At 49.3% G+C, this 57671-nt stretch carries 45 protein-coding genes (1 of these 45 only partly in view); 13 read left to right on the forward strand and 32 right to left on the reverse strand.

Annotated features, from left to right (window positions below):
* Nucleotides 1-188 precede the first annotated feature (188 nt).
* On the forward strand, nt 189-1073 hold the full coding sequence (locus JI741_RS05345; protein ID WP_202007957.1) for a TolB family protein: 885 nt from the start codon (nt 189-191) through the stop codon (nt 1071-1073).
* Nucleotides 1074-1152: 79 nt separating this feature from the next.
* On the opposite strand, the gene JI741_RS05350 is transcribed toward JI741_RS05345, so the two are convergent.
* A complete protein-coding gene (locus JI741_RS05350) occupies nt 1153-1971 on the reverse strand; it encodes a tRNA pseudouridine synthase A (protein WP_369411721.1) in 819 nt (272 codons plus the stop codon).
* A gap of 155 nt (nt 1972-2126) precedes the next feature.
* Between JI741_RS05350 and JI741_RS05355 the strand changes: the two genes are divergently transcribed.
* Nucleotides 2127-2543, forward strand: coding sequence for a hypothetical protein (locus tag JI741_RS05355; protein ID WP_202007958.1), 417 nt, complete (start codon nt 2127-2129; stop codon nt 2541-2543).
* Nucleotides 2544-2631: 88 nt separating this feature from the next.
* On the opposite strand, the gene JI741_RS05360 is transcribed toward JI741_RS05355, so the two are convergent.
* Nucleotides 2632-3516, reverse strand: coding sequence for an aldo/keto reductase (locus JI741_RS05360; protein WP_202007959.1), 885 nt, complete (start codon nt 3514-3516; stop codon nt 2632-2634).
* 304 nt (nt 3517-3820) lie between these two features.
* On the opposite strand from JI741_RS05360, the gene JI741_RS05365 reads away from it, so the two are divergent.
* Nucleotides 3821-4123 (forward strand): hypothetical protein, encoded by a 303-nt coding sequence (locus JI741_RS05365; protein WP_202007960.1) that lies wholly within the window; start codon nt 3821-3823, stop codon nt 4121-4123.
* A gap of 199 nt (nt 4124-4322) precedes the next feature.
* Complete coding sequence (locus JI741_RS05370; protein ID WP_202007961.1) at nt 4323-5078, forward strand: hypothetical protein; 756 nt, start codon at nt 4323-4325, stop codon at nt 5076-5078.
* Between the two features lie 58 nt (nt 5079-5136).
* Here JI741_RS05370 and JI741_RS05375 read toward each other — a convergent pair whose 3' ends face one another.
* Nucleotides 5137-5499 (reverse strand): winged helix-turn-helix transcriptional regulator, encoded by a 363-nt coding sequence (locus JI741_RS05375; protein ID WP_202007962.1) that lies wholly within the window; start codon nt 5497-5499, stop codon nt 5137-5139.
* A 133-nt stretch (nt 5500-5632) separates the two neighbouring features.
* Between JI741_RS05375 and JI741_RS05380 the strand changes: the two genes are divergently transcribed.
* Together JI741_RS05380 and JI741_RS05385 are read left to right on the forward strand one after the other, a co-directional pair.
* Nucleotides 5633-6085 (forward strand): DUF2306 domain-containing protein, encoded by a 453-nt coding sequence (locus JI741_RS05380; protein WP_202007963.1) that lies wholly within the window; start codon nt 5633-5635, stop codon nt 6083-6085.
* Entirely contained in the window at nt 6086-6271 is a 186-nt protein-coding gene (locus JI741_RS05385) for a hypothetical protein (protein WP_202007964.1), read from the forward strand.
* A gap of 10 nt (nt 6272-6281) precedes the next feature.
* Here the strand turns inward: JI741_RS05385 and JI741_RS05390 are convergent, their stop codons facing one another.
* Complete coding sequence (locus JI741_RS05390; protein WP_202007965.1) at nt 6282-8024, reverse strand: hypothetical protein; 1743 nt, start codon at nt 8022-8024, stop codon at nt 6282-6284.
* Nucleotides 8005-8271, reverse strand: coding sequence for a hypothetical protein (locus JI741_RS05395; RefSeq protein WP_202007966.1), 267 nt, complete (start codon nt 8269-8271; stop codon nt 8005-8007). Before JI741_RS05395 ends, JI741_RS05390 begins: the two co-directional genes overlap by 20 nt.
* 18 nt (nt 8272-8289) lie before the next feature.
* Here JI741_RS05395 and JI741_RS05400 point away from each other — a divergent pair, with 18 nt between their 5' ends.
* Nucleotides 8290-9153 carry an alpha/beta hydrolase gene (locus JI741_RS05400; RefSeq protein ID WP_202007967.1) on the forward strand — a complete coding sequence of 288 codons (864 nt, stop codon included), beginning with the start codon at nt 8290-8292 and terminating at the stop codon, nt 9151-9153.
* Nucleotides 9154-9186: 33 nt separating this feature from the next.
* Here JI741_RS05400 and JI741_RS05405 read toward each other — a convergent pair whose 3' ends face one another.
* The 4 genes from JI741_RS05405 to JI741_RS05420 all read right to left on the reverse strand — a co-directional run bounded on the left by JI741_RS05405 (nt 9187) and on the right by JI741_RS05420 (nt 16283).
* On the reverse strand, nt 9187-10809 hold the full coding sequence (locus JI741_RS05405; protein ID WP_202007968.1) for a DUF5597 domain-containing protein: 1623 nt from the start codon (nt 10807-10809) through the stop codon (nt 9187-9189).
* A gap of 95 nt (nt 10810-10904) precedes the next feature.
* Nucleotides 10905-11315: a RidA family protein gene (locus tag JI741_RS05410; protein WP_202007969.1), complete on the reverse strand. Its 411-nt coding sequence runs from the start codon at nt 11313-11315 to the stop codon at nt 10905-10907.
* A gap of 236 nt (nt 11316-11551) precedes the next feature.
* Nucleotides 11552-13174, reverse strand: a complete 1623-nt coding sequence (locus JI741_RS05415; RefSeq protein WP_202007970.1) for a RagB/SusD family nutrient uptake outer membrane protein — start codon at nt 13172-13174, stop codon at nt 11552-11554.
* Between the two features lie 13 nt (nt 13175-13187).
* Complete coding sequence (locus tag JI741_RS05420) at nt 13188-16283, reverse strand: SusC/RagA family TonB-linked outer membrane protein (protein WP_202007971.1); 3096 nt, start codon at nt 16281-16283, stop codon at nt 13188-13190.
* Nucleotides 16284-16622: 339 nt separating this feature from the next.
* On the opposite strand from JI741_RS05420, the gene JI741_RS05425 reads away from it, so the two are divergent.
* On the forward strand, nt 16623-21413 hold the full coding sequence (locus JI741_RS05425; RefSeq protein WP_202007972.1) for a two-component regulator propeller domain-containing protein: 4791 nt from the start codon (nt 16623-16625) through the stop codon (nt 21411-21413).
* Nucleotides 21414-21454: 41 nt separating this feature from the next.
* Here the strand turns inward: JI741_RS05425 and JI741_RS05430 are convergent, their stop codons facing one another.
* Nucleotides 21455-23458, reverse strand: a complete 2004-nt coding sequence (locus tag JI741_RS05430; RefSeq protein ID WP_202007973.1) for a sialate O-acetylesterase — start codon at nt 23456-23458, stop codon at nt 21455-21457.
* A gap of 177 nt (nt 23459-23635) precedes the next feature.
* Between JI741_RS05430 and JI741_RS05435 the strand changes: the two genes are divergently transcribed.
* Nucleotides 23636-25630, forward strand: coding sequence for a glycoside hydrolase family 97 protein (locus JI741_RS05435; protein ID WP_202007974.1), 1995 nt, complete (start codon nt 23636-23638; stop codon nt 25628-25630).
* Between the two features lie 45 nt (nt 25631-25675).
* On the opposite strand, the gene JI741_RS05440 is transcribed toward JI741_RS05435, so the two are convergent.
* The 3 genes from JI741_RS05440 to JI741_RS05450 all read right to left on the reverse strand — a co-directional run bounded on the left by JI741_RS05440 (nt 25676) and on the right by JI741_RS05450 (nt 29267).
* Nucleotides 25676-26320: an HAD family hydrolase gene (locus JI741_RS05440; RefSeq protein WP_202007975.1), complete on the reverse strand. Its 645-nt coding sequence runs from the start codon at nt 26318-26320 to the stop codon at nt 25676-25678.
* A gap of 157 nt (nt 26321-26477) precedes the next feature.
* Nucleotides 26478-27968 carry a tetratricopeptide repeat protein gene (locus tag JI741_RS05445; protein WP_202007976.1) on the reverse strand — a complete coding sequence of 497 codons (1491 nt, stop codon included), beginning with the start codon at nt 27966-27968 and terminating at the stop codon, nt 26478-26480.
* 291 nt (nt 27969-28259) lie between these two features.
* Complete coding sequence (locus tag JI741_RS05450; RefSeq protein ID WP_202007977.1) at nt 28260-29267, reverse strand: bestrophin family protein; 1008 nt, start codon at nt 29265-29267, stop codon at nt 28260-28262.
* Nucleotides 29268-29655: 388 nt separating this feature from the next.
* On the opposite strand from JI741_RS05450, the gene JI741_RS05455 reads away from it, so the two are divergent.
* The 3 genes from JI741_RS05455 (at nt 29656) to JI741_RS05465 (ending at nt 32160) form a co-directional block, all read left to right on the forward strand.
* Nucleotides 29656-30600 (forward strand): SUMF1/EgtB/PvdO family nonheme iron enzyme, encoded by a 945-nt coding sequence (locus JI741_RS05455; protein WP_369411722.1) that lies wholly within the window; start codon nt 29656-29658, stop codon nt 30598-30600.
* A 134-nt stretch (nt 30601-30734) separates the two neighbouring features.
* The gene (locus tag JI741_RS05460) at nt 30735-31268 is read left to right on the forward strand and encodes a hypothetical protein (RefSeq protein WP_202007979.1); all 534 of its coding nucleotides are present in this window, start codon (nt 30735-30737) and stop codon (nt 31266-31268) included.
* 160 nt (nt 31269-31428) lie between these two features.
* On the forward strand, nt 31429-32160 hold the full coding sequence (locus JI741_RS05465) for a hypothetical protein (RefSeq protein ID WP_202007980.1): 732 nt from the start codon (nt 31429-31431) through the stop codon (nt 32158-32160).
* A 63-nt stretch (nt 32161-32223) separates the two neighbouring features.
* Here the strand turns inward: JI741_RS05465 and JI741_RS05470 are convergent, their stop codons facing one another.
* From JI741_RS05470 to JI741_RS05520, 11 genes are all read right to left on the reverse strand, one after another.
* Complete coding sequence (locus JI741_RS05470; protein ID WP_202007981.1) at nt 32224-35547, reverse strand: VCBS repeat-containing protein; 3324 nt, start codon at nt 35545-35547, stop codon at nt 32224-32226.
* A gap of 8 nt (nt 35548-35555) precedes the next feature.
* Entirely contained in the window at nt 35556-36320 is a 765-nt protein-coding gene (locus tag JI741_RS05475) for a hypothetical protein (protein ID WP_202007982.1), read from the reverse strand.
* Nucleotides 36321-36421: 101 nt separating this feature from the next.
* Nucleotides 36422-37999: a SusD/RagB family nutrient-binding outer membrane lipoprotein gene (locus JI741_RS05480; protein WP_202007983.1), complete on the reverse strand. Its 1578-nt coding sequence runs from the start codon at nt 37997-37999 to the stop codon at nt 36422-36424.
* A 10-nt stretch (nt 38000-38009) separates the two neighbouring features.
* Nucleotides 38010-41021: a SusC/RagA family TonB-linked outer membrane protein gene (locus JI741_RS05485; RefSeq protein WP_202007984.1), complete on the reverse strand. Its 3012-nt coding sequence runs from the start codon at nt 41019-41021 to the stop codon at nt 38010-38012.
* Between the two features lie 348 nt (nt 41022-41369).
* Complete coding sequence (locus JI741_RS05490) at nt 41370-41912, reverse strand: hypothetical protein (RefSeq protein ID WP_202007985.1); 543 nt, start codon at nt 41910-41912, stop codon at nt 41370-41372.
* 6 nt (nt 41913-41918) lie between these two features.
* A complete protein-coding gene (locus JI741_RS05495; protein ID WP_202007986.1) occupies nt 41919-42722 on the reverse strand; it encodes a hypothetical protein in 804 nt (267 codons plus the stop codon).
* Nucleotides 42719-44065 (reverse strand): vanadium-dependent haloperoxidase, encoded by a 1347-nt coding sequence (locus JI741_RS05500; RefSeq protein ID WP_202007987.1) that lies wholly within the window; start codon nt 44063-44065, stop codon nt 42719-42721. The genes JI741_RS05495 and JI741_RS05500 overlap by 4 nt, the downstream gene beginning before the upstream one ends.
* 79 nt (nt 44066-44144) lie before the next feature.
* A complete protein-coding gene (locus JI741_RS05505; protein ID WP_202007988.1) occupies nt 44145-46340 on the reverse strand; it encodes a TonB-dependent receptor family protein in 2196 nt (731 codons plus the stop codon).
* 102 nt (nt 46341-46442) lie between these two features.
* A complete protein-coding gene (locus JI741_RS05510; RefSeq protein ID WP_202007989.1) occupies nt 46443-46988 on the reverse strand; it encodes a hypothetical protein in 546 nt (181 codons plus the stop codon).
* A gap of 59 nt (nt 46989-47047) precedes the next feature.
* Entirely contained in the window at nt 47048-47980 is a 933-nt protein-coding gene (locus JI741_RS05515; protein ID WP_202007990.1) for a hypothetical protein, read from the reverse strand.
* A 181-nt stretch (nt 47981-48161) separates the two neighbouring features.
* Nucleotides 48162-49244, reverse strand: coding sequence for a DNA alkylation repair protein (locus tag JI741_RS05520; RefSeq protein WP_202007991.1), 1083 nt, complete (start codon nt 49242-49244; stop codon nt 48162-48164).
* Between the two features lie 394 nt (nt 49245-49638).
* On the opposite strand from JI741_RS05520, the gene JI741_RS05525 reads away from it, so the two are divergent.
* Nucleotides 49639-50190 (forward strand): hypothetical protein, encoded by a 552-nt coding sequence (locus JI741_RS05525; RefSeq protein ID WP_202007992.1) that lies wholly within the window; start codon nt 49639-49641, stop codon nt 50188-50190.
* Nucleotides 50191-50207: 17 nt separating this feature from the next.
* Here the strand turns inward: JI741_RS05525 and JI741_RS05530 are convergent, their stop codons facing one another.
* From JI741_RS05530 to JI741_RS05565, 8 genes are all read right to left on the reverse strand, one after another.
* The gene (locus JI741_RS05530) at nt 50208-50417 is read right to left on the reverse strand and encodes a helix-turn-helix transcriptional regulator (RefSeq protein ID WP_202007993.1); all 210 of its coding nucleotides are present in this window, start codon (nt 50415-50417) and stop codon (nt 50208-50210) included.
* A 4-nt stretch (nt 50418-50421) separates the two neighbouring features.
* Complete coding sequence (locus tag JI741_RS05535) at nt 50422-50793, reverse strand: hypothetical protein (protein WP_202007994.1); 372 nt, start codon at nt 50791-50793, stop codon at nt 50422-50424.
* Nucleotides 50794-50903: 110 nt separating this feature from the next.
* Nucleotides 50904-51221: an aromatic-ring hydroxylase C-terminal domain-containing protein gene (locus JI741_RS05540; protein WP_369411723.1), complete on the reverse strand. Its 318-nt coding sequence runs from the start codon at nt 51219-51221 to the stop codon at nt 50904-50906.
* A 95-nt stretch (nt 51222-51316) separates the two neighbouring features.
* Nucleotides 51317-52324 (reverse strand): fatty acid desaturase, encoded by a 1008-nt coding sequence (locus tag JI741_RS05545; protein ID WP_369411724.1) that lies wholly within the window; start codon nt 52322-52324, stop codon nt 51317-51319.
* An 88-nt stretch (nt 52325-52412) separates the two neighbouring features.
* Nucleotides 52413-54104 (reverse strand): alpha/beta fold hydrolase, encoded by a 1692-nt coding sequence (locus tag JI741_RS05550; RefSeq protein WP_202007996.1) that lies wholly within the window; start codon nt 54102-54104, stop codon nt 52413-52415.
* 324 nt (nt 54105-54428) lie between these two features.
* Nucleotides 54429-54968, reverse strand: a complete 540-nt coding sequence (locus JI741_RS05555) for a carboxymuconolactone decarboxylase family protein (RefSeq protein ID WP_202007997.1) — start codon at nt 54966-54968, stop codon at nt 54429-54431.
* 45 nt (nt 54969-55013) lie between these two features.
* Nucleotides 55014-57059 (reverse strand): endo-1,4-beta-xylanase, encoded by a 2046-nt coding sequence (locus JI741_RS33015; protein WP_202007998.1) that lies wholly within the window; start codon nt 57057-57059, stop codon nt 55014-55016.
* A 301-nt stretch (nt 57060-57360) separates the two neighbouring features.
* On the reverse strand, nt 57361-57671 hold the 3' portion of the coding sequence (locus JI741_RS05565) for a hypothetical protein (protein ID WP_202007999.1). It continues 178 nt past the right edge of the window; 311 of the gene's 489 nt are visible here — the last part of the coding sequence; its start codon lies off the right edge, out of view; it ends in the stop codon at nt 57361-57363.

Raw genomic sequence — 57671 nt, forward strand, 5'->3', positions numbered from 1 at the left:
TGTGAATTTCAATCCACGCTGGACGTGCTTGATGGAGAGTCCGAAAAATGACTTCTTACATCTAAGCATCGACCAAATTCATGTCCGTCTTCGGTCGAAGTAATACCAGTACCGGGCATGCACATTCCCGACAACCTTCGTTTGCTTGGCGTTGTGGCGTATGGCACAGTTGTTGGCATAACGATGGCATGAAAAAACTTATCCCCTCGCTGGTTGTCGCTGCGCTGTTCATTTCCATGATAGAAGCATACGCCCAAACTCCTGATCCGAAATACTTCAACCAGCCACCGGTGTCCAGCACACCAAAGGTCTTTGCTCCAGGTGTGGTGTCTCTGGAAAATGAATTCGAATTCGGGGCTGTCTTTTCAAAAGATCGCAGTGAATTTTATTATGGTGTAGAAATTAACGGCAAAGCCGAAACACGCATGATGAAATTTGAAAACGGAAAATGGACCGCTCCCACCACGATTCTCGTGCACGATGTCTATAGCTTCAACGATCCGTTTCTCTCTCCCGACGAAACCAAATTATTCTTCATCTCCGACCGTCCACTCTCAGGCCAAGGCCCAAAAAAGGACTATGACATTTGGTACGTTGAGCGCCAGGCCGGAAAATGGTCCCAACCCAAAAACGCCGGCCCCAACGTCAACACAGCCGAAAATCAATACTACATATCGTTCACCAAAACGGGCACCATGTATTTTTCCTCCAATGTCAACAAGAACTATGACATTTATGCTTCCGCCCAAAAGGAAGGAAAATTCCAACCCGCCGAAAAGCTCAGCACCAACGTGAACACCACCCACTACGAAGCCGACGTGTTTGTTGCTCCCGATGAATCGTATGTAATTTTCTCAGCCAACCGCCCCGGAGGATTGGGCAGTGGCGATCTCTACGTGAGTTTTCGCGACAAGGAAGGTCGTTGGTCGCCTTCAAAAAGTTTGGGCAATGCCATCAATTCTGAGACGGACGATTTTTGTCCGTATGTTAGTCCCGATGGAAAATATTTGTTTTATGCCAGCCGCAGGGATATTTATTGGGTGTCGATGGAGGTGGTTCATAAGTTAAAATGATGCCACTATTCGATTGTGCTCCTTCGGTCCTATGTCCTCGATTTCTAAAATTCGTTTAAGATTTGGGTAAGCGCATACGCTAAACCACCCTCCACCGATTCTCCCGAACAAAAGAATTAAACAACTCCGATCGCGAGGGAATTTCCAGGTAAGGATACTTCACTTGTGAGAGATACAATCCCTGCGGATAGGCGCTGTTAATAATTTTTGGGATTTCCTTTGAAATCAGGTGGTTCTCAAATTCGTCTACGCTAAGTTCTCCGCGACCGATCAGGAGGAGTTTCTGCACAATGATTCTGATCATGCCGCTGAGGAAACGGTTTGCCGAAACTTCAAAGCGGATGTTGTCGCCGCTTTCGTCGACATAAAGATTTGCGTGCGTCACTTTGCAGATGGTGGTGCGGTGCGCGGACAAGCTTCTGCAAAACGGACGGTAGTCGTCATATTGGGTGAGGAGCGAAACGGCGCGTTTCATTTCACCAAGGTTGAGGTGTCTTCCGAGATACAAGGAGCTTAGCTTGTTGAGATACGGATCTTTATAGGTATGGATGAAGTAGTTGTACGTGCGGCTTATGGCGTCAAAACGGGCGTGGGGCAATCCGTCCATGGGAAGGATGTCGAAGATGGCGATGTCGGAGGGCAGGTTTTTGTTTAGCCTGAACAGCAGATCATAGTCCCATGCTTCTTCGATGTCGACGTGGAAAAAGAACTGGCTGGCGTGGACCTGTGCATCGGTGCGGCCACACCCCACCACGGTGAGCTGTGTCTTAAGAACCTGGCTCAGCAATGCCTCCACAATGAATTGAACACTGCTTGCCTGTGGCAGTTTTTGCCAACCGCGATAGTTGAAGCCGTTGTAGCCGATGTGAAAAAAGTAGCGCACTATTTTTTTGCCCACAAGGTACAGTTAAAACCAATTGAAGGAAATATCAATATTTTGCATCACGTTAGCGGGCCTTTATTAAAGTACTTTGCTTAATTTTAAGCATCCAGCGGGCAGTTCTTTTCAAAACTATCCATGCATATCACAAGAAAAATCCGACCGTTTGATCGATGACAAAGAGTTTCCGTTATAAGCCTCCATTCTTTTTCATCTTCCTGGGACTCGGTTTTCTATTTGTTTCTTTTCCGATGCTCATTCTAGCCGGAAACGCCGAGGTTGGCCTTTCAATGCTCGCCGGTTTTCTCGGATTGTCTGGCCTGGCACTCGGCATATTCTTTACACTGAAATTCATCACAAATTTTGGCGGGGACCTGCGCATACATGACGACTTCATTGAGATTCCGCTACGAGGGAGGAAATACGCGACGATTAACTTTCGCGACATAAAGAAAATAACCAAAATCGACACTTTCGATAACGTGATCGAACTCTCAAGCAAAAGCGGACTTCATGTCATTGAAGGACACTGGATGAAGAAGAACGACTTTCAGGAATTGAAGGCCATTCTATTGAAGAGTATTAAATGATTGACATGAAAGCGACGCACGGTAACAGCCCTGACTCACAAAAAAGCCCGGCACATTTTAGTGTCGGGCTTTTTTGTGCGAAGGCGTTCTATTTTGTTGCCTGATAAATGTCATACCAATCCTGGTGATCGAGCTCAATGTCGAAAGCGTCAACGATGTTTCGGATGCGTTGCTCTTCTTTTGTGCCGATGAGGGGCAGGGCGCCAAGTTTGATGAGCCACGCCACGGCGATGGACTCCAGGTCTTTGCCATACTTGGTAGCATAGGTCTTGAGCGTTTCGCGCACGCGCACGGCCACGGGGTCGCTACCGGAGGCGATACGGCCTGCTGCCACAGGGGCCGAGGCCAGGGGACGCATGTATTTTTGTTTGATGTAGTCCATCTGCCCGTTGTCAAGCGCAGGGGTGTTGAGCAGGTTCAGCTCCAGGTGGTGAGTAACCACGTTGCTTTGTAGGTGAGCGCTGAGCAACTGGTGCTGGAACACCGAAAAGTTTGCCACACCAATGTTCCGGATCTTACCGGCCTTCAATGCTTGCTCAAGTGCCAGCGCTGTTTCCTCGAGGCTCGAGATCGGGTCGAGATGGTCGAGCAGAAATATGTCGATGTAGTCTGTGTTGAGTTTGGACAGCGATTGGTCGATGCTCTTGCGGATGCGTGCCGCAGAAGTGTCTACATGGCGTATGCGGATGTCGGGCTGCGAGGGATGGGGCACGCGCAGGCCACACTTGGTGAACAAAACGAGGTCTTCGCGTTTGAAGCGCTTTTCCTTGATCAGCTTGCCAAATTGTTCTTCGCAGGAATAGTCGCTGTAGTAGTCGGCATGGTCGAATGTGTTGATCCCGAGCTCAAGGCACAGGTGGACGACTTTCTCCATCTCTGCCGAGTTGGCCGACGTATCGCCATCCCAACGATAGAAACTATAAATGGCTTCCGAAACTTTCGGACCTGAGTCACTGAGGTAAACTTTCTTCATTCGTGGTTTATTTTGACCGATCAAGATCGTAATTAAAAATAAGTTGTCAAAATAGCCCATAATCAGACTCCCGCCACACATTTTCATCATGCCCATCACCCTGCGTTTGGTCCGGTGGCTTCCTGCCCCGCTCGTCCATTAGGAGGAAGCTAAAAGCTTTTCGCGTCCATGGGAAATCTGGTCTGGGGTGATACTTTTGTTCCCTATATTCTCCACCCGGCTTTCGGGGCTCGGCGTCTTTTTCCCCGGAATTTTTCTGCGTGCCATAACTTTGAAATCAAAACATACAGAACCTTCACTTTCTATGGAAACTTCCTATACACCCGTCGCTTACGACTATCGCGAGGTCATTGAAGAGCAGATTGCCGCCGGCAAAATGGGCAAAGTTTTTTTCTGGTCGGCCGATCAAAAAGTCGACGACGTTCAGGGCCGCGTGACTAAACTTGAAGATGTTCCGGGAAAGGGATTGTTCATTACGTTAGACAGTGGCGCACAAATTCGCATCGACAGGATCATCACCCTGTTTGGAAAACCCGGTGCAGCCTATGACGAATATGATGCATTCGCCAATGCATGCCTGGCTTGCACGGCCGGGGTGCCGTTGTAATAAAACAAAAATTCATTCTACTTTTTTTAACTACAGAACTATTGCCGAGATCGGTGTATTTCTTCGTTCCGTATTTCTCCATTCATACATCACATTCAGCAGTTTATTCATTTCCCTCCGCATAGCCGGGGTCTACTTTTGCGCATAGCGAAGAATCATGATCTCCGCTTGTATCCTGTTAAAGCAAAAGAATAACCTTATGAATAAATCAATTCGTATCCTGACGTTTGCTTTCGGAATGATAGCCTATGTTAGCGCCGCTGCCTGCGAAAAGTGCCGTGTCGATGGAGACAACCCCGATTTCAAAATCAAATCAGCCACCGTAACGCTCAACAAAAAATGGGGACAGCTGGAGCTTGAGATCATTGTTGAAGGACAAGCTGGCCGCACCGTGCCCAAACCCGTTGGCAAACTCGACGGCGCCCCGGTGCTGGGTTATGTGTTTCCCACCACCCTGAAACCTGAAGACATCGGATTCAACGCAACGGATGGCATAGTGGCCATGGCACTGACCTCGCATCCCGATTTTGACGACACGCCTTTGTGGGATGAAGACCTTGACGGAAATTACGTCAACGCAAGTGAAGGCATCGTGTGGCATCCGCATTGGGTGATCCTCGTGAAAGACGATCGCGTTCCCGGCGGACTGTCGGTTAAGGAATATGACACCAACGACAAAAGCGTGAAGAAACCCTCGACCGCGGCACCGGGAATGAACATGTATATGGACTCTCCGGGATTTCAAATCGTGACAGAAGGCAACGCCATTCGCATGACAATTCCCACCTATCGCGTCAACAACAAGACGTCGTTCAAGTTCGATGCCGTGGCCTGCTACATGGGAATCAGCGCGCCGGAAGGTGGTCATGGCAAACATGCGAAACCGATGTTGGGTGTGTATACTGTATATAGTATCCTCTCAAAAAATCTGTCGCTCCCGTATTCTACCAAGTAACCCAACCTGAGTTCGAAGTCCTCTTCTCATGGAAGGGGACTTTTCATTTTTACACGCTCTACTCCGCGTCTTGCAGTTCGTCCTGACGCTGCTTCACAAAATCAGAATGCACGGTGCCCCATTTGTCTATCTGCGTCAAAAGCGGAAGTATCGTTTCACCAAAGGGCGTGAGTTTATATTCAGACTTTTTTGGATAGATGTCTTCAGCCGATTTTTCTACAACACCATAAAACAACAGTTCGGCCAGTTGAATCTCGATCACACGCAACGTGGCCGAGGCAATGCTCCTATGGATATCGGTCGGGCGAACAATGCCCTTGTTGATGGCATCGATTATGCAAAGCTTCCATTTGCCACCAAAAATCTTGAAGGCCACCCGCACGCCACAATCCAGTTCCTCGTCTGTTTTTCGGTTATACATAGCAACTATTTTATACTTAAAACTACCAAAATAAAACGGCCCGCGTCGGCCAACCGATACCGAATCTTTTTTCGGTTATTACGTATGCCTGGTGGATAGAGGACTTTTGCTTAAATTCAAAAACAAAGCAATCATGCACAGCAGCAAGCCCTTTAAATTGACCACGACCGACATCACGCCGCTATTGATCTGGCTGGCCATAGCCTTCATCACCTGGACATTTATGCACAGCGCCGACCACTTCCTCGCGCTGACCCCAGAAGCCCTCGGAAAATATTACAACCTCCGGTGGATTCTTATAGCACACATCACCGCAGGCGGGGGATCGTTGATATTGGGCGCTATTCAATTCTGGCCAAAGCTCAGAAACTATTATAAAAAACTTCACCGCGTTATCGGCTTGTTCTATCTTCTGGCAGTGATCGTGAGCAGTTCTTGCGCCGTGGTGCTGGCGTTCACCACGGCCTATCACGTGAACCTGCCTTATGCATTTTCGCTCCAGGTATGGGTCAGTGTCTGGATAAGCTCTACGCTCATCGCCTACTACAGTGCGCTTAAAAGAAAGTTTGAGCTTCACCGCCAATAGATGACGAGAAGCTATCTGGTGACATTAGCCTTTGTTGTTTCCGGCCTGATTCTGAAAATGCCGTTTGTTCAGAAGCTGGGGAGCTTCGAAGAAATATCGCCCTCCCTTTTCTGGCTGGGTTGGGCTGTTCCGTTGTATGTTTATGAAATCATTCGCGGTCAACGCGAGTTGCGCCTGAAGACATAGCAACTTTCTGCTATAGGAACACGGGCGTTGTCGGAAGCGCGTCGGCAGCTTCAAAAGCTTTGGTTGCTTTCTGTCGATAGTCTGCGGCTTCTTTGGTTTTCTTTTGGGCCTCCAAACTTTGCTGCATGCCCAGCAATGACCAGCCGTTGCCCGGATTGGCGATCAGATCTTCCTGGAATATTTTTGCGGCTTCGGCCGGCTTGTTCATCTTGAGCAGATACGTTCCCAGATATTGGCGGGCCGGGATCATCCAGTCGTGCGGCTCGCGATAGATCATCTGATCTTCTTCGGCCACGGCTTTGGTGAAGGCCACGATCGACGCCTGGGTTTTTCCTTCGGCATACAATAGTTGCCCGTTTAAAATACCAGATGCCACCCGGCACGACTGAACCGGACTGTTGAACGGCATCAGCCGCACACCAAGCAAACTGTCGCCGAGCACGGCATTCAACGCAGCCAAACACTTTTTCGCCTCCGGAATATTCTTCGCGTGAATGTGCGCCACACCTTTTGCAAAATTGTCGAGCGCTAGCGCATACTTCCAGCTTGGGTTGGGTTGAGGTGCGCCGAGGATGGCATCCCATTTTCCCAAACGCACGGCGGCTGTGACGGGGATCATGTAGATGAATTGGGCGTAGGCATCTTTTTCAAATGCAGGTGCCATGGCCACTTGCCGTTCGCGGGCACGATCATACAACGGCGCTCCCTTTGTATCCATACCGGCCGTCATGGCGCAATACGATTGCACGGCATAATAGTGGATCGATTTGTTTTTTCCGAGGTTCAGTTGTGGTGCTCTCGAATCGACGCTGTTGCTCACGGCGCTTGCATCTTCGTTCACCTTCACGCCTTTTGCATAGAGCCCGTTGCGCTGATACATGTGCGACGACATGTGCACCATGTGGGGAACGCCGGGCAGATTGTCTTTCAGTGCATCGGCGGCCGACAGTGCGCGCTGTGGCGTGCGCGAAGCTTCGACCAGGTGGATGTAGTAGTGGAGAAAGGCAGGATGATTGGCATCGGTTTTCAATCCCGCTTCGCATACCGAAATCAACTCCTGTGTCCAGGGACGGGCCACGCCGTCGTTGCTCCAGAAATCCCATTTATGCTCCAGCATCACCGCGTCCACATACAAGGCCTTGATATCATGGTCGTCTGGAAATTTCTTCGACGCAGCGGCCAGCGCAAGGGCGTAGTCCCTGTTCAGCTTCTGCCGGTCGGCGTTGGTGAGGTCGTTGGAGTAGCGTTGGTCTATGGCCTCTATCAACACTTTTTCTTTTGCCGTGGCGGTGGACGAATACAGCTTCATGCTGGCCACAACCGCCGGCACTTCTTTTCGCATTTTATAAACATAGGTGTTATAAAAAGGTCCCATAGCAAGCGCCTGTCCCCAATAGACCATGGCGTTCGAAGGATCAAAGCGACTGGCCTCTTTGAAGGAAGCGAGCGATTCGGTGAAATGATAACCATAGTAAAAACTCAGTCCCTGGTTAAAATAAAACTGAGCGCTATCGTTGGCGGACGAAATTTTGTAGTGCAGGTTGCCCCAGCCGGGAAGCACCGAAATGAATTTACCATCCTCGTCGGCGGTGATTGTCCCGGCCGAAGAAGCGCAAATGGCAACGTCGTTTGTTTCAATCCGGTTTGCATTTTCAATGCCAACGGTCTTCTGGGAAAATTGAAATTTCACTACTGCCAGGGTAGCCGTCAGTGCCAACCCTACGGGCCACAGACTAAAAACGATGTTTTTCATTGATCCGCGAAAAGATGTTTGCTAAAGTTACTACAACCTGTAAAGCTTCACAACCCAAACTGTCACGCATCTTAGGCACCTTATGCAACATGCCCGTTGCCACCCATACAAATGAATTGACCATCAAACTAAAAGCTGGCGAAAGGAGTCTATAAAATGACGTGACAATGGTGTAATTTAGATTGACGCACGCGTTTTTAAAAACCAATAACTCAAAGACTGCAGCGCGAAAAATCAATTCAGGCATCACATTATTTTTATAGACATGAGAATAACCTTTGCGATCGTCTTACTGTTGTTGGCGCGGAATGTCAGCGCCACAACCGATTCACTCATTCACAAACGGGTGATCTACAAAGTAGCAGACACCAGTTCGCTTCACCTCGACATCTTCTACGCGCCCGGTGCGCTGAAGCAAAAGAACAACACGGCGCTAGTGTTCATTCACGGTGGTGGCTGGGCCTATGGAAGCCCTTCTGAATTTTATGGCGCCTGTCGTCGCTATGCAATGGCTGGCGCCATCACCTTCTCGGTGCAATACAGACTTTCAAAAGACTCCAAAGGCAACGTGCCGATCGCCGGCATCACGCCCGTTGAATGCGTGAAGGACGCCCGCTCAGCGATGCGATGGGTTCGTGAACACGCCAGTGAATTTTCTATCGATCCACAAAAGATCGTTGTGGGTGGCCAGTCTGTGGGCGGTCATCTTTCGTATGCCACGGCCTACATCGACCAGCACAACGAAGCCACCGACAACCTGAACGTGAGCCCCATGCCCAACGCCATTATATCGTATTCGGGAACAGCAAATTGTATGGAAGCCTGGTGCGACATGCTGCTCGGCGAAAAACGCAACCAGATCTGGAGCATCTCGCCAGCGCACAACGTAAAAAAAGGTATGCCACCAACGCTGGCCTTCCACGGTAAAGAAGACAACATTGTTCCCCTCTGGACAGTCCAGTTTTTCAAGAACGACACCGAGAAGCTTGGCAACCACTTTGAGTTTGTTACCTACGAAGGCCGCAAGCATTATTTGGGAATGGGCAATAAAACCTATTCAAACCTCTTCGATGAAGAAATCCTCCAGAAGACCGACGACTTCCTGCGACGATTGGGATTTCTTAAGTGATCCTTTGAGCATGCCACACTAAAAACACCGCGTCTACTTCTGTTCAAAGTTTGCGCGAATTGGCCCTTGCGAAGACGCCTTCACTTTTCGAAGACGAATCTTCAACACCGTTCCCCTGGGTGTGAGTGTGGAATGGTAGGTTTCATCGCCATTCCAAAGGCGCTCGCGAACCCATTTGTCGCCTTCGTAGTAACCTTCCTCCACCAGCACATAATCAGCTTTTGAAAAACCTGATCCATACTTGGGCCTGAATCTGAATTTTGCATCGAACCCCACAATCAGAAACTCATTGGCACTGAGCTGACCAATGAGTGCCCGACCGCTTCGTGTGCCGCGTTCCTTATAGGAGGGATACCCAAAGTCGAACAACACATCAAACTCGTCGAAGCGCACCAGTTGTTCGTTGAGACCATCTTCTTCGCCAACGGCCCTGAGTTTGTTTTGTTCCTGCAGGGCGAGCACCGGGCTGGCAACTTTTGCCAGAAGTTTGTAGTTGTTGGCGATGTCAGAAAAACGTTCGTCCAGTTTGTCGAAGGTGCGCTTGTCGTGCGGGTCGGCGTGAAACGGGTCGACGCCATAGACCGCCAGGCCTTTTGCATGATAGTTGCCGATGGCATAAAAATGAAACCGCGCATAGGCCACGCAATTGGCTGTTTCCGGGATGAATAGCATGTTGTCGTCGCGGTCGTACTTTTCGCAAAGATCAAGAAAGACGTTCGGGTTGGAGATGTAGATATCGGGTGAAAGAAAATCAAGTTGGGGAGCGGCGATCTTCCACACGCCGATCATGTTCGTGGTGGGTCCTCCGCTGGGATATTCGCCGGGAGTGTGAAACAAATGTTCGCGGCCCCAGGCGTTGGCATACATAGGGAGGTTGTAGACGGCTTTTCCCACGTCGGCAATCTCATTGATATAGGACGCGATGTGCCAGGCGTTAAACGTTTCGGCGGCGGCAATTCCAAAGAGGTCACTCCACTTTCCTGCTTGTTTGCCGAGACCTGTCGCGAGTTTGTCCGGCACATTGGCGTCGAACAATTTGTTGGCAGCTTCCGAGTAGTCGCGGTCGGTGCCCAGCGAACCGGATTCATTTTCTACCTGCACCATGATCACGGTTTGCGCTTCGCTGTCGAGTTCTTTCACGTGCTTCATCAGCGCGGTGAATGCCCGTTTGTCGGCGTCGAGGTTCACACGCGACACCGGCGACAAAACCTGGATCTCGTCGCCATAGCCGTTTCTCATCAGCGGATACTTCTCCGGATTTTCGAGCACCCATGGCGGCGCATAGGTCGAGCTTCCATTTTTATAGGAGGCAAACCAGAGCAGCACAAGCCTTAGCTTTTCTTTCCGGGCATTGAGAATGAGGTTATCAAGTTCTTTAAAGTTATACACGCCCGGTTCCGGTTCTATGTTCTGCCAATACACCGGCGCTTCGAGCGTGTTGCAGTTCAGTTCTCTCAGCTGTGTCCAGAACTTATCCGTCACGACAGGCCAGGCACTGCTGTTCCACAGTTGGGCGCCCAGTACCAGGAATGGTTTGCCATCTACCAGCAATTGATAGCGGCCGTTTCGCTTCACCACTTTGGGAAGTTCTCTACCATAGGAAAGTGCCAGCGCGCACATCAGCACCAGGCTTAGCATTGTGAGTTTCTTCGTCATTGGAAATTTCTTAAGGTCAACCGAATGCTGAAGTTAATAACTTTCTGAAACTGCCGCTATTTGATTCGACTACGCTTCCAGCTTTTTTCAACACGTTATTTTTCTTTCTTGAATGCCACGGCCTCAATTTCCACGAGGTAATCTGGATTTGCCAACGCCGCCACCACAACACCAGTGATCACCGGAGGGTGACTTAACTTTTTCAAAAAGCTCTGTGCGCCCTCAAAACCTTTTCGCACATCCTGCCCTTGTACAATATAAATGGTCAGCTTAAACAGGTCGTCCAGCTTGGCGTGAGCGGCCTTCAACGCGATTTCAACATTTTTCAGAATGTATTCAGTTTGCGCGACAATGTCGTCCTTGCCCACAATTTTGAGATCTTTCGTTATGGCATTTTGCCCGCCGATGTAAACGGTATTGCCATGACCTTTTGTGATCGCAATTTGAGAGAACGCGGGGTTCTTCAATAGCTCGTCCGGATTTAAAAATTCAATGCCTGAGTTCATAACTTTATTTGTTTAAAGGTTGTTGTTAATACTAACGATCTATAATTTTTTAACAACGGCCCTTCCGCTATGTTTGATAAAATTTAACACGCAACGACTTTTTCACACCGTTTGGGTGATTCAGCATAGGCAAAGTTGGCAGCGACAACTTCTGTCGTGTGTTCGATGCGGCAGTGCACAAAAACAGAGGCTGTCCTTTTGAGACAGCCTCCTTTTACAAACTAAAAAACCCAATATTAATTCCAGTCTTCGGATATATCTGTCGACAATGCTGTGTTGGTTGTCTTTTCGATTTGAGGAATCGGAAGTAAGACATGATGATCTTCGAAGGGTTGCTTGCCTAGCTGGAGTTGCTTCTCGCCATTGAGCGTTTGTTTTGCAATTCCCCAACGCACAAGGTCAAACCAGCGCACCTGCTCTCCGGCCAATTCCAATTGTCGCTCGCGTCTTAGAATCGTTTGTGCATTGTCGTGTGTTCCCAGCGATGTGTATTGAAACGCACCCACACGTGCACGCACAGTGTTGATGTAGGGCATGGCATCGCCGATCTTGTTTTGCTCGATCAAACTTTCGGCAAGCATCAGCAACACGTCGGCATAACGAACAATTTGTGTGTTGATGTTGCTGTCGGGGCCTGCATAAAATTCTTTCGTTTCATAATACTCATACTTGCGCCAGTTGTAGCCGATAGCGTTGTTCGCGCCAAACGGATAGGTATAGGGACCGGGCTGATTGGCATCGGGCGCATACACCGCCATGAGGCTTCCTCCTTTGCTGGCCTTTGTGCAGGTGTGACAAAAATCAGTATCACCCCCGCTATCGGCATCGCCATAAAATGTATAGTGTGCCCGTGGATCGGTGTAGTCGTCGCCAACTTCATCTTTGTATTTGAAGGCCTTCACCAGCGCCGGCGACACAAACGTGTTGTTCCAATCGTTCCATCCATACTCCATGGCTCTGCCGGTATGGGTTGTTTTGCCACCCCATGCTTCCTGGCCACCAAACATATAATACTGATCACCCGAAGCCCAGTCGGTCCATTTGTGCTGGATGTCGAACACCGTCTCTACGCTGGTGTTGTTCGTAGCCGAAAACTGATTGTCGAAGTTTGCATTCAAAGTATAGGTGAACGGCGCCGTAGTGAGTTTCCGGAATTCACTTTCGGCCTGCGCATATTTCTTCTGATACAAGAAGGCCTTGCCAAGCAACGCAATGGCGGCACCCTTCGTGACCCGGCCACGATCGGCTGCGCCATAAACAACGGGAAGCGAATTGGCGGCGTTGATGAAATCCGTTTCCACCACGGCCCACACATCGTCTACACTACCGGCGCGCGGTGTCAACTCGGTTGCTTTAGAAAATTCAAGCTTCAGGGGAACACGACCCCAAAGATTCACAAGCATGAAATAGGCATAGCCACGCAGGAAAGAAACTTCGCCAATGTATTGCGTCTTCTTGTCGATGTCGGTCTGCAACGTAGGTTGCCACTCGGTTGCTTTCGCCAGCACCAGGTTGGCACGGAAAATCATGCGATACAGATTTCTCCACAAGTCAGACATCTGGGGTTGTGTGGGACCATAGCTATAGTCGTGAAGCTGTGCCACGTCGCCCAGCAAAAACACATTGTTTTCGGCGTCGTTTGCCAGCAAATCAAAAAGATAGTATGCGTCTCTCGAATACAAACCGTTCATCAGCAAGGTCGAGTAGGTAGCCACAACGCCCTCGTTAAACTGCGGCGCGGTTTTGAAATACGTCGTTTCGCTATACTGGCTTTGGCTTTTGATGTCGAGAATGTCTTCGCTACAGCCGCTGGCCAGCACGAAGACCGGAATCATGATATAGGTTATAATTTTTTTCATAAGCTTATTTTTTTTAGAAGGCGACCTGAACACCGAGCATATAGGTTTTGGGTTGAGGATATTGGCCTCTGTCGATTCCACGATCGAACAGAAAATCCTGGCCCACAATCTCGGGATCATAGCCTTTGTATTTTGTGAAGGTGAACAGGTTCTGCGCGGTCACGTAGACCCGGAGCGACGATATGGTTTTGTTGAGTCCAGGCAACGGCACTTTATAGCCAAGCGTAACGCTGCGCACTCTGATGTAGGAGCCATCTTCCAGAAAACGATCCGACGCCCGCAGGTTTCGGCTCGCGGTGGCGTTTTGTCCGGCCTTGGGATACGCCGAAATGTCGCCTTCTGTTTTCCAACGATCAACAATGGCCACGCTGGAATTGAACGGCCGGGTTGTTCCTTCTGTCCAATACGTCAAGTCATTCCAGACGCTCACTTTCGAAATGCCGTAGAGGCTCAACATGAAATCAAAATTCTTGTAGCCGAGGTTCACGTTCGAACCGAAGTTCCATTTCGGAATGGGACTCCCCAGAAAAGTTTTGTCGGCATCGGTCAACACACCGTCGCCGTTGATGTCACGAAAGATGATGTCGCCCGACAAAAGACCTGCCTGATAGATCGCCGTCGGATTGCCTGTGGCGTTTCGAGCCGCCTGGTTGTAGGAATCCACATCGGCCTGATCGATGGCTACGTGATCTACCACGAAGCCAAAGAACGATCCAATGGGCTGGCCTTTCGCCGTTTTTGTTACGAGGTTCCCGCCGGTCACACCGCCGCGCTGAAATTCAGAACCTTCTCCAAGCGACACCACTTCGTTTTTGTTATAAGCCACATTCGCACCAATGGAATAGCGGAAAGCACCTGCGTTGCCCTGAAAGCTCACATCCACTTCCACACCTTTGTTCGATGCCGTGGCCGTGTTTTTCAGGATGCTCCCCGGATTGTCGAACGGTCCGCCAATACCCGTCGACAACGGAATGGGTACGTAGGTGAGCAGGTCTTCGTTCTTCCGGTTGTAGTAGCCAACGCTCAGCAGCAACCGGTCTTCCATAAGGCCCACATCAATGCCCACATCAAGTTGTTTGGTAGTTTCCCATTTGATGTTCGGATCGAACGACGAGTTTACCGTTGCTCCTTGCACATAGTTTCGTGCGTCGCCAAATGAATACACAATGTTGTTCGACTGTCCCTTCCAGATGGAAGAAAACTGAAGCGGCGCACTGGAGTTTCCGGTGATGCCGTAGCTTCCGCGAAGTTTTAATTGCGAAATAAATTCAACACTCCTCATAAACGATTCTTCACTGATCTTCCACGCCAGGCCCACCGAGGGGAAATTCCCAAACCGGTTGTTCTTACTGAACACATAACTTCCGTCTCTGCGAAAAGAGGCTGTCAACAAATATTTATTCATGAGCGAATAGTTGACACGCGCGAAATAGGAAAGCGAAGAATACTCCGCAATGGTGCCACCGGTGATGCTGCTACCTGGCGCGGCGATAACCGTTTTGAGGTCGTCGTTCGGGAAATTTGTTCCTCTCACATTTACGCTGCGGGCCTGCGATCCATTGCGATAGGTGTTTCCGACCATCACATCAAAATTGTGAACACCCAGTGTTTTGGCATAGGTGAAATAATTTTCCAACAGGGGATTGATATAATAGCCATACGATTCGTCTATGCCATTGGGGTTAACAAGGTTGCCATTGGCATTGGCCTGTTTGTAGTTATAGCTCGACGAGTTGCTGATATCGATCGAAACCTGCGAACGAAACTTTAGCCCCGACAGAATGGTGGCCTCACCAAAAAACTGGCCAAACGTGAGCGAGTTGCGTCCCTTGCGTTCACTCAACCGCACGCTGGTTAAGGGATTAAATGTGTCGTTGAGATCGTCGGCAGAAGTAACTTTTGCATAGCCTCCAAGATTGGTAGGATCGTAGACCGGCGAATAGGTAGGCATGCGTAAGGCTTCGGTGAAGCTTGCTGTGTTGCCCGAGCTGATGTTGTATTGATAGTTTATCGTTTGTCCCAACCTCAACCACTTGCCCACTTTTTCTTCCAGTGCCAGGCGCACAATGAACCGTTTATAGTTGTATGTCTCCATGATGCCGTCCTGGTTCGTATAGGTAGCCGAGGCCTGATACAAAACTTTTTCTGTTCCTCCCGAAAGCCCAATGTTGTGTTCGGTGAGGGATGCGGTTTTAAAAATTTCGTCCTGCCAGTCGGTGCGATCCACGGTCACGTAGTCGCTCTTTAGTTTAGTGGTGAGCGCGTTGTTGGTGATGTCTTTCACCAGGTCCAGGTATTGGGCAGCGTTCATCATGTCGAGTTTTTTCCAGGGCTGCGCAATGCCGTAATAACCATTGTAGGTCACGCGCACATCGCCGGATTTTGCTTTCTTGGTCGTGACAATGATCACACCGTTGGCCGCATTGGCACCATAGATGGCTGTGGATGCTGCGTCTTTCAACACGGTGATACTCTCGATGTCGTATTGACTGATGGCATTAAACAACGATGCGTTGCCTTGAATGCCGTCAATAACATAAAGAGGATCAACACTGGTGAAACTTCCGGCACCGCGCACGGCGATGCGCACACCGCCACCGGGCAGGCCCGAGCTGTTCACCACCTGCACACCCGAAATCTTTCCCTGAATCAATTGCTGCGCCGTGGTGGCCGGCACTTCACCAAAATCTTTTTTCGTGGCCATGCCCACAGAGCCGATCAGGTTTTGTTTTTCAACCGCGCCATAGCCCATCACAATCACTTCGCTAAGCTCACGCACATCGGGATGCAATACCACATTCAACGTTGTTTGAGTTCCCGCCGACACTTCTTGTGTGAGGTAGCCGATGAAACTGAATCGAAGCACATCGCTGGGTGACGCGGAAATAGAAAAATTTCCCTGCGCGTCGGTGGTGGTGCCAATAGTTGTGCCTTTGATGATGACACTTACGCCCGGCACGGGGCTCTTATCGTCTTCGGACGTTACTTGCCCTGTAATAAGGCCTGCCTGAGTCTGTAAATGAATGCCGGCCTGCAGGCTGATCGTGGTTGCGATGCTCAGCGCCAGCATCAGGAACAGTTTGAATCCTGATGTAAATTTATGCTGCATAGATAAAGGGTTTGGTTTCATTTTAATGACCACGCCGCGATGTCGCGTTGGAGGCGAACGATGCCTCGCCAAATGGTTCAATAAAATTATGGCGAATTGTCCGCACACGTTTGTGACATCTTCCCAAGTTGTTGCATTATGTTACCGCGTGCTTTTTCAACCCATCCTCTACCCCTATTGTATCCGTTGGGTAAGTATTCCCAAGTTCTGTAACTATATTCCCAACAGCTCACAGATTGATACGCCAACCCAGTTCAGCCAATCTGCGCCCGGCGTTCAATAGCCGATTCAATGAAAAGTTTCTAAATTACCTTTTGCCTAAACGGGCAGTGGCATGCTATGCTCAAACGCAATCACTTTTTTACACTCGCAGCCTGGCTATCGGCACTCTGCTGTAGTGCACAAACGCTCAACTTCAAACACATCACGGTCGAACACGGGCTGTCGCAAAACACGATCCGGTCTATCTGCCAGGATTCGCTGGGCTACCTGTGGTTTGGCACACAAAACGGCCTCAATCGTTACAACGGCCACGACATCGACATCTATGAGTTCGACAAAACCGATCCGGGTTCGCTCTCCAGCAACTTCATAAACACACTGCACGCAGCAAAAAATGGTGACGTCTGGATTGGAACCAACCACGGTCTTTGTGTGTGGGATCATCGCACGGGACGTTTCGTGCGAATGGACACCAAATTCGACTACGACTGGCGAGGCGGTCAATATACGTTCTACGCCATTTACTTCGACCGCGAAGGCACCCTGTGGACGCTGGCGCATAGCCAGGGCATGCACATCTACCGGAAGGGCCGAAACGAAACCAAATTCCAAAAAGTAAAATTCGTTGAGGATGAAGCCGACGAAAAAACGTGGGACCTGTTTGGTCAGATAACCGAAGACACTGAAGGAAATTTATGGATCGGCTCCACGCGAAACGGCTTGTGGACGTGGCACCGGAAAACAAATGCCTGGACAAAAATCAACAACCCCGGTCACGACTACGCGATCACCTCGGTTGCTGTGGGCAAAAACAATTCGGTGTGGCTGGGCACGTACAGCCACGGGCTCGTGAGGTTTGATGCGAAAAAAAATCACTTTCGTGAGATCGCCGGACTGAACGATCACTCCGTGCGGAAACTGTATTTTGACCGGACCGGAAAGTTCTGGATCGGCACCGACAAAGGCGGCCTCAACCTCTACGACACCACAAGCTCCACGTTCAGCTATGCCGACCATTTCCCCGACGACGCTACCACCCTGAATCACAATTCGGTGATGGACATCTTTCGCGACAGACAAGGCATTCTGTGGGTTGGCACGTTTGCCGGCGGCGCGAACTATGCAGATCCGGGTTCAGGAAAGTTCAAGCTGATAACCGGAAGCGCCCACACCGGCACAAAACTCAGCAACAACATCGTGACCTCCTTCGCCGAAGATCCCCGGGGCAATCTCTGGATCGGCACCGACCGCGGTGGCCTGAACTACTTCGACCGAAAGATGGGCAACTTCAAACACTACCGCAAAGACGATCGCAAACACCACTGGATCTCGACCGACATTATTAAACATCTCCTATACACCAGCCACAATCAATTGTGGATCGGCACCTGGCAGGGTGGCTTAAACTACTTCGACGAACGCAAACAGCAATTCACGCAATACCCGGTGAACGCAACCGCATCGGGTGTGAGTTCGGATATCATATTTTTCCTTGAAGAAGATTCGCAAGGCAACCTTTGGGTAGGCACTCCTGCCGGTCTTGATCGCATCGATGCCAAAAGCATGCACAGTCAGTCGCCGCCTAAGATAAACGTGAAACACTTTAAAAAGACAGGAAGCGGGCCCGGCGAGCTGTCGGACAACTATGCCAACACGATCCTTGAAGACAATCAGAAACAAATCTGGATCGGCACCCGAAACGGCATCAACTTGCTTGACCCAACGTCCAACACGTTCTTCAACACCGGCAACAACCCCCAGCGAAAAAAAATCTTCACCACCGACTATGTGCAATGCATCACGCAAACAAAAGCCGGTGACTTCCTGATCGGAACAATCGAAAACGGCCTGCTCCACTACAACGCACAAAGCGATACGTTGGTCATGTATAACAAAAGCAACGGCTTTCCCAGCAATTCCATTATTGGAATCCTGGAAGCCGCCAACGGAAACTTCTGGATCAGCACCACAAACGGGCTCATCAAGTTTAACCTTCCTAAAGCCACGTTCACCCACTACAGTAAAGAAGACGGCATTCAAAGCAACGAGTTCAAGGAAAATGCTTTTTATAAACTCCGCACCGGCGAAATGCTTTTTGGTGGCACCAATGGGTTCAATCTGTTTCATCCCGACTCCATCACCGAAAATCCATACTCTCCTGTTCCCATCATCACCACGTTCAAACTATTCAACAAACCGGTTTCGCCCGGCGAAAACACGCCGTTGAAACAACACATTTCCATCACCGACCAGATTGTGCTCAGCCACAACCAATCGTTCATTGGTTTTGAGTTCACGTCGCTGAACTTCAGTATCCCCGAAAAAAATCAATATGCCTACCGGCTCGAAGGAATAGACAAGCAATGGAACTATGTGAAGGGCGAACGCTCGGCAAACTATTCGTATCTGCCACCGGGCCGCTACGCGTTTACCGTAAAAGCCGCAAACAACGATGGCGTCTGGAGCCCCACGCCCGCACGCCTCGTCCTCATTGTGAATCCATCGTGGTGGAACACCATATGGTTCAGGATGGCCGTTACGCTGGTCTTGATCGCCATGGTTTGGGCGTTGTTCAAATGGCGCACCCACACCTTGTACCAGCGAAAAAAAATCCTTGAACACACGGTTGCACAACGCACCATCGAATTGCAGGAGTCGAACGCGCTGCTGTCGCTCCGCCAAACGGAGATCATTCACCAGCGCGAAGAAATTAAAACACAGCACGACAACCTGGAGCAACAATACAACACCATCCAATCGCTCAGCGAGATCGGTCAAACCATCACGGCCTCCATCAAACAGGACGAGCTGATCAAACAGATGTATACCACCATCAACAAACTCATGGATGCGTCTCTTTTCTCCATCGGCTATTTCAGCAACGAGAAAAACGTGATCGAGTTCTCCACGCTCAAAGGTTATGGCGCCACGATCGACGCCAACCATATCGGCATTGACGAATCACGGCTTTCGGCATGGTGTCTGCGAAACAACCAGACGCTGTTGCTGGACGACATCCAGGACTATGTGCGCAACGAGGCCCCCGAAATGCAGGAGCGATACGCCGCCGACAGTGCATACCGCTCGGCCATCTATCTGCCCATCGACTCCAAAAAACGAAAACCGACCGAAATCCTGGTGGTGAAGAGTTATCAACCACACTGCTACACACAGACGCACCTCAACACGCTGAAGAATCTCACGGCCTACATCGCCATTGCATTTGACAACGCGCGGGTTTACAAAAAAATTGAACGCCAGTCAGACATGCTGAAAGAACAATCGCTGCGCCTCACGGAGCTCGACAGCATGAAGACCAGGTTCTTCCTTAATATCTCACACGAGTTCCGAACACCCCTCACCCTTATTGTGAGCCCCCTGGCAAAAATGCTGGGCGAGAAAAAAGTGCAGGAGTTACCAAACCTTTACCGCCAACTAGAGATGATGAACAACAACGCAAACCAGCTGCTCCGATTGATCAACGAATTGCTCGAGATCAGAAACATTGAATCGGGCGGATCAACAACGGTGTCGGCCGATCAGATTGACCTGGTGAAATTCACGTCCGACATCATATCGCGTTTCGAAGAAACGGCCCGCGAATTCGACATCCGGTTCAACCTGCTGAGCGACGCTGCCCGAATTATGCTTTGGCTCGACAAAAGCATGATGGAAAAAATTCTCCTGAACCTCTACTCAAACGCCTGCAAATACACACGGGCCGGTGGCCGCATCGACACCTTCATCAGCTATGAAGACACACCCGAGGGCCGCTATGTGAAGATTGCCATAAAGGACACCGGCATCGGCATACCTGAAAATGAACTTCCCTACATCTTCGAGCGCTTCTATCATGGTGCCGAACCGGTAAACTATAACCAGGAAAGCACGGGCATCGGCTTGTCGTTTGTGAAAGACCTTGTGAGCTTCCACTCCGGAAAAATTTCTGTGGAGAGCAAAACCAACAGCGGAACAGCCTTCACCATTCTCCTTCCCCTGGGTCATGCTCACTTCAAGGAGTCGCAGCTCATCCGCTACACCCTCGAAGACAACGACGCGCCCACAGAACCCACACCGGTGGCAGAAGAACCCACCGGCAAAAAGCAGGACGAACTCCCTATTCTGCTAATTGTGGAAGACCATCGCGATGTGAAGGACTTTCTGAAAATGGAACTTGAAAACGAGTTTGTGATTGTGGAAGCAAAGAACGGTGCCGATGGCCTTGACATGGCGTTCCAAAACATTCCCGACCTCATCATCAGCGACATCATGATGCCGGTGATGGACGGCATCAAAATGTGCACTATCCTCAAATCGGACGAGCGCACAAGTCACATCCCCATCATCTTGCTGACGGCAAAGACCGGAGAGGATTCGCACATACGCGGTTTGGATATCGGCGCCGATGACTACATCCCCAAACCGTTCAACATCCGCATTCTTCGCGCACGCATTCAGAATTTGATCGCGTCGCGAAAAATGCTGCACACCATTTTTTCATCGCGCGAAAAAATAGAGGTCACGCAACTCTTCGAAAATAAACACGACCGGATCTTTATCGAGAAAATAAACAATGCCATCCGCCAGAACGTGAAAAATCCGAACCTCAACCACGAGGTGCTGGCCAAAGAAGTTGGCATGAGCAAAACACAACTCTACCGAAAACTGCACGCCATCACAGGTAACACCGTGCATGAGTACATACGCAACTATCGCCTGCGATGTGCCGATGACCTGCTGGGATCGAACCCCGACTTAATGATCTTCGAAATCGCCTACGAACTCGGATTCAAAGACCACGCTTACTTCAGCAAATGTTTTCACGCCCTCTATGGCCAATCGCCTGTGGAACGAAAGAAAGACAAAGAGAAGTCGAGACTGGAGCTGGGCGCGAAAGGTGTTTTATGAAAGAATACAAGCGACCCGGATCTGTGTTCGTGAGTTTTAGTCTATTTCGAAAGTTTATATTCCACTGGATACATGTTGTTGATCCATCTGTCAAACTTTCGTTCTTCCGTGGTCAGCACCCAATCGTCGCTTCGAAAGGGCGACGCAGGGAGGCCCGCCTCGTTGTATAGATTCCCATCGGGGTTGTTGGACCAGGAATAGCGAACCGCTTCGGGCGAAACCACCAACGGACTCTCTACCACCACCACGTTTCCCTTGATGACCGCCGCAGCATTAAAAAAGATCTTATCCTTTCCGGCCACTTCAAAACCCCGAAGATATCCGTAACGATCGCGGGCAATCAGTCGCGCTCCCTCCCGAAAGGTGATCAGTGTTCTTCCATTTTCGAATGACACACTTTTCACTTCCGGTCCGGCACTAACATACTTTTTCCCATAAAGATGATTGAGCGCGATCAGCGACAACCGTTTGCCAACATCTTCCTTGTTTCTTGGATGAACATCTGTTGAATCTCCAAGATCAATCGTCACGGCCATGCCGGTGTTTGGCACAGCCAATGTCTTCTGCATCGACTCGCGGATCTCCGCCCATTGTGCTCCGCCATTTTTAGAATTCTGTTGATATTTCAAATAGTTCGGAAGCTGCACAAAATAGAAAGGCATCTCGGGCTGATCGAACCGTGCACGCCAGTCGGCGATCAATGCCGGCAGAAGCTGACGATATTGAAAAGCATACTCCGCATTGTTCTCTCCCTGATACCACAACACGCCCTTCACCGTATAGGGAATGACCGGGTTAACCATGCCGTTGAAAAGAACATTTGGCTGAACATTCGGCGTGCGTATCCAGGTCTTCGCAGATGCGAAATTCATCTTCCAGGGCAAACCCGACAATTCAATACGCGACGACACACCCTCACTGCCTTCCAAATAGTAGGCTTGTGCGTGGGAAGTAAAGCCGCCGGTTTCCCAATAGTCGTTGATCTTGATAGCGATAACATTTTCGCCCGGAGTCAAAACAGATGCATCAATCACAAGGTCCGACGCGTTGGTGTTGTTGGAAGCGCCTCCTATTCGCTTTCCGTTAATAAAGATGTCGCCATAGTCTTCAACTTTCCCGAGGTGCAATGTCCATCCTTTCGGCGAAGTATGATCGGCCAACCTAAATCTGCCTCGGAACCAGACCGTTCCATCAAATCGAGGCAGCACCGTTTTATCGAAATCACCTGGAAAGGGAATCGAGATCCAATTGAGGTCGGCACAGTCACCCCGATGCCACAGCGAGTCATTCGTTTTGTAGTTGGTGAAAGATTCAATGCCGAGTTTTTTTCCATAGTCAGCATAGAGTGCCTCAACGCTGGCAAACCAGGATGACAGCTGATGGTCAGTTAACGCGGACACATCGCGATAGTCCGGATTTTTGATGAGCGTTGAATGACTCATCCACGCTTCAATGTAGGTGCCTCCCCAGGACGCATTAACAATGCCGACCGGCACGTTCAATTCATGGTTGAGCGCCTTTGCAAAAAAATAGCCAACCGCCGTAAACGACGGAACGGTTTCGGGCGAACAGACCGTCCACGAACCACCGGCAACATCATCGGAAGGCGATGCCGCTATTTTTTCCTTTACTTTAAAATGCCGTATAGTGGGCCAGTTGGCTTTTGCTATCTCCGTTTTGGCCGATGCTGTGTTCTGAACAACAAACTGCATATTGGATTGCCCCGAGCACAACCACACCTCGCCGATAAGAATATCGGTGAAGCGAATTGTGTTTTTCCCTTGCACAACAAGTTCATAAGGTCCACCGGCTACCATTTCCGGAATCACCACAAGCCAACGGCCTGTTTGATCGGTTACAACGGCCTTCTTGAATCCATTGAGATATACAGTCACCCGTTCTCCCTTGTCGGCCCATCCCCAAATTTTGATCGGCGCATTTCGCTGCAGCACGGCGTGGTCTGTAAAAATTCCAGGCATCCGCACATGGGCAGAAACCGCGATGGTGCACAACATGGCAACGGAAAACAAAATCAATTTCTTCATAAAAAACTTTTTAAACAGCACGAAATACCGTTGTTCGTGAACGATTGTAAAACTATTGAACCTTTCACCATGCGTCTAGAATCCGGTTCCCAATCTGTTGTTCCATTTTCCCAGATCCTCACCCCGCGAGATTAACATGACGGGCGCGGGTATCTTTAGCAAAAAAAAAGACTGATCATGTTCAAATTTTTTCTTGCGTTCTTTTTAACCTTCTCCATTCTCTCAACCGCCCAAACGCGAAACGACAGCACGCTGCTCACATCGCCCGACAAGAATGTACACGTGATTATCAAAACCGGAGAGCGCATTTCGTATCGTGTCGTTTTCAAAAACAAACTCATTCTTCCATCCGGCAACATTGCGCTTTCGCTTAGCGACGGAAGTGTGCTGGGCCACAACAGCCGGATGAAGTCAAAAAAATTATTAAGCGTCGACAAAATTGTGACACCTCGCTATGGCATGGCCGACCGTTATCACGACCGGTATAACGAAGTGGAGCTCCAGTTCGAAAACCAGTTTTCGGTCACCTTTCGCGCATACAACAACGGCGTGGCCTATCGCTTCTCGACCCGCCTTCCCGGAAAAATCAAAGTCACAAACGAAGAAACAACGTATAGACTGGGCGCCGACACGCGTGGATGGATGCAAAAAGTTTCCGGCTTTCTCAATTCTTATGAAGAACATTATCTGGATGCGCCCGTCTCGGCGCTCGATTCAGGTAAAATAGCCGTGCTCCCACTATTGGCCGAAACAAAGGGAGTCAAAATCGCTTTCACCGAGGCTGATCTTTTTGACTATCCCGGACTCTATCTTACCTACAGCAAAACAGAAGGTCTCAAAGGCATGCACCCCCCGGTGGCCCTTAAAGACTCGGTAGGAGGCTGTTGCCCTGACTTCGAAAAACTCGTTACCCAAACTGCACCGTACATTGCCGAGACCAATGGCACACGCAAATTCCCCTGGCGCCTCATGATTGTTGCCGAACAAGACAAAGAGCTTCTTTATAACAACCTGGTCTACCTGCTGGCCGCCGATCCTAAAAACGAAACCAACTTCTCATGGGTCAAACCTGGAAAAGTGGTTTGGGATTGGTGGTTTGCCAACAACCTTAAAGGAGTCGGGTTCACCGCCGGCATGAACACGGAAACCTACAAACACTATATCGACTTCGCCGTCGAACACAACATTGCCTACATCAACATGGACGAAGGCTGGAGCGATCAGCACAATCTGCTATCGGTGAGCTCAACAAATAGTCAACCCCTTGACTTGCCCTATCTTTTCCAATACGCGTCACAAAAAGATGTCGGCATCATTTTATGGTGCGTATGGCATACACTCGACAGGCAAATGAAAGAGTCGTTCGACCAGTTTGAAAAATGGGGTGTGAAAGGATTGAAGGTTGACTTTATGGATCGCGACGATCAGTACGTGGTCAATTTCTACGAGCGTGTTGCCAGCGAAGCGGCGAAACGAAAGATGCTCGTCAATTTTCATGGCGCCTTTAAACCCACCGGCATGGAACGGACCTACCCCAATGTTATCAACCGCGAAGCCGTTCTGGGGCTGGAGTATAACAAGTTTTCAAAACGATCCACACCCGATCATGCCGTTGACATTGCTTTCATCCGCATGCTCGCGGGTCCCCTTGACTACACGGCGGGCGGCATGACGAATGCAAACGCAGAAGATTTTCGCATCAGCAAGAACCGCCCCATGACCCAGGGCACCCGTTGCCAGCAACTGGCCATGTTTGCACTTTATTATTCTCCCCTGCAAATGCTGTCAGACTCTCCCGAAGAATATCGGAAAGATCCCGCCATTCTTCACTACATCACGTCTGTGCCCACGGTTTGGGATGAGACCGTTCCCGTGGCCGGAATGATGGGCGAGTATGCGGCGGTGGCCCGAAGAAAAGGCAACGTGTGGTATGTGTCAGGCATAACAAACTGGGCGTCAAGAACCCTTGAAGTCCAGTTAAGCTTTCTGCCCGATGGCGACTACAAAGCAATGCTCTTCACAGACGGAAAGAACGCTTCCCGGATTGGCGACGATTATGTTCAGGAGATTAAAACCCTACATGCCGGCGAAACCATTTCCGTCACGATGGCCGAAGGCGGTGGATTCGCGTTTGTGTTGGAGCCAAAGCATGACAGCGAAAAAGAAAAATAGATCAGGTCGGGTGTCTGAACGAAACGCAACCGTCGCAACACTACGTCATAGCAGCTCCTGCAATTCGGCCAGGCTGCTGATTGTGGCGACCATGCCTTCGGACACAACGCCAAAACCATAGTTTGCAAAAATGAAGGGAACGCCGGCCTGTGTGGCCGCATCATAGTCACCTTTGGTGTCGCCAACATAGACTGGTGCTTTCAACTGGTGATCGTTAACCACGTCTTTAATGTTGTCGGCCTTGGGAGCTCCTTTTGTCCCGAAACACTGATGACCCTGAAAATGAGCATGCAGCCCTGTGAGGTCCAGAAACAATTCGATATACCCCCGCTGACAATTGCTGACAATGTAGAGCTTGTATTTTGAACCGAGGTATTGGAGTGTTTCTTCAAGCCTTGGATAGAGCTCGCCGCCTTTGGTGTGCAAAATGTTCTGCTCGCTCACGGCACAAAGCGCTTGCACTTCTTTGCGCTGCGCGTCCGTGAGGTTCGGGAACAGTTTGTCAAAAATGGCGTCATAGGTCATGCCTGTAACAGAACGCACGCGTTCGCGGGAGATTTCCTCGTCCAGATAGCCGACCTTGTTCACGGCGTCTTGCCAGGCCAGGGCAACGTTTTCGGTACTGTCCCAAAGCGTGCCGTCAAGGTCAAAAATGATACTATCGAAGTTGTGCTTAATCGGGTTCTTCATATCGGCGGCAAGATAAAACTTATTTGCATGTGTAACGAATGCCGCTCATTTGCCAGGGGCATTCCATTTTGATCGCTTGACCTTGTCTTTGCTGTGATCTCTATACTCAGCTTTAACAAACGGCTATATAAAGCCGTTTCATCGAAAAACTCATCGATCACCCATCCTGAAGTTTCAGGTTGATTTCCCGGACAACATGATCAAGTTCATGAGCCGACGTTGACAGGTGTTGGTTGTATTCCTTGATTCTTTCCACCGACAGTTCTCCTTTCATCAAATACGTCAGGCCCATAATGCGCGCCAGGGGTCCGCGCACGTTGTGGGCATTGAAGTAGGCGTAGTCGATCAACATCTCGTTTTGCTTCTTGATGCGGGCGGCGCGATGCAACACCTCTTGTTCCAGGTTGTCGTTTATTCGTCTGATCTCGTCGTTGGCTTCCGAAAGCTCTTCGGCCTGCGTCAGAATCTCTTCATGCTTGTCGTAGATTTCCTTGTTGAGCACTTCGAGCTCGCGCGCAAAACGTTTCTTGTTGAGATAAAACCGATAGACCACAAAACCAAACACGCTCAACACAACGAGCATAAAACCAATGACGGCGATGATGGTTGATTGCATCCGGATCTGGCTGTTCTTGGCTTCCAACAACTGATCTTTTCGTTCCGTCTGATAAACCTTTTCAAGCACGGCAATTTGTTTTGACTTCTCGGCATTGAAAATTGTATCATAGAGGGAGAGGTATGCGTCCTTATAGAACAACGCAGAATCGAACCGGCCAAACGTTTTATACATGTTCGACAGCTTGAGCCGCGAACTCAGTCTGCCGTTGCCATCGCCACGCGCGTCGGCCATGCGCAACGCCCGGTGCAAATTTGAAGTGGCTTCATTTTCCTTTTTCATCTTTCCATAAATGGAGCCAATGGCCTGGTAAAGTTCAATCACCACAAACGGATCGGCGCCGTCGCCCAACAGATCGCTTGCCCGGAAGCAAGCTTCCAGCGCCCCGGCATAGTTCCCTTGTTGCTCATGCACGCCAGCCATGTTAATGAAGGCCGACCCTTCACGCGACCTAAACTTGTTTGTATGAAATATGTCTCGCGCTTCCGAAAACTTCTTTAGCGCAGACGCGTGATCGCCTTTGCCATTATAGATTGTGCCCAGAATGATATGAGCATTGCCAATAGCCTCGGGATCGTTTACCTGCTGCAGTTGCGTCAGGGCTTTGTTTGAATATTCCAACGCCTTGTCGAAATCCTTTTCATAGACATACAATCGCGAAATGTTGTTGAGTGTTCTGGAAATGCCCGTCACGTCTTTCAGCTGTTCACGGATTTCGAGGGCCTTCACAAAATAGTCCATGCTCACGGTGTACTGCCCCTGGATAGCCGAATACACTCCCAGGTTGTTGTTGGCCGCGGCCACGCCCTTTGGGTAGTGTATGGACACCGAGAGCCGCATCGCTTCATTTGCAAACTGCTCGGCCGATGACAGCGAAATCTCGGAATAGGCACGCGAAAGTCTGTTGAGCAGATCAATGCGTTCTTCCATTTTTAGTGGCTTCGCCAACTGGCGTTGAAGAAACTCAAGGGTGTCTACCTGAGCCATGGCCGTAGACGTCAGGAAAACAAAACAATAGAGAAGCAATCTCATATAAGGGCCGTGGTTAAGCTTTCGCATAATCAAAATAAACTCAGAATCTGTTTTGAGCAGGCATGGGTTGGTCTATGCAAACGTCCCGGGCAATCCGGGTAGCTTGCTTAAGATACCGTTACAAAATGAATAATGAAAGAAAAATACCATTGAACAGGGCGATGATTCCGCGATGGGTTGAATGCTCAGCCGTCCGTCCTTCGAAGGGTAGACTTCCAACTAATGGCCAGGCGCAATTAAAAAATGTCTTTCACCCCGACTAAGTCAAACGCTACAACGGTGCGACCGGTGTCATAGCACAATGTCGTTCTTTGGTACTATCGGATCTGGAATTGAACGCTCATCCAACATTTCCCGCATGTCGATTTCGATCGTTCTGCTGATTTGTGTGATGGGAACATCGTTGGCGCTCCCTTCGAAAGGATTCACAGAACTTTCACCCACCGTATCCAGCGTGTGGAGCGCCCAGGTGACAACGGCTGAAAAAGGAATGTTGAACCAAATGGTATTGCCTTCTATGAATGTGCCATGGCCAAGCGTTCCGAATTCGTTGAGCAACCCGAACGGAGCCAGCACCACAAAAATCAACAGCAAGTAGGTAGCGATCGACGAGAAGTTTCTGGGGTATGGAAAATTTTTGATTCGCTCTGCCCTACCTTGATCATCGGTTAGTCGCACAAGGCTCTGTTGAAGTTGCGTCCACTGAAAATCGTTGATGGTCCCGGACTCTCTCAGAGCGCTAAGCTCGTCCGACTGCATGGCTGTTAACTGTGTGACGCGGTTCTTTTTAGAAAGCACATAGTGCAGATCTTTTTCAGACAAGTAGTGTTTCAGTTCATCTGCCAACACGCTCTTCCACTCCGGAACCTCATAGTGCTCCTGGCGATATTCCCGAAATCTTTCCTGTTGCATATTCTCCCATGCCCGCGCTTCCCGCAGTTGAAACCTCAGCGCAGTGAGCCATGCGAAATGCCTGTAGAACATTCGCTTCACGGTTTCGGATTGTTTGCCTTTCAACACATCGCGCAACGTGTAGCCAAAGCTTCGGCTATTGTTGATGATGGAGCCATAGATCTGCCTTGCTTCCCATATTCGATTGTAGCTCGCGTTATTTTTGAAGCCCACAATAAACGCCACCGAAGTTCCCATGATGGCGATGGGTTGCCAGGGCAGTGCCAGGAAGGTTAGCCCCAATGCATACAAGGTGGTAGGAACCGAAGCAATCAGAATCATCCAATAAATATCTCGTCGTGTCCATTTTATGAACTCAATGGGAGTATAACGTTTACCGGTGTGCATGGCCGTGGATGTTTTTATTTTACAGTCATTAAAGATAAAATTATCCTCCTAAGATAAGAACCCATGATTTTAAAATACCAGCTGCAGTATTGGATTCATGGCCACATTCATGTACCTACACAATAAAGATTGGCATAACAACAGTTCTTTGCCATCCGCATGGCTATTTAATGCACCCAACAATGGATTCGATAAAAACCTGATTGCTAAGATCCAACGATTGTCTATGCAAAATTTGTTTAGAAAAATAACAACCACCTTACTGCAATGAGTACCTCCCAGAACTGACCGGGTTTTCTCCATTTTGGTTTCTGGATTTTGAATCTGTCACGCTAGTTATTACTTTAGGACAATCACAACTTGATTTTAAAACATGAGAAGCATTTGTGTGAACCTCCTTGTCATGCTACTGGCTGGAAGTCTGGTTGCCGTTGGGCAGTCCAAAAAACAAAAGATTAAAACATTAGCTGAAATATTCACACCTCCCAACGGGGTATACCTCCGCGACAGCGTATTTATTGACGAGACCGAGATTGCAAATGTCCATTACCTGGAATATCTGTACTATGTCCAGAAAGACTCCAGCACGTCATTCTACTTATCGCAATTGCCGGATACAACGTGCTGGCTGAGGGGGTTTGTACCTACAGACTCCGTAAGCAAGTATGCCGAACATTACCTGCGCTATCCAGGCTATCGCTATTTTCCAGTGGTCGGGGTGTCGTACGAACAGGCCATGAACTATTGCCACTGGAGAGCCATTGCAATCTTGGATTTTCTGAAGAGTGATTCGCTTCATAAAATGTACCCCAACATGGCGCCCTACGAGTTGCAACTCACCTTTCGCCTCCCGACGGAGGAAGAGTGGGAATTTGCTGCCTCCGGTCGGCTAGACAAAAAAACGTATCCACATGGCCTCGTGCGCCCCATAAGCAAGCGCAAATTTTCATTCCGTGTTGCCAAAAAAGATTTGTGTGAATGCCTTGAGTACAACAATATTTCCTGCCGCCCCTCCGATATTATTCATAAGATGGAGTTCAAAATTCGCGAGAAATATTATTTTAATTTGACAGACAAACCCATCGTCTGTCCGATGAATAGCGCCTTTGACCTGGGGTATATCTATGACCTTCCTCCCAACCAACTGGATCTCTACAATATGATAGGCAACATAGCAGAGATGACTGCCACCAGCGGGGTTGCAAAGGGAGGTTCGTACCGACACACGCTGGACGAGTCGAACATTGTGAATAAGCAACTTTATGCGCAGTCAGAGGCGTGGTTAGGATTTCGGTGCATTGCCGTTGTGCATTTAAAAAAGAAATCAATTTAGATACCTTCCTCGAAACTGATGCCAGACGTAAACAGGAACGATGCTTCTCTTCGGGGGCATTGCACTCATCCCAACCGGCAACTATTAAAGAATATCTTTGCATCAAAACTGTTCTGCACTAACGTACAGGTTTAATGACTGACCGACTCGCCATTTCATTCATATTTTTTATACTCGCCGTTTCATGCTCGAGCGTTCCCAAGACATCCTATCAGGATAACGGTCTCAATTTTAAGATCACTCCAGACTTCAGGCTCGGGAGGACAGATACGTACAAGAAAAACCAGGCAACCTACATCCCATTCTATGGCAGAGACAAAAAAGTGTATGCTAAATTCTCTGTAGTGTGGATACCTTGTCGTTCGGACCTTGACTGGGAGGTTCAAAATTATGTAGACGGACTTAACTCCATCTATAAATCTGACGCTCAAAACAAACCCGAATACAGTGAAGTCCGAAGCACTAAATTTGGTTCGCACGACGCCAGGCAAATTGACTACGTTGTGGCCAACGACGGCCCGAGAGTAGGCTCTTACACCGTCTTCTATTGCGACAATCTTACTGTTATCATCGGACAACACAGCACCGTCGAAGGTCAAGCCATGGCCCAGAATTGTCGGGCCACAATCGAGTCAACGTATTCCTGCCCTCATAGCGTACAACACTAGCAGATTCGAGGGTGGCCCGGCGAAAAACAAGCCCCCTATTCCCACCTGTGAACTTTAATGATTAATTGTTAAATTAGTCTGATAGCACGTCATCCATCCAGACGAAGGAAGTCGTTTTGAGGGGTCCGGCGATCACACAAAGCAAAAGACAAAACCAGCAATGGATAAATACAAAACCCTCCACCTCTGGATGATCATCCCGATGGCCATCATGCAATTTGGCATTTTCGAGGATTATTGGGGCGACTTTTCAGACAACGCTTGGGCTGTTCACATCCACTATTGGACGGGCACAATTTGGTATCTCTACCTCATCCTTCAGCCCTACTACATCACGCATGGAAAAATTGAAAGCCACAGAACCAACGGAATCATAGGCATGTTTCTGGCAGGCGGCGTTTGTTTAACGGCCCTGAGCATGATGCACCGCGATCTGGCAAACGCGCACAATGCCCTGACCATGCCCGACAGGTTTGGTCCGTTTCATCCCAGGTTTTTCATAGGGGTGGCCGTTGTTGAAATTGTGATGATGCCCGCATTTGGCTTTGCCGTGATCAAGAGCATAATACACAGAAAGCGAATGGAAGACCATGCCTGGTGGCTGATCTCAACTGTGTTCATCATCATGATGCCCGCGCTCGGCCGCGGTATACAGAACATCTATATTGACCTCCACGCTGAAGCCTGGCCGCACGTCGACATCATGATGCCCATTTACTACACACAAACATTCATCATTGCCATGGTGCTCTCTGCCGCCTGGAAATACGACAAACTCAGGCACCCCGCCACACTTCTGGCCACAGCCGTAAACATTTTTATTTTCTTCCTGGAACCCCTCGGCAAATCAGAAGCCATCCAATCCCTCCTCGAAACCTTTATCAAAGGATAGAACCTGGCGCGAGTCTCCGACTCGTGCCCATCATGCCCCAAGTCTCCGACTTGCACACGCGGGTCAACGAGATTTTCTAAACGCCCTTACAGAATCGGAGTTCACTCCAAAAATCAGCAGGTCATTGATTTCAATCGAACTCCGCACATCACCTCTCACCTTCAAACCCGATTCATACTGCGGAACATACTTGAATCCGCATTTGCCGTCGCCCAAAAACAACATGCCGTGGTTCGCATCATATCTTCCGAACCGCACCCGTGTTTGCGTGAGGTTGCCGGTCAGAATGATATCGTCTAATCCGTCTTTGTTTGCATCCGTTTTCAAAATTGAAAAAACGGGTGAGAACTGAGCCTGAACAGGTAGGTCGATCAGTTGCAGTTTGTTCCCTTCATTTTTCAACACCACACTTTGGAATTTGTTGGCAAAAACAACCGGCACATCCGCTGCCGCCTTGCCTGCCATCAGACTATCGCTGGTCGCCACGGCGTAATTCTTATAGTATAAATACTTCTTCTTCAAAGACGGCACTTGCGAAATCAAATCGTCGAGGTATGGTGAAGGGTAGCTTATGCCGTCAACAAAAAATGTGAGGATCGGATCGATCGATCCGTTTTTGTCGATATCGGCGTAGAATAGTTTCGAGGGCGTTGCCTCATCAGCTCTTATCTGCGCGTTGACACCCAGGTTGCCCACGATAAAATCAATGTCACCGTCATTGTCAAAATCGGCGGACAGAATTTTGTTCCACCATCCGTTGCTGGGTTGCGTGATATACTTTTCGGTTTGTTCTGTAAACTTCCCTGATGTGTTTATGAATACTTTTATAGATGTCCACTCCCCTGCCATGATCAGGTCGGGCCATTGGTCACCATTCAAGTCGGCTACGGCAGCATCGGCAATCATTCCAGGAGACACACCGCCTGCAAAATTCTGCGACACGTCTTCCAGGTTTCCCTTGCCGTCGTTTTCGAACAGAAAACTGGCGGGTGCTGTGGGGTAGCTTCCGGAAATCAACCGGCCGCCAACAAATAAATCAAGGTCTCCGTCTTTGTCGAAGTCGATGGGTTTAACACACGACTTGCTCACCAGCACTGGGGGAAGCGACTTGTTCTTCACAAAATTTCCACGACCATCGTTGATATACAACCGGTCTTGCAACGCAGCATCGCCAGGAACGAACTCGAACCCACCACTCACTACATACAGATCCTGATCGCCGTCTTTATCACAATCAAAAAACAAGGCGTCCACATCTTCGCTCGTGGCGTCGGCCTCCAGTGCTTTCGAAGGCAAATTTTTGAAGCCTCCGGTTTTTGTCTGCACAAACAGCTGTCCGGCAAATCCTTTTGCGCCGCCCACAAAGAAGTCTTCCAGACCATCGCCGTTAACATCGGCCTTGGTCATGCAAGGTCCGAACCGCGACAGAAAATGGGGCAAGAGGGTTTGCACTTTAAAGTCGTTGAATTGATTTTCCTGGTGAAGAAACGCAACCTTGTCGACTGCAGGCATAAAGAACGGCGCGACAGGTTTTGGAGCGGCGCCGGGTTCGTGACCATTCTCTTTTATGCTGACCAGGGAATTGATGGTGGGATTTTTAACCGTTTGGTGTTTGCCGTCGGGCCACGTAATCACAACAGAGTCTACTTTTTCTTTTTTCCCAATTCCAAAAGTGATCACATCATCCACCGACGATTCATAGCCTCGCGACAGAAAATGTTCACGATAAAGTTTCAGGTTGCCAGCGAACAGCTGAACCTTGGCACCCAATGCCTGGGTGTTGCCGGCTGTTCCCATGAGGCGAACACGGACATAATTATTTTTCGCCAGCAGTTCGCTGTTGTTCTGATATACCGAAGCAAAATCGTTGATGTTATTAACCACTAGGTCCAGATCGCCATCGTTGTCGAGGTCGGCATAGGATGCTCCCGACGAAATGCCTTTCTTTTCAAAACCCCACTCCGTGTTTTTTGAAGCAAAGGTGAGGTCGCCATTGTTTTTATAAATATGATTATTCAATTCCGACGATGGCATCTTGGCTATGAGTTCAAGGAAGGTGAGTTCTTTCCCCGTGGCATTCACACGGTTTTGATAGTCGACCATGAATTTCATGAAGTCCATGTTGGTGTAGTCCCGGGCATAGCCGTTGGTAACAAACAGATCCTTGCTTCCATCGTTGTCAAAGTCTGCGAACAGTGGTGTCCAGCTCCAGTCGGTGTTCGAAATGCCCGAGAGGCTTCCGATCTCGCTGAATGTTCCATCGCCGTTGTTGATGTGAAACATGTTTCGCATATACTGCCAGTAGAAACCGGCATCGTTCAGAATTTTGAACTTGTCGAAGTTTTCAGCACCGGCAGTCAACTTCAAACGCAAGTTGTCGGGAGGCAACATGTCTAGTGTCATGAGGTCAAGCAGGCCGTCGTTGTTCACGTCTTCCATGTCAGACCCCATCGAGAACAGGGATATATGATCCATCCGTTTTTCGAGCTCGTTTGTGAACGTACCGTTGCCGTTATTCATGTACAAATAGTCCTGTTCTTTAAAATCGTTTGACACATAAATGTCGGGCCAGCCATTATTGTCAACATCGCCCACCGCCACACCTAGTCCGAAGCTGATAACGTTCGACACGATACCCGCCTTTTCACTGACGTCGACAAAAACGTTGTTGTTGTTTTGGTAGAGCTTGCTACCGAAGTCCTTGCTGGTTGTATTCTTTAGTTTTGTGAATTGATTGTCTACTGGAAAATAATGAATCGAATGGTTCAGGAGAAACATGTCGAGATCGCCATCTTTATCATAATCAAAAAAGGCAGCGTGCGTTGAATAGCCGGTGTCGTCGAGACCATATGCCGCTGCCTTTTCGGTAAAGGTTTGATCTTTGTTGTTGATGTATAAGCGATTTTTCCGGTTCTCCGGTTTGATGTCGCCCGACCGGCAAATGTAAATATCATTCCAGCCGTCGCCATTGATGTCGACCAGCACAACGCCGGTGCTCCAGCCGCCCGCATTTTGAATGCCTGACTTTTGAGAGATGTCATCAAACGCAAAGTTTCCTTTGTTGATATACACGGCGTTTTGTTTTTGGTTGCCGGTAAAAACCAGGTCGGCCAACCCGTCGTTGTTCAGGTCGCCGGCGGCAACGCCACCGCCGTTGTAGAAATAGATATAGCTCAACACATTTTTATCGTCGGTTTCCACGAGGTCGTTCCGGAATTCAATTCCGGTGTCGTCGGGGTCGAGATCCGAAAACAGGGTTTCCTTTTTTTCAGGCGTGCATGAAAACAGGAAAACCATCAACAGGCCGGCAAGACCGGTGGAGCGTTTAGTCTTCACGTCATCGCGGGAGGTGTGTGATGTCTTTCGGATATTTTGCGTTAAGTCCATGGATAAAGCTAAAGTGATTTTTCGAGGGTTGTGTATTTATTCCGGACATGATCCGATGATGTGCTGTCCAGCACCAGGCGCAACGATTGTTTCACGTCGACGCGCGCGCTACTATCCATCCATTCGCGATTCCGTTCCACCGACGCAAAAACACTATCGGCCATCCGCTCCAGATCCTGCTTCAAAAATTGCGATGTGTGACTTTGGTTCTTTAGCTCGGTGGTCAGACAGCTCACATAGTTCATTTTGATCGTTTTGTATCCATATTTCAGAACCACCGCTGTGGGATCATCCGAGTTGTTTATCTGTGTTGCCAGATTCACCATTTTTTCAGTTAGCCGCAGGTTGAAGATCTGGATGTCGATCAATTCGCTGCGATAATAATTGTCAATAACAGGGTTCGAATAGATATCGATCCAGTGGTCGCAAACTAATACAAAGGCCGATATGCGCTCAGCCTTCTCGTTCAATGACAATGTGCTGTCCATCAGAAAAGACACATTTTTCAAACTCAGCATATGCTCAAAAAGCACTCCCGATTTTTTGCTGCCTTTCACGGGAAGCTGATAAGGCCTGTCCCACTTCAATTTGGCAAGCGCCCCGTAGGCCTGGGAAAAATCGTTTATGTCCCACACCTTCGCCGGATCGGGCACGCCCATTTTCATATATTCATCTAGTGTAAGGGAGTTGTCTTCCTGTTTCTTTGCACACGAAAAAATGCCTGTCAGAACAAAGGCGATAAGAAAAATCTGCTTCAGGGAAATGGTGTTCATAAAGAGAAATACGATGCTGGTTAGCATGGCAATACTAAAAAAAAACACCAACTAATCCGTTAGATCAGTTGGTGTCTTTCACTATTAATTACTCAAATAAATCAGAAGTTCGGACCTCCTGTATCCCACCACAAGCGGGTTCCAATTTCGTCAGGACCGCCCAGTTTGGTTGTTGCGTCGGCAACGCCGGCGGGGTTGTTGTTCCGCTCAGAGTTGATGAATGGCATCCGTCTCAGGAAGTCATTCGGCGCAATGATACCCCAGGTTGCATCGCTGTCGTTTTTATAATTGTAGGGAAGTTTAGGATAACCGGTTCTGCGATGATCCACCCAAATCTCCACCGTGTTGTGCACGCTTGAAATCCATTTTTGTGTCATGATTTTGTCAAGCTTCACTTCCTTGTCTGCGGCCTCATCCCATTTCACGGTCACCGTCATGCGGTTCACGAAATCGTTGATGTCGCCCGACGCTTTCGGATCGTTGTAGTTCACAGGAAGACCTGTGTCGTTTGACAGGTAGTTGTCAACACCGCCAGCACCCCATTCGGTGAACGATGCTTTCACACCGGCTTCGTAGTTATCCTTTGCTGTTCCGGCACCGGCCCAATCGCGCAACGATGCTTCGGCAAGGGTAAACAGAATATCGGCAGGCATCAGCATTCTTCTCTTGGTGTAGTTCTGCATGGAGGCGTCGATAGTCGAATAGGTAAGTCTGTCATCTTTGGCAACCAGCAAGGCGCCGCTGCGAATACCCTTGTAAGGGAAGTCCGGATGATCAGGATACAACGATTCGTCTGTTGCAGGGTCAAAGAATTTTTCAATTCTGGGATCTTCATAACCAACCAAAACAGATTCCATGGCAGCATCCATGCGTGTGTCGCCCCAGCCGAAGCAAATCCGTGCAGGTTTGAACGGACCGCCATACAACGAGAGATACCATGCATCGGCATCGGTTTTAATCAAACCACCGGGCTCGGCAATTGCCTTTTCACCTTGGGTTTTGGCCAGATCAGGCTTCACTTTCGACAAGCGCATGGCCAATATCAGGCGCCAGCTGTTGGCTACCTTGATCCACTTGGTCACATCGCCGCCATAGCTCGCATCAAACTTGGTCAAGCCAGGATACGTTTTGTTGGCATTGAACGTAGCCAGGATCTCGTCCAGTTCAGTGAACCAGGTGTTGTAGAGCGTTTCTTCGGTGTCGTACTTAATGGTTTGTTCGGTCGAACCATAGTTGGTGTAGATGATCGGTCCGTGGTAGGCCGAAAGTCTCGACGCACCAATGATCCGGATCAGTTTTGCCCAGGCAACAAACACATCATAGTTGTCGGCTTCAGCGATGGCAATTACTTGCCGTGCGGGTGCCATGATGTTGTTGTATACACCGTTCCAGTACGAATCACCCCAGGTGATGTAGTAGGTGGTGTTGTTTCTGCCACTCACAAAAGGTGTGGGTGTGCCCAGGTGGCGTACGAACGACTCATGAACAAGATTGTCGGCAATCTGATCCTGAAATATGTTGTCCAACATAGAAGGATAGAATGCACCAACGTGGTTAAAATCCTGCTTCAATGACTCATCCGTTATCTCGTAAGGATTTCTGTTTGTCTCCTTAAAATTGTCCGTACAGGCGCCTAAGGTCAGCGCAAGCAGGGTTAATGTATAACTTATCTTTCTCATAGAGTCTCTATCAAAAGGTTACTTTGAAGTTAAATCCATAGGTGCGTGTGGCCGGCAGGTTGAAGTTATCCAACGACTGGCTGTTTTGGTCCGTGCTCATCGCCAACTCTGGATCGAATGGTGCTTTCAGATAAATGAGCCACAGGTTCTGACCCACGATCGAGAAGGTTGCAGCCTTCAGGGCTTTGCCACTCGGGATGGGGAATCTGTAGGAAAGTGCAAGTTGTGTAAGTCTCACGCTGGTGCGATCGTATACATACGCTTCGCCGATACCGTTCCGGTCGCCAATGGCGCGGAACCAGGTTTCTGCATCCACTTTGCTTACCGCCACATCGTTCTGAACAGCGTTGATGAACACGCCACCCGCATCGCGAGCGTCAGCTGTGCGCTGGCTCACGCCGGCACCATCAAGCATCGACTCGGTTTGGCTGAATGCCTTGCCGCCAAATTTTCCGTTCACCATGAAGGTCAGGCCGAAGTTGCCATACGACAACGTGTTGCTCCAACCTGCGATCCAATCGGGGTTCAGGTTACCGGCATATTCCACGAGTGCAGTTTTCAAAGGCTTTCCATCAGGACCAAGAATGATGCGGCCCTGCGTGTCGCGCTGATATTTGTAGACATAGATGTCGTTGATCGAACCACCTGCCTGGAATCTCGAATAGTAGCCTTCCGACTCACCGGTTGTGATGGGGTCTTTCAGCTCCGGAGTTGTTTCAACCACCTTGTTGTTGTTCTTCGAGAAATTGACTGCGGTTTTCCAGGTAAAGTTGCCGGTGTGCACGGGTGTGGCATCCACGGTAACTTCAATACCCTTGTTCACGATCTCACCAGCATTAACATAGTAGAACGTGTAGCCTGAACCCGACGGTGCGGGCAGCTTGATGAACTGATCCTTGCTGTTGATGTTGTAGTAAGTAACATCGAAGCCGATGTTGTCGTCAAGGAAACGCATGTTGGCACCGAGCTCGAAGCTCTTCAGCATTTCAGGTTTTGCATCGGGGAACGGACGAATCGTGTTCCGCACCACACCACCACCTGCGCTGATCGTGTTGCCGGGGTTGATGCGGTTGTAAGGCATCTCGTTGGCAACCGACGTGTAGGAAGCGCGTACTTTCGCAAAGCTGATCACTGTAGGCAGGGCAACCATTTCGCTGATGATGCCTGTCAAACCAACCGAAGGATAGAAGTACGAGTCGTTGCCTGTTCCGGCCAGTGACGACGCCCAGTCATTTCTTCCGGCGATGTCGAGGAATAATCTCTCTTTATAACCAATGGTGGCGTTGGCAAACAATGCTTCCTTGATGAGGGCGCTCGACTGTGTCGATTTCACCTGCACAATCGGCATCAGGTTCTGGAAGAAAAATTCATTGGGATACAGCAAACCGTTTTCAGCAGAAGCATCGATGGCGATTCCATTGCCATAGTCAGTTTTCTGATAGCTACCCCCAGCAATGATGTTGAAATCAAAATCACCGGCTTTCTTATTGTACTTCAAGATAGCGTCCGTGTAGATGAGCTTGTCGTTGTACTTCTTGTAGTCCCATGAACCGTTCGGGTTGATGTTTGTAGAGTTCGAGCTTGCCGAGTGACGCTGATCGAACGTTTTGTCCGCATAGTCGTAGTTTCCTCTAACAGAGAAGCTCAGGTCCTTGTTGATTGCATAGTCAAGATCCAGGCTGGCGATAACACGGCTGGTGTTGTCTTTTCTGGGCTCGCGGTTAACAATCCAGTAAGGGTTGGATTGATGGTGATCTACCACAAACCAGTTTTGCACGTCCATGTTTCTGGCTTCGCTGAACACCTGGAAGTTGTCTTTGAAGTCCTGGAAATTTCTTTCGCGGGGGAACATGTACAAACCTGTGAGGGGGTTCAGATAATAACCCGAAGGCATTCTGTTTTTCGACACTTCAGCCGACAACATCACGCTTGACCGGATGGTCAGTTTGTCGTTCAACAATTTTGTGGATTGTTTGAACGTCACGTTGTTTCTGTTGTAGGTGTTGTGTGGGCTGATGCCGGAGGCCGACACGTTGCCATACGAGAAATAAACCGTAGTCTTGGCCGATCCACCGCTGATGGCGAGGGAATTGATGAAGTTGCTTCCGGTCTTGAAGTAGTCGTCAACATAGTTGCTGGCATAGTTGCCAGGGGTGGTTGACCAGCTTTCCTTCGCACCGCCTACAGCACCATACTTAAATTGAAGATCGGGTTTTTTCAACACGCTTTCAAAGGTCACGCCGCTGCTGAATTCAACTTTGGCAGCGCCCTCTTTACCTTTTTTCGTAGTGATAACCACCACACCGTTGGCACCCTGGCTTCCGTAGAGAGCTGCCGCGTTGGAGCCTCTCAGCACCGTCATGCTTTCGATGTCGTCGGGGTTGATCTGGCTCATACCATCTCCACCGTCAACGCCACCCCACATGCCGGGTTGTGTTCCTTTGTTGTTGGCCATGGGAATACCGTCGATTACAAAGAGAGGTTGGCTGTCGCCGGACATGGATTTGTTACCACGCAAAACAATCTTTGTGGAACCCCCGGGACCGGAGCTGCTCTTCTTTATATCCACACCTGCGGCGCGGCCCGAAAGGCTATTCAGTATGTTTATGTCGCGTGCTTCGGTCAGTGTGGAACCACTCACCGTTTGTTGGGCATAGGACAATGATTTGGCTTCACGCTCAATACCGAGCGCGGTTACCACTACTTCTCCCAATTGAGAGACATCTTCTTCCATCTTCACATCAACAACCGCTCTCGATCCGACTACAACCTCTTGCGAGGCGTGACCAATAAAAGAGAAGACAAGAACAGATTCATCAGACGTAACGGATATGGAGTATTTTCCATTGGCATCCGTGGCCGTTCCATTTACGCTGCCTTTTAAGAGTACGTTCACGCCCGGCATGGCACTTCCATCTGAGGAAGTTACCGTACCGGAGATCAGTTTTCCCTGTGCAAAGCTGGCAAAGCCCCACATCAGGAGCACGGCCAGAAGCCAAGCCCTTCGGTAGACATTTTTCATTAAGATTTGGGTTTAGGTGAAATATTATTCCGCATGGAATCGCTGCCGGCAAAACTTCCTGCAAGTGAAACCACGATTTGAAAGTAGAAAATGCAGGAAATAAAAGCAAGTCCAATCCTAAAATGTGCACGCACACATGCAGTGTGTGCGCGAAAACATGCCAAACAATGGATTGCAGCAACCTTTTTTTTAATGCTTACATTTATTTTTTTCGAAGCGGAGTCGAAAAAAACACCAAATAAGAAGGCCCACCGGGGCGGGTGCCGGGGAAAGCATTTTGTAGCCGGGAAGAAAATTGAGGGCTTCGATCAACGAAACGTCAAGGCCTGCCGTGGGGAAACTCAATATTTAATAGGTCATTTTTATGATCCTTCCATCCCAGGTCCAGGCGTCGTTCTTGCGCGTAAAGAACGTGCGGCGGCGCTGCTCGCCCTTTGTGTTTTGTTTGTACAAAACAATGAACGGTGTGGGGTTCACGATCTCCGTGACATAATCTACGATAGCCTTGTTTCCGGAAGCATCGATTTCAATGTTTCTCACACGCAGGAAAATTTCTTCGGCCACCTTCACGCGCTGGATATCGAACGACTTCAGGGTGTCGTTGGTGGTCAGCAAAAAGGGTTGCGCCTTGCCTGTAAAATAGATGAGCGGCTTGCCGATGTCGTCCGGTGTGTGTTTTAGCTGGGCCGTGACCCATCCGTCTTCAACCAGTTTCGCTTCCAGCACTTTGCGCACATCGTTGTCGCTATTGCAAAATATCCTGTGCTCGATGGTTAGCGGATATACGTTGGCTTTTGTGAATGCGGCCTCCACGTCGCGCTCGCCAAAATCGCTGCAGGCTGTCAGCAATATACCCAGCATGAGAAAGCAACCCAATAGCAATCGTGTCATAGCGGTCTAAACAGTTTGTGATTCGCGCCAAGAAAAATAGAAAAAAGTTGTAACCAATTGATGTGGCGTTTTCAAAATCATCCACAGTCCGAGCAGCACGGCATAGCTTCCTCCCCGCTCAACCCATTCAAAAATGGCGTATGCCGGATACGGTATTTCGCTGACCACTTTCCAGATCAGAATCACCAGCACTACCATTCGCGAGGGCCTAACCAGTATCCAGCATGCGGCCAGGCATTCGAACACGCCAATATATAATGCAGCACTCTCCGGCTGAGCGATGCCTAGCTTTGCATACTGATTTAATAGTTCTGCTTTGAGATGCAGATTTAGCCAACCGTGACCCAGCAGCAACAGAAACCCAAAAATCTGCAGCGTGGCCAGAATGGTTTGGCTGCTCACCTGATCTATGGTGGTGTCCGGAATCAGTCGTTCGCCCAACCCAAACCCAGGCTTCACACGGGGAGCCGACAACAGCAGCAATATGACAGGTGCGCCAAAGTTGCCAGCCCGTTCTATTAATTCTGCAAACGGCTCCCCGGCCAACGGCCGAAGCGAAGCCGTGAACAATCCCCAGAACACTAACCACACCGCCGCGAAACGCAACGGATAAACCAGGAGCAGCAAGCCGAGCACAACATCAACGGCGCCAACAACAGGCATTAGCTTATACGCCTGTTGTTCGCCAATGCCAAACACGGCAAAATAGTTACACCATATTTTTTTTGTGATAAACCCGAACATGCCATGCCCGATGAAACACATCGCGCAGGCTATGCGAAAAACAAGATGGCAGGCCGACATCTTCATGGCTGTTGGTTTAAGGAAAGGTTGCTTTCACGTGTGCGCAAGGTGTTCGTGATATATACACCCAGGTTGCGGCCCATCACCAACCCCGTGTCGCACGCAGGCAGGTAATGAATGCCACCATAGAGCCTGCTTATGGCAGCTTCGTCGGCAGCGGCGGCAAACGACTTGAATCTGCGGGCCGTCAACCCGAATTCTGTTTCGGTGGAGTCGGTGAATTGGAAGTTGTCGCCAAAAACACCTGTCAACGCCTGTGCTGCTGCGCCGGATATCACACTATGCCCGCTGATGTATTCCGGAAAGGGAGGCGTTTGCAGCAACGGCACCCAGTTCTCGTCGATGTGTTGATTGATGAACGTTTCGGGGCGCACGAGCTGGCTTCTGTATTTTTCGTCCCAGCACGCAATAAATCCATCGGCCAGCGAGAGGGCTACACGCACATAGGCTTCGGCCGCACGCGCCGCATTGGCGTTGGATGTTCGGCAAGCCACCCGCACAATGTTCATCCAATGTCCACCGGGCGAGATCTTCTTCGTGGCAAACATCACGTGGCCTTTCACATTCATCACAAAAGGATTGCAATCCCAGAAACGTGCAATTTCCTGTTGTTCGGGCGTGAGCGATTTTCCCACATCATACACCTGTAGTGCAAGCGCATAAAAATGACTGCGCTTGTCAGTCGAAAAAGGTGGCGGTGAAGCGGGCCGAAACTGCGATGCCGAATCAATCACAAACGTCCGGATCTTTCGCCAATGTGGTTCAACAGCATCCATGTAGGCCGGAGGTGTTGGCTTCCAGGTGGAGTCTTTCTGATCGATTGAATATTTGGGAAACGACCGGCTTTGTTTGTAGTTATCTTTTGTCGACCATTTTGCAACATGCTCTGCCACGGCCGTACCAAATTCAACCGACCGCTGGTACACATCTTCAGGCATTCCGGAATGTTGATACTCCGCCAGAAGTTGTTGGCTATACTTGTCGAGTTCGTCTTCCGAAAAGATGAGCACGCGCGCCATTTTCAACGCCGCCTGCACCGAAGCCAGCGGGAAACAATAAACCTTTCCCTTTTCAGGTTGGGGCACGTCCGCCAGTCCGTGAAGTTGCCCTTCCAAAGAGAGCAGCGTCGAATCCTGGTGGCGGGCTGCCTCGTACGTTGCAACGCTCACGTAGGCGTAGATGCGGCTGGCCACCGGTGGTGAAAAGATATCATGCACAATGATATCGGTCACTTTTTTTATGGTCTGATGCAAATGTTCGGGATCTTCAATTTTGCTTTTGAAGTCGCCGGCCGGCTTGCAACACATCAACAGGGTGAAGACTGCTGCTGTAACTATTTTTTTTATCATAATCGTGAAGGTGTTTGAAAATCTAAAAACTATGGCTGTGTGTGACCCGTGTTTCCACCGAGCACACACAGCCGAAAATCTAAATCTTAAATCCGATCGAAGCGGTGAAGCTTCGTCCGTCCGATGGCCACACGCCCGGGCCGGGATAAAAGGTCGGGCGCTTGGTGAAGTATTGTTCGTTGGTGGCGTTGTTGAGGTTCAACCGGATCTTTATCATATCCGAAATCCGCAGCGAAGCATTGATGTCGAGCAGACCATACGAAGGCACAAGCCCAACCGCGCCGGTGGCACCGGGCTTTTCGGTGTTCAGCGGGTCGGCATAAGTTTCGCCCGTGAAGCTGTAGAGCAACGAGATGCTCGCCATGCCCACACGGACGGTCATACCGTTGCGTGTGATAACGTCCGGCACGCTCTCCACTTTGTTGCCACTCACATCCACGTTCTGCTCGCCCGCCCGCACACTGGCCGATGTATAGCGACTTCTCATCAAAGCCGTGGACGTGAACACCGACACACTTGATTTTTTACTCAGCGGCACACTATACTCCAGGAATATTTCAGCACCAGTGGTCTTCGAATTCCCGATGTTGGTTCTGTAGAGGATGAACACATCAGTATCGTTGCGCGTGGCCTGGCTGCCAAGGCGGTTGTTGTATTGGAGTTGGAATACACTCACGTCCCAGCGAAAGACATTCGAGGCGCCATACGACAATCCGCGAAAGCCAAGGTCCAGGTTGTAGCCGTCGGCGTCTTTCAGATTTTTGTTGACCGACTCATAGACCGTTGCCGGAATGATGTCTTTGAAAATCACCGGCCGGTAGGCTTGCGACCATCCGCCATAAAACATTGTGCTGCCCTTCACCACATATTGTGCGCTGATGCCAAAGAGCGGAAACTTGTGTTCGATGGTGTTCGGTATATCGTTGGTGGGGTAGTAGGAAATCGAACCATACATTTTTGAATCGCCCACCTCCACGCGCACACCCGGGTTGACCGAAAGTTTTTCCGTGATCTTGAAATTGTTTTCCAGGAACACGGCAACGTTGCTCGACTTCAGGTGCATGTCGCGGCCCCACAACGGATCGGTCAGGGTGAGATCGAAATCTGTTCCGGTTGTTCCTTTCCCTTGTTGTTGACGGTTAAGATCATTCCGGATCAATTGAATGCCACCCGTCAGTGTGCTGCGTTTGTTCAGCAAATTGTAGCCATGCGAAAAGCGGAGCTCTGTTGTGAAGCTGTGGAAGTGATCAACATCAACCTGCCGCGCGGCATAGGCATCGGTGGCCGGGTTGATGGCATCAGGCACATTTGCCGTACGATCGAACTGAACACTATTGCGGTCACCGAGCACGGCCGACGTGAGCCACTGCACACGCGTGCTCTTCGACACCTGCCATTCGAATTTGAGCGAAGGCACATAAATCTCCGGGTTAAAATAATTTCGTGCCCGCGTAGACATGCGCGGATCAGCATGAAACATGCTGTCGGTGAGTGGGCCGGGAATCTGGTAGACATAGTTCGAGCGCGAAAACTCGCCCGAGATTTTGAAATTCTTCGAAGCGTTGTAGACAAGCATCACCGACTGCGCATCATATTTCGACTCGCTATTGTCGCGGTAGCCATCCGACTTCCGGTAGGTGATGTAGGCATAATACTGAAACTTGCCGATTGTTCCGCTCACGGCGTTGTAGGTACTCAACAGCCCGAACGAGCCGGCACCGTTGATGCTTTCAAAGCTAATCGCCTTGGTAGAGTCGGGTTGTTTGGTAATGTAGTTCAGCATGCCGCCAAACTGCGCGCCATATTGCAGTGAACCCGTGCCGCGCACAATTTCGATTCGCTCCACAGCTTCCATGGGAATGCTATAGTGACTCGCCGGATACGCATAGATGTCGGAGTTTGTCATCGCGCCATTTCTGCGAATGTTGAATTCCCAGCCGCGGTGCGGATCAAGACCACGGGCAGCAATGTTGATTTGATTTCCCGTGCCGTCCATGTCATACACAAAAATGCCGGGCACCTTGGCAAAAATCTGGCGGGGCGTTTTTTCGGTAATGTTTGCATCGAGACTCTGCACGTTGATCACCTCGGTTTTTTTTCCCGAAAAGATGAATGTGTTTTTCAACTCGGGCAGCCGAAGCACGGCATTGATGTCGCGCTGGCCCGTCACCAGCACTTCGCTCAATCGTTTAGTTTCTACGGTGTCGGTTTCCTGCGCGTGGACAAGTGCAATAGAAAAAAGATATAGATATAAAAGCAGTAATACTCTGTTCATGATGAAAGAATGAATGGTGGAAAAAAATAGGCAGTCACCTTCCGCAAATCACCGCGAAAGGTTGGCTCAAATAATTTATAGAGTAGAAATAAAAGGGGAATGTCAGCCGATCAACTCGGGAGGATAGTCGATGGTGAAATTGAGGAAGTGACGATAGTGGTTAACGTAGCCGGCAGCGCTGCCGAGGTCAATAGATTTGCGCGATGTTAAAAGCGATGTCTTGCCATGATGCAGGTAGTCTTTCACAACCGAAAGCGCCACCTTGCTATCCGACTTCTTTTCTCCCGAATTGTCGGCCAGCGATTGGGCGTAGTCTTTCAGGGCATCATTCACAGCAATTGTTTTCTCGTCTTTATAACAAACAATGTAGACCGTGTCTTTATAGAATTTCTGTTTCACCATGCGATAGGCCACACCTTCGTATTCAAACACGCCGTCTATGCGTTCGTAGTTTTCACGGTCCGAACCGTTGTAGTAAGACAGGGGGAGTTTTATGGTGATGGCCCGGCTTCCGGCATAGCTGTCCTCGTCGAGACGTTGTGCCAATTGCTTGTCGGTGCGTTGCTGAATGGCGTAAAAAAGCCAATAGGCGCCCACCACATTCAGCAGGTGCAATCCAACAAGCGCTATGCAAAAGACTTTCTTCACACGGGTTTCAAACAATAAATATAGACCAACGTGCCATACCATGCAAGAACGGGTGCGGTTCAGCGTGGTGCCGGTGCCAGGAGTTTGAAGCCGATCACCAGCTGATAAACGTCTTCGCCCTGCGGCTCACATTTTGTTCCGGTGTTGGTGATGTAGGTAATTTCGAACCGTTTGCCGCGGTAGGCCGGGTTGGCAATCACATCGCCATTGGAGTCGCTAGTCAGGTTTTGCCATAGTGTGGCCGACGCCTCGTCCAGAAATGTTTCTGCGTTTCCAAAATCGCCGCAGTCAAAGCCCAGGTGAAAACAATCGCCCAGGCCGGCGTCCTGCAGCACACAGGTGGTCACTTGCTTCCGAAAATCCGGTATCAGCAACGCCCAGATTGCATCGGGCTCAAACGAACGGATGTTCACAGGTTGCAGCAGGTGTTTTCTGCTCGTGGTTTTGTTGTTGGCCTTGTTGCCGCTGTCTTTGGTGGTCACAATGATGTTGCCGTTGCTCAGGTTGTAGTCATAGGTGGTGGTCACTTTGCCATCCGTCACTTTATAGGTCGCCCCGATCACCCTGAAATATTTTTCAGGCGCATAACGATAGCGATGTGTGGTGGTCCACTGTTCGCGCGAGCCACCCGAAAAATCGAGACGCAGCACATTGTTTTTTATTTCCATGCTGGCAAACGGATCACCTTGAGTTCCGCCCGACTGTCCATCCAACACAACATGATCGGCCTGCTCGGCCAGACTATACAGCTTGCTTTGTTTGTCTCTCAACAACAGGATGAGCGACCGCGGCCTTTCGTTCTCCAACGCGTCCCCTGCATACTCCACCACCATGGCCACATCGGCAAGGCTGTCGCGATTCAGATCGCCAACCGCTTCGTGCAACAACGTCCAGTTCTGGGGAATAAAAGATTCTTTGGAGCCGAAAGCCGGTTGAGCTCCTGCGGGTTTCACAAGCACGATCAGAAACAGGAGGATAAAACTGTTTTTCATTGGGGTTGATTAAGGTTCGGTATAGCGGGAGTTGGTTAAAAATCGCTCTAACATTCTCTCCGGGAGGCGGCTTCACACATAAGCTTCCGAAGTGCAGCATTCATTCGAATATACCAATTGTGATCGTAAACCCCACATTAGCATGGGGAACAATGACTATCCCCTAGCCCTTCCTCCTCTCCTAACGTGTAAACATAAAAGTCTTCTGCTTCATCACTTCCCCATTCACAACAATCTCCAACTTGTGCGACCCACTGTGGAGTTTGCGTGTGGTGAAGTCTTGAAAGCGTTGCTTTTTAAGAATAGAAACAGTTTCCCCAGGGGCGAGTGTAATCTCCTTGAGCTTAAAAACCTTGGCCGACTGAATGCCCGATTTCTTGGAGTAATGTATGCGATAGTCCACCATCAGGTTTTGGGATGTTGACTTTTCGGAGACAAGATCGAATTGAAATTGCAGCACGTCATTTAACCTGATCTCCGCGTTGGCCAGGCTGAACCGCTTGATCGAAACCTTGACGTCTTTGGTGAGACCAAAAACGCTCATCGATTTCTTGTCGCCTTTTTTGAGCAGCGAACGGATGCCGCGCTTCACAATCCAGGCCGTGTGCGGTTGGGTGATGTCCCATGCCTTGATCAGCTTCAGCACATAGTCGGGAGAATCTTTTGAAATGTCGTTGAGGTGATTGGCCACCGACTTGCGCACATAAAGCTCCTCATCTTCTTTCAGATTTTCCAGTATCGGCGATGTGAGCTGCGGGGCCTTGATGATCTGATCCAGTTTGAACGACCAAGGAAGTCGCGGCCGGCTTCCCTCCGACGCCAGCCTCCGCACATGATAGTTGCTGTCGGCAGACCATTTTTGCATGACCTTTAGCGTGCGCTCCAGGTCTTGCTTCAAGAACGCGCGGATGGCAAACTCCGAAGAGCCAAACGAAGTGAAGTATTTTAAGGCCTCCATGGATTGCTGAAAGTGCGAAAGTCCATAGAGGCTCACAAAGTCGGGAAAGACCAGTGTCGTATATCCGCCATTAAGTTGGGGCACCACGTCTTTCAGGATGCCGATTGCCTGACTATAATTTTCGGGAAGGTGCTGCTGCAAGACCACGGAGGTTTGGCGCATACGCTGGTTGAGAGAAAGAGTTTCCAGATTGTTGGTCACGTCCTTTACAAACCGGTCTGCCTGAAACGGCTTGTGCACGGATGATAGCACGTCCGCCAAATTCTTGTAATAAGTTTTTCCGAACATTTCTTTCAAGGGCTCCATGCGAATATTTTTTTGCCCGAAGTAAACACAAAACGTGACAGCCTTATGTCAGCAGTTAAACTATTGATGGAAAACTTTGTGAACGACGGGACACACACACCGAAAATTGATTCTTGCAATTTTCTGATTTGGTTTATAAAATAAACTAGTTTACATTTGTTCAAGGTCATCAAGATAATCGACCATAAAGTTCTGAGTTGTCGGGAATGCTTCCGCTATGGCATGGCATTGTCCCGTCAAGCACATGACATTTTCCCGTGCAATACCAGCATCTTCTCTTGTGTGGATGTCAGGAAACGCACGTGCAAAATTTGACGCGGTGCGTCCATAGAATGTTGTTCATATCAGTTTGTAAAAAATCAGTCCATAAAAAACAAATTAAACACCCCTCACTATGAAAAAATCAATGTATGTCCTGTTTGTGTTCGCGTTGTCTATCCACCAACTTTTTGGTCAGGGTCCCGACCATTCTCAACGGTGCAAGGAAGAGATGAAGAAGCTTTCTTTTCTGGTTGGCGATTGGAAAGGCGAAGCCACACACAGAGGTCCCAAGGGCTCCATCACCGTTATGCAGCAGGAACACATCGAGTGGAAGTTGCAGGAAATGGTGATGGTGGTTGAAGGCACGGGCCGCGAGAAAAATGCCACCACGGGAAAAGAAGAGGTCACATTTCAGGCTATGGCCACGCTAAATTTCGACCCGATAGAACAACAGTTCAAGTGGAAGTCGTTTGTGAAAGAAGGGTATAGCACCAATGCCTATTTCAAAATACTTGAAACCAACACATTCGAATGGGGCTTTGACATTCCAACCGGAGGCAAAACCAAGTTCACCATCATTCTCGATCCCACTAAAAACACGTGGCACGAAACGGGAGAATATTCCAAAGACGGTACGCAATGGATGAAGTTTATCGAACTGAACCTGGTGAAACAAACCGGATGAGCGGGTGAGCACGTCGATCAGGAATTCCAGTCTGTGTCTTCCAACGCGAAAATTTCGTCAACGCGAACGCTAAAAACAGTGGCGATTTTTAGCGCGAGCAACGTGGATGGCACATACTTTCCAATTTCTATCGAATTGATGGTTTGACGTGACACGTTCACCTTTTCGGCCAATTCTGCCTGGGTCATGTTTTGTTTTGCCCGCTCCACCTTCAACGTATTCTTCATCTCGTTACTGTTTCAGGATGTATAATCTGCTATAGAAAACAGCATTGGCCAGTGCCAGCACCAGGATGAGGAAGTGATTGATTTCAACCAGCTGGAAAGAGATCAATGCATGTTCATTCAAATTGGAAGTGAGCAGTTTCAGCGCGTAGGAAATACAAAAAGATAAATACAACGACGTGGTTTTTAGCTGTACTGAACGTTCGTCTTGGATTTTTTCAGTCGCGACGAAAAGTGTGAAGAGTCCAACCAGCAGTGGCATTTCGGCTCCCGAAGATTTGTCGATGAGCATTATGGGGATTCCGATAACAATAAGCGCAAGTCCCAGGAATTTGCTGTAGTAGAGAATTTTATGGGCGGGTTTGGATGCTGTTGACATAAGTTGATGTGATTTGCTTCGTACAAAGATAAGTTGTTTTGTCTAAAAGACAAGTTAACTTTACATATTGTGTAGTTTGCTTGCCATTAACTTCACAAATTTCCCTTTGATTAGGCCAAATTGGCTTGGCCAAACCACTGAGCGGCAGCCTTTTCAAGTTCGCTGCAATCAGGATCGCTGTCAGAAGTCCAGGCAACAATTCCATCGGGACGAATGAGCGCCGCGCGCATGCCGGCGTGTTCTTTTGGTGGGCCCCAAACATATTTTATTCGATCGCCATAGGCACTCGCCAAAGTCTTGAGGGAAGCATTCATATCAAAATCAAGCAACATGCCTTGGACATCGAGCATGAGTTCGTCAAGCGTTGTGCCGTATACCATTTTGGTCGCGCCAGGGAAAGGGTAAAGAGCACGGTCACAAACCGCCATCGAACAAAATGCAGAAGGCCCGGTGAGAAATTTTATTTCCCCGGGCCTTCCAAAATTAGTTAGTCGTTGTAAAGTGCTACGATGATCCTTACGGCTTATCGTTGTGCTTCCACCAGGTCAAGGTCAGGCTTCGATTCGTCCGTGAGTTTCACCTTGCCCCGCTCCTGCCGCACCGTGCGCGAAAACAGTGAGATGTTTTTGTCGAACAGGAAGCGGAAGAAAAGTCGTGTCCACGAGGTATGCGACAGCAGGGAATCGTAGAACGCGGGTGCCTGCTTCTTCAGCCGGGGCAACCGGTTCCAGGGCACCGACGGAAAATCGTGATGCTCGTTGTGAAAGCCCACGTTGAAGGCGACGGTGTTGAGGGGGCCATAGTAGCTATAGGTTTCCTGGTCTTTGTCAAGCGTGAGATAATGTTCCTGTATCCACCGTGCACCAAGGGGATGGAGTCCGATCGAGAAAAAGAAACTTGCCAGCATAAACAACAGGGCGCCGGGACCGAAGTAGACCCAGATGGCTACGTTGAAGGCAATCTGCACAAGCCAGTTGGTGATGATCCAGCCGTCGATAGGTTTAATTTCCTTTAGCCGGAACGTTCTCGACACCTGGAAAAACGGGAACAGTAGCAGCCACAGTGCTTTGCCGGCAAACGAGTTGCCGATGAGGCGTGCTTCCCAATGGTCCGGAAGGTCGGCATCCAACTCGTGCACACCCTGAAAAGAATGGTGTTTAATGTGGTAGCGTTTGAACGAAATGGCTGACGGAATGACGTGCGGCAGGTTGGCGATGATGGAGAAAATATTGTTCAGTGCCTTGTTGCGAAACAGCAGGTAGTGCGAGCATTCGTGAATCATAACGAAGAGCGAATGGTTCAGGAAAGCACCAACCCCATAGGCCAGCAGCAGCATGACCCACCACGCGCTGTCTTTCACCCAATAGGAAAGGCCGACCATGGCCCCCACCAGGCCGATTATGGCCAGGCTTGTGAACGGATTCTTCCCCATCAGCGTCTTCACTTCGGGATGTTGCTTCAGTATTTGAAGGGTTCGTATACGATGAGGTTCGGGTACTCCCGAAAAATGAAAGTTGTCGTCAGCAGTCACAAAGCGTGTGTTTAGGAAATGGAAAGATTGGAAAAAAAACGCCGGAACGCAAACGAATAGGTTCCTGCGCAACACAATCGTTGTCTCGTCAATATTTTGCCGTCACGTTAAATCCCACCCCCATTGGATATTTTTTCCACCGCGCCTCACTGGCCTTGCGATAGAAGGTGCCCTTGTTGGCAAAACCCGCCGAAAATACGATGCCCGACGTGGTGCGCCCTGCTATCCATTGGAGTCCAATAAAAAAATCATCATTCACCGCGATGTTGTATTCCGACAAGTCGACCTCAATTTTGCCCGTGCGATTATTTGCCCGCACGAGGATGTCGCGTGTGAGAATATTTTGGGAAGGGAGTCCATTTTTTGCTTCATAAATCGTTACTCTGAACGTGGCCGTGTCGGCCGTGTTGTAGGAGATGTTGAAACAAAACTTTTCGAGATAGGTTGGCCTGCCTTTGGATTTTATCCGTATGGCAAGCTCGCTACCCAAATCGCCGTGCGCGAATTTGCCACCAAAGAATTTAGATTCTGTTTTGTTGCCCAGCACTTTCGTGACAAGCTTCTTTTCAACAATCCCAACTTCTTTCAACTCAACAGACTTTTCCCGCAGGCGAATGCGCAGGCGCTTTTGTGCAGGGACGATATCTTTCAGATAAATCTCCCGGGGTTCGTATCCGATCATTGATATTCTGAGTGTGTCGTGGACATTTGTGTCCTGCAACGGAAGTTGAAATTCGCCTTTACTATCCGTTGTGGTGCCCTGGTCTTTGTTGAGAATTCCAAGGGTTGCGTAGGGCAAGGGCAAATTTGTTGTGAGGTCCTGAACAAGTCCTTTCAATAAAATTTTGTCTGTCGCCCGAGGGGCCGTGGCCTGCGGCTGGGAGAATTTTTTTGTGATCCCTTTCGAAGGAATGCGTTCCTCAAAAACATGGGTTCCTGTTAGCTTGTCGGAAAGATAGTTGATGGTCAGCTGCTGTATGGCATCATAAACGTCGTGCCCCACATCGTTCGGGACCACGACACTTAAGCTGGTGAAATCTTCATGTTTTGAATGGTCTATTTTCAGATACCATTTGTCTCCCAAAATATGATCGGATATGTTATAGACCGAATCGGGCAAATCATCGTCAACGGCATAGTCGCTATCGAGGTAAAGAAAGGATGCGCGGACCGCGTTGGGATTAAAGAAACTTGCTTCACGTATGCGGTTCAGGCTTTCGTCGTCTTCCGGATTGCCATACGAAAACTGTTCAGACCCGTCGAGCGAAACAATGGCTTTCACCTTGTCGGGTTCGGCCATGGCCATAATGACAGAAGCCAGTCCGCCCCAACTATATCCCACCAAACCAACCGCACGGGTCGCGGTGTTGTTTTTTGTTAGATGCTCTATGACAAAGCGTGCGTCGTTAATTTGTTCGAACAACCCCGCGGCGTCCATGGTCATGTTACCCGGATACACGCCGATGGAGCTTACCGCGGCCACCACAAAACCATTCCTTGCCAAGGAATCGAACAATTGATAGTTCTCATAGCTCATTCCATTGAATCCGGCGAAGTAGATAATTAATGGAAAAGGCTGCGCTACTGGTTTTGCATTCACATAGCTATTGGTCTTTATGCTTTTGAGAAGATTATAGTCCGGGCAGTTTAAACCGGCACAGATATATTGAAGCACTTCGTCCGTCAATCCGTCGTATCGTTTTGTGTCGTCATAAAAATTGCTTCTTTTTTCGAGGAGGAGTACCAGGTCGAAAAAAGAGGCGGTGGTATCGGTTGACATTATCCTCGCCGGGTACCACAAGTCGATGTCGATGGGTCGGAAATGCAGACTGTGAGAAGGCGGGGAGTTTGGCTTGTATTGGCGACTTGAATCACACGTGCTTATGATTCTGAAACCCGCCTCATACGTCTGCGCCAGTGAGAACGTGCACCATGCGTTTAAAAAGACTAGTGCTATCGCGAGTAAACCTGCTTTCATGTTCGGATGGGTTGCTACGTATCAAATGCAACGAACCGCCTAAACGATGCCTCGAGGTTGGGAAATAGTTTTGGTGCTGGGAGAAATAAAATCAGTTCTGCTCGTAAATAAAATTATCCGTGGCGCTCAGTTAAATCGCACATACCCCTGCTCTGCCCGCTGCGGCGCATGGCGTCTATAAGAATCTTTGTCTTGTGATGCCCAGGTGTCGAGGCCATCGACATAGCGGTTGAACATGCAGAAGAGGGAGGCGATGAGCACGGTGTCGTTTATTTCAAGGTCTGTAGCGCCCTCGGCTTTGGCCTTCTCCACCTGTTCGGTTGTTACCTGCTTGCCACTTTGCTGCACGCTGCCCGCAATGGCAAGTAGTGCTTTCAGTTTTTCGGAGATGAGCGCCGACTCGTGAATGTTTTTGATGTTTTCGATAACGCTGTGATCGCATTGAAGATAGTGTTGGGTGAGCGATCCGTGCGATTGTTCACAGAAAAAACATTCGTTCAACGCTGAGACATAGGTGCCGATCAATTCGCGCTCGCCACGGGTAAGCGAATTTTCTCCGCGCATCAACTGCTCGGTGAACTCGCTCAGTGATTTTCGCAATTGCGGACGAAGGGCAAGGGGACCGAGAATGCCGGGAAGCGTGGGATCGAGCTGGATGTGTGCCATAGTGCTGGAGTTGATTTGCGTGTAAGAAAGTTAACAATACTATTATTAAAACTCCGCCACCTTGCCATATGCATTTTTCCGTTTCAGATTTTGGTCAAACAACAACGGATAGTCCTTCCGGTCGCGAACAGGGAAATTATCCAGCCACGAGTTTCGATCGCTTACGTTCCAGAAGGTTACTCCCGATATAAACGACCTGTATTTTCTGAAAAGCTCAAAACACGTGCGATAGATCTCTGCCTGTTTCTGCTCTTTTTCCGCCGTGAATTCGGTATTAAAGTCTTGCGCCGTTTTAGCACGGACATTGTGTTCTTTGGGGTAGACGGAAATATCCAATTCGGTGATTTGAATTTTCAATCCGGTTTCCGAAAAGCGCGCCAACGTTTTATCAAGCTGCTCGGCCGAAGGTTCGTTAAGGGCCCAGTGCCCTTGCAGGCCCACGCCGTGAATGGGCACGCCTGCCTGTTTCAGACCGGTGACCATCGTCACTATTTTTTCGCGCTTTGCCGCATCAATCTCATTGTAATCATTGTAGAAAAGCTGAGCCTCCGGATCGGCCTCGTGGGCATACTGAAATGCTTTGGCTATATATTCCTCGCCGCAGATCTTATACCACGCAGACTTGCGATAAACCTCACCGGGTTTATCTGAGATCACCTCGTTCACAACGTCCCAGGCGTAGATCTTTCCCTTATAGCGCGACACCACCGTGGTGATGTGGTCTTTCAGTCGCTGCAACAATATCGTTTTGGAAACAGTGTCGCCCTTCGCGTCAACAAACATCCACGCCGGTGTTTGGTTGTGCCAGCACAAGGTGTGGCCACGAAGTTTCATCTTGTTCCGCTGCGCAAAGGCGACAATCGAATCGGCGTCTGACCAGAAATATTCCTTCTCCTTGGGATGTATGGGTCCCATTTTCATGGCGTTCTCCGGCGTGAGGCTATTAAACTCGCGTTTGATCAATGACGCCTCATCGCCCAGCAACGCGCGAGGTGACACGGCCACGCCCACGGGAAAGTAGTCTTTGTAATAATCTTTCAACCCTTTGTCGCTGGCAACGTCGCTCACAAAAGATGATACCGTCTGAATTGTGCCATCGGCATTGTAGGTCAGCTCGGCAACCTTGATGTTGCGCAGGTGTGTTTTTCCCGATCGCTGCACATCGTGATAGAAGAGATACCACTTGCCGTTGGTTTCAACAATGGAATGATGGTTTGTCCAACCCGCCACAGGTTTCAACAGCACGCCTTTATAAACAAAGGGTCCATAAGGTGAGTTGCCGATGGCATAGCAGATGTTGTGTGTGTCGCCCGTGGAGTAGGAGAAATAATATTTGCCTTTGTATTTGTGCACCCAGGCCGCTTCAAAAAAACGTTTGTCGTTTTGCTTTTCCTGAAACAGTTTTTTGTTTTCATCAACTAAAGCGATTTCTCCCACCTCGCCCTGAAAACTTTTCATGTCTTTCGACAGTTTTGCTATGCGAGGCAACACGGCCTGTTCGTCGGGCTTTCGCAAGGCACCCTTGGGATTGTACTTATGGTCATCCCACCGTTGCAGTTGGCCACCCCAGATGCCACCAAAATACATGTAGAACGTTCCGTCGTCGTCTTTGAACACGCAGGGGTCTATGCTGTAGCTTCGGCCCATCGGTTTCTTTTCGGCTACGAATGGGCCTTCGGGATTTTTACTGGTGGCCACTCCAATGCGGAAGATGCCTTCCTTATCTTTCGCGGGGAAGTATAGATAGTACGTGTTGTTTGCATAGGCCGCGTCGGGCGCCCACAACTGCCGGCTCACCCAGGGAATGTTTTTGATGTCGAGTGCAACGCCATGGTCGGTCACCTTTCCGCCCACATAGCCCATCGACAGCACATGATAGTCTTTCATATCGAAATGACCACCTTCATCGTCCTCGGCCGTGTTGCTTTCAATGTCGTGCGAAGGATAGATGTATATTTTTCCGTTGAAAACATGTGCCGATGGATCGGCAGTGTAGAGGTGATCGACCAACGGTTCCGTTGCAAATTTTTGCGCCGTTGCCACCAACATGGGAGCTACCAAAAGCATCGCTAGCCAGACTATCTTTTTCATATCACTGGATGGGGTTATGGAATTTGTTATCACGTTTTTGCATTCGTTCATGTCCTTACTTTATGTTTTCAGGCTCAAATTATAGTCTTTTTGACTATAAGTAGGCCTATAAAAAAAACTGCGCCAGATGGCTGTCTAAAACAGGCTTCGATTTCCAGGCCATCATGCCACTGCAATCGGTTGTGTAAACATAATGTATTTCCTACACATACAAGGCCATCACCGTCCTGCACCCAAATTTTCCGCGGAAAAAAAGCGTTGTAGAACGCTTTTTTTCCGCCGGGGTCTGCTCATAATCGCGTTAGTTCCCTAACGCGTTCTTTGCATCGTCTATACTTTTTTCCATCGCTGCTTTCACTTTCTCAATCTGTTTCTTCTGCTCTTGCTGAATCTTGAGTGATTCGTCGGGGGCAGTTTCCTTCGGGGCGCTTGCACTGGCGTGTCCGGAAGAATGCTGTGCGTGGCCTACTGGCGCTGACGCTCCGGGAACATCCTGAATGTTGTGCATCCAGTGCATCATGTCGTTGCTGGCCGCTTCGAGTGCAGAAAGTTTTTCGCGCACAATGGATATTTTCTGTGCATTGGTCACGGAGTCGGTAAGCAAAGAATCTC

Origin of the sequence: Chryseolinea lacunae (assembly GCF_016735595.1) — a bacterium.
GTDB classification, from domain to species: domain Bacteria; phylum Bacteroidota; class Bacteroidia; order Cytophagales; family Cyclobacteriaceae; genus Chryseolinea; species Chryseolinea lacunae.

Bases quoted from the DNA above. Each gene is read 5' to 3' on its own strand.
- JI741_RS05345 (WP_202007957.1), top strand. From the start codon at position 189: ATGAAAAAACTTATCCCCTCGCTGGTTGTCGCTGCGCTGTTCATTTCC.
- JI741_RS05355 (WP_202007958.1), top strand. From the start codon at position 2,127: ATGACAAAGAGTTTCCGTTATAAGCCTCCATTCTTTTTCATCTTCCTG.
- JI741_RS05360 (WP_202007959.1), bottom strand. From the start codon at position 3,516: ATGAAGAAAGTTTACCTCAGTGACTCAGGTCCGAAAGTTTCGGAAGCC.
- JI741_RS05365 (WP_202007960.1), top strand. From the start codon at position 3,821: ATGGAAACTTCCTATACACCCGTCGCTTACGACTATCGCGAGGTCATT.
- JI741_RS05370 (WP_202007961.1), top strand. From the start codon at position 4,323: ATGAATAAATCAATTCGTATCCTGACGTTTGCTTTCGGAATGATAGCC.
- JI741_RS05375 (WP_202007962.1), bottom strand. From the start codon at position 5,499: ATGTATAACCGAAAAACAGACGAGGAACTGGATTGTGGCGTGCGGGTG.
- JI741_RS05380 (WP_202007963.1), top strand. From the start codon at position 5,633: ATGCACAGCAGCAAGCCCTTTAAATTGACCACGACCGACATCACGCCG.
- JI741_RS05385 (WP_202007964.1), top strand. From the start codon at position 6,086: ATGACGAGAAGCTATCTGGTGACATTAGCCTTTGTTGTTTCCGGCCTG.
- JI741_RS05390 (WP_202007965.1), bottom strand. From the start codon at position 8,024: ATGAAAAACATCGTTTTTAGTCTGTGGCCCGTAGGGTTGGCACTGACG.
- JI741_RS05395 (WP_202007966.1), bottom strand. From the start codon at position 8,271: ATGCCTGAATTGATTTTTCGCGCTGCAGTCTTTGAGTTATTGGTTTTT.
- JI741_RS05400 (WP_202007967.1), top strand. From the start codon at position 8,290: ATGAGAATAACCTTTGCGATCGTCTTACTGTTGTTGGCGCGGAATGTC.
- JI741_RS05405 (WP_202007968.1), bottom strand. From the start codon at position 10,809: ATGACGAAGAAACTCACAATGCTAAGCCTGGTGCTGATGTGCGCGCTG.
- JI741_RS05410 (WP_202007969.1), bottom strand. From the start codon at position 11,315: ATGAACTCAGGCATTGAATTTTTAAATCCGGACGAGCTATTGAAGAAC.
- JI741_RS05415 (WP_202007970.1), bottom strand. From the start codon at position 13,174: ATGAAAAAAATTATAACCTATATCATGATTCCGGTCTTCGTGCTGGCC.
- JI741_RS05420 (WP_202007971.1), bottom strand. From the start codon at position 16,283: ATGCAGCATAAATTTACATCAGGATTCAAACTGTTCCTGATGCTGGCG.
- JI741_RS05425 (WP_202007972.1), top strand. From the start codon at position 16,623: ATGCTCAAACGCAATCACTTTTTTACACTCGCAGCCTGGCTATCGGCA.
- JI741_RS05430 (WP_202007973.1), bottom strand. From the start codon at position 23,458: ATGAAGAAATTGATTTTGTTTTCCGTTGCCATGTTGTGCACCATCGCG.
- JI741_RS05435 (WP_202007974.1), top strand. From the start codon at position 23,636: ATGTTCAAATTTTTTCTTGCGTTCTTTTTAACCTTCTCCATTCTCTCA.
- JI741_RS05440 (WP_202007975.1), bottom strand. From the start codon at position 26,320: ATGAAGAACCCGATTAAGCACAACTTCGATAGTATCATTTTTGACCTT.
- JI741_RS05445 (WP_202007976.1), bottom strand. From the start codon at position 27,968: ATGAGATTGCTTCTCTATTGTTTTGTTTTCCTGACGTCTACGGCCATG.
- JI741_RS05450 (WP_202007977.1), bottom strand. From the start codon at position 29,267: ATGCACACCGGTAAACGTTATACTCCCATTGAGTTCATAAAATGGACA.
- JI741_RS05460 (WP_202007979.1), top strand. From the start codon at position 30,735: ATGACTGACCGACTCGCCATTTCATTCATATTTTTTATACTCGCCGTT.
- JI741_RS05465 (WP_202007980.1), top strand. From the start codon at position 31,429: ATGGATAAATACAAAACCCTCCACCTCTGGATGATCATCCCGATGGCC.
- JI741_RS05470 (WP_202007981.1), bottom strand. From the start codon at position 35,547: ATGGACTTAACGCAAAATATCCGAAAGACATCACACACCTCCCGCGAT.
- JI741_RS05475 (WP_202007982.1), bottom strand. From the start codon at position 36,320: ATGAACACCATTTCCCTGAAGCAGATTTTTCTTATCGCCTTTGTTCTG.
- JI741_RS05480 (WP_202007983.1), bottom strand. From the start codon at position 37,999: ATGAGAAAGATAAGTTATACATTAACCCTGCTTGCGCTGACCTTAGGC.
- JI741_RS05485 (WP_202007984.1), bottom strand. From the start codon at position 41,021: ATGAAAAATGTCTACCGAAGGGCTTGGCTTCTGGCCGTGCTCCTGATG.
- JI741_RS05490 (WP_202007985.1), bottom strand. From the start codon at position 41,912: ATGACACGATTGCTATTGGGTTGCTTTCTCATGCTGGGTATATTGCTG.
- JI741_RS05495 (WP_202007986.1), bottom strand. From the start codon at position 42,722: ATGAAGATGTCGGCCTGCCATCTTGTTTTTCGCATAGCCTGCGCGATG.
- JI741_RS05500 (WP_202007987.1), bottom strand. From the start codon at position 44,065: ATGATAAAAAAAATAGTTACAGCAGCAGTCTTCACCCTGTTGATGTGT.
- JI741_RS05505 (WP_202007988.1), bottom strand. From the start codon at position 46,340: ATGAACAGAGTATTACTGCTTTTATATCTATATCTTTTTTCTATTGCA.
- JI741_RS05515 (WP_202007990.1), bottom strand. From the start codon at position 47,980: ATGAAAAACAGTTTTATCCTCCTGTTTCTGATCGTGCTTGTGAAACCC.
- JI741_RS05520 (WP_202007991.1), bottom strand. From the start codon at position 49,244: ATGGAGCCCTTGAAAGAAATGTTCGGAAAAACTTATTACAAGAATTTG.
- JI741_RS05525 (WP_202007992.1), top strand. From the start codon at position 49,639: ATGAAAAAATCAATGTATGTCCTGTTTGTGTTCGCGTTGTCTATCCAC.
- JI741_RS05530 (WP_202007993.1), bottom strand. From the start codon at position 50,417: ATGAAGAATACGTTGAAGGTGGAGCGGGCAAAACAAAACATGACCCAG.
- JI741_RS05535 (WP_202007994.1), bottom strand. From the start codon at position 50,793: ATGTCAACAGCATCCAAACCCGCCCATAAAATTCTCTACTACAGCAAA.
- JI741_RS05540 (WP_369411723.1), bottom strand. From the start codon at position 51,221: ATGGCGGTTTGTGACCGTGCTCTTTACCCTTTCCCTGGCGCGACCAAA.
- JI741_RS05550 (WP_202007996.1), bottom strand. From the start codon at position 54,104: ATGTCAACCGATACCACCGCCTCTTTTTTCGACCTGGTACTCCTCCTC.
- JI741_RS05555 (WP_202007997.1), bottom strand. From the start codon at position 54,968: ATGGCACACATCCAGCTCGATCCCACGCTTCCCGGCATTCTCGGTCCC.
- JI741_RS33015 (WP_202007998.1), bottom strand. From the start codon at position 57,059: ATGAAAAAGATAGTCTGGCTAGCGATGCTTTTGGTAGCTCCCATGTTG.